The sequence below is a fragment of the Streptacidiphilus albus JL83 genome, from assembly GCF_000744705.1.
GTDB lineage: Bacteria > Actinomycetota > Actinomycetes > Streptomycetales > Streptomycetaceae > Streptacidiphilus > Streptacidiphilus albus.
Genome location: NZ_JQML01000001.1, coordinates 6405488 through 6463158 on the forward strand (window position 1 = coordinate 6405488; position 57671 = coordinate 6463158).

The window sequence follows — 57671 nt, forward strand, 5'->3', positions numbered from 1 at the left end:
CGGCCAGGAACACCCGCCCGGACTGGAAGCGCGCGGCCAGCCGCTGCTGGACCAGGTAGTCGGTGCTGGCGATCAGCTCGTAGGGCGGCACCGCGCCGTCGTTCCAGCCGGCCAGGGTCGCCCGCAGGTGTTCGACCAGCGCGTCCGGGGTGAGCGCCGGCTGCCGGACCGGCAGCCGCCAGTCGAGCCGCCAGACGCCGTCCGGCAGCGGGCGGGCGGTGGCCTCTCGGCTCCCCGCCGTCTGCGGCGGGTCGCGGTGCAGCCGGGCCTCGCCGGGGAAGGGCAGGTCGGTCCGGACGGTGGCGACCGCGTAGTGGTCGGCGGCGGCGTGTCCGGGGAAGCGGATCTTCAGCTGCCGGCGCACCGTCGACCGCGGCCCGTCGCAGCCGACCAGCTGGCTGCCGCGCCACCAGGTGCGCTCGGTACGGACGTTGACCCCGTCCGGGTCCTGTTCCAGCTCGGCGACGGCGGAGTCGTGGACCAGCTGCACCAGCGGCGAGGCCGAGACGGCGTCCCGCAGTCCGCGCTGCAGCCGGTGCTGGGAGAGGTGCAGCACCTTGCCCGGGTCGAGCGGCAGGTGCGCCAGTTCGCGGTTGCGGCGCAGCGTGCGCCAGCCGTTCCAGCTGTAGCCGTCGGCGGCGACCCGCTGGTAGCCGACGCGGGCCAGCAGGTCGATGGTGTCGGCGCGGAGCACGCTGGAACGGACGCCCTCGGGGTGCACGCCGCTGCCCTCGTCCAGGACCACGGTCGGCACCTGGTGCCGGGCGAGGGCCAGGGCCAGGGTCAGGCCGACCGGACCGGCGCCGGCGATGATCACGGGATCCACGGCCGTCCCTCCTTGGACGTGCGGGTTCCGCCACGGGCTGCGCCAGTCATAACGAGCACTGCAACAGATCAGCTGGTGCGACGTCAAGCAGCAACGGGTGTACGCCGGTTCGTGGCGCGCTCGGACGCGCGCCGCCGCAGGTGCATGTCAGCGCAGTCGGGCCCGGGCCAGGTAGTCCTGCGCTCGGGAGGTGCGCGGGGTGGTGAAGAACTCGTCCGGCGAGGACTGCTCGATGATCCGCCCGCCGTCCATGAAGACCACGCGGTCGGCGGTGGAGCGGGCGAAGCCCAGTTCGTCGGTGGCGGCCAGCAGGGTCATGCCCGCCGCGGCCAGCTCGCGCGCCAGCTCCGGGGAGAGCACCGGGACCGGCTCGTCGAACAGCAGCAGCTTGGGCTCCCCGGCCAGCGCCCGCGCGGTCGCCACCCGCCGCTGCTCCTCCTCCGACAGCTCCCAGGGGTACCGGGCCTCGTGCTGGGCGACCTCGAACTGCTCCAGCAGGGCGTGCGCCCGGCGCTTCGCCCCCGGGGTGGCCGGCTGCCACCAGCGCAGCCGGGCGAGGGCGACGTTCTCCAGCACGGTGCTGTTGGCGGTGAGGTCGAACGGCGGGACCACCACGCCGATGCCGGCCCGCGCCCGGGCCAGCAGCCGGCCGCGCCGGGGCAGGGCCTGGCCGTCGAAGGTGATCCGGCCCGAGTCGATCCGCTCCCGGCCGTTGATCGCCCGGCAGAGCAGCGACTTCCCGGAGTCGGCCGGGCCGAGCACCGCGACCACCTCGCCCCGGCCCAGGTCGAGGTCGATGTCGTTGAGCACCTGCCGCATGCCGACGTGCTTGCTGACACCTCGCAGCTGCAGCAGCGAGCCGGTCTCGGCCGCGTGCTGCGCCATCACAGGGCTCCAAGGGGATCGGGACGGGAACCGGCGGCGACGGGGGCTCCCACGTCGTCGGTTTCGAAGACCAACGATATGCCCGCTGTGTGCGGTCCTTCCGGTTTCTGAGCTGGATTTGAGGATTCTGGCCTGCTGATCGTCGCAGCTGGGTAACGGTCCACCCACCGGACGGCGGCAGCTCTTGACCTCGGGGGGTCCTCCGGGGTGGGGTCTAGTAGCCGCCGACCGGCCCGACACCCCACAGGACGAAGCAACAGGAGAGACGACATGCGCCTGCTCCTCGTGGAGGACGACGACCATGTGGCGGCCGCGCTGGTCACGGTCCTCACCAAGCACGGTTTCGAGGTACGCCACGCCCGCACCGGCAACGAGGCGCTGGACGCCCTCGTCCCCGACGGCCGCGGCCCCTACCGGGTGGTGCTGCTCGACCTGGGGCTGCCCGACCGGGACGGCTTCGACGTCTGCGGACAGATCCGGCACCGCGGCGGCATTCCGGTGATCATGGTCACCGCCCGCTCCGACATCAACTCCCGCATCCACGGTCTGAACCTCGGCGCGGACGACTACGTCGTCAAGCCGTACGACATGGGCGAGCTGCTGGCCCGGATCCACGCCGTCGCCCGGCGCGGGGTCGCTCCGGCCGATCCGGGCGTGCCGCCCGCCGAGCGGGAGACGACGGCCGCGCGGCTGAGCCGGCTCAGCGGCCTGGTGCTGGACGCCGACGCCCGCCGGGCCCTGGTCCACGGTCGCCCGGTGGCGCTGACCCGCAAGGAGTACGACCTGCTCGGGCTGCTGGCGCAGAGCCCCGGTGTGGTCATCCGCCGCGAGCAGATCATCAGCGAGGTCTGGCGCAGCAGCTGGGAGGGGACCGCCCGGACGCTGGAGGTGCACGTCGCCTCGCTGCGGCAGAAGCTGGCGGTGCCTTCGCTGATCGAGACCGTGCGCGGGATCGGCTACCGGCTGGTGCTGCCGCCGGAGCCGACGGAGCGGGCCGAGCCGGCCGGCCCCGGCCCCGGCCCCGGCCCCGGCCCCGGCTGATGCGCACCCGGCTGCTCGGGATCCTGCTCGCGCTGATGGCCTGCGTGCTGGTCGCGCTCGGCCTGCCGCTGGCCGTCAGCGAGGCCGCGGCCGGCCAGCAGCAGGTGCTGGTGGACCGGATGGACGACACCGCCCGCTTCGCCGAGCTCGCGCAGAACCCGCTCGGCCAGTCCGGCACGGCCACCGCGACCGAGCAGCTCCGCACCCTCGACTCGGAGACCGAGCGCTACTACGACGTCTACGGCAGCCCGGTCGGGGTGTTCGAGCTCGACGGCCAGCCGCTGACCGCCGACCCGGTCTCGTGGACCGACGCCGACCGGGGCATCAGCGCCCGGGCCTTCAGCGAGGCCCTGGACGGTCGGCGCAGCGCCAACCCGGCGCAGGTCTGGCCGTGGCAGACCGGCCGGATGCTGGTGGTGGCCTCGCCGGTGGTCTGGGACGGCGACGTGGTCGCGGTGGTGGTGACCGAGGCGCCGACCGACGCCCTGCGGGCGCTCGAACTGCGGGAGTGGCTGGTGCTCGCGGGCGGCGAGGCGGCGGCCGTGCTGGTGGCCGTGGCCGCGGCGGCGCTGCTGACCGGCTGGGTGCTGCGTCCGGTCCAGGACCTCGACAAGGTGGCCCACGACATCGCCACCGGGCGGCTGGCCTCCCGGGTCGCCCCGGCCGGCGGGCCGCCCGAACTGCGGCGGCTGGCACGGGCCTTCAACGAGATGGCGGACCATGTCGAGCTGGTCCTGGACCAGCAGCGGGCGTTCGTCGCGGACGCCTCGCACCAGCTGCGCAATCCGCTGGCCGCGCTGATGCTCCGGGTCGAGCTGATGGGGATGGAGCTGCCGGAGGGCACCGAGGCGGAGCTGGCCGGCGTCCGGGTCGAGGGACGGCGGCTGGCCCAGGTGCTGGACGACCTGCTGGGCCTGGCCGTGGCCGAGCACGCGAGCCCGGCCGGCGGGCCGACCGACCTGGTCCGGCTGGCGGTGGAACGCGCCGACGGCTGGCGCCCGCTCGGGCTGGAGCGAGGGGTGGAGCTGCGCTGCGAGGTCCCGGACCAGCCGCTCCTGGGGCTGGCCGAACCGGTGGCCTTCGGCAGCGCGCTGGACGCGGTGGTCGACAATGCGCTGAAGTTCACCCCCCGCGGCGGCCGGGTCACGGTGTCGGTGACGGCCGACGCCGACCAGGTCGCGGTGGCCGTCGCCGACACCGGCCCGGGGATCACCGAGGAGGAGCGCGAGCGGATCGGCGACCGCTTCTGGCGCAGCCCCAGGCAGCAGAACTCGGAGGGTTCGGGCCTGGGCCTGTCGATCGCCAGGACCCTGCTCGCGGCCTCCGGCGGCACGCTGACCTTCGCCCCGCGCGAGCCGGGCGCCGAGGCCGGTGGGACCGGCGGTCCCACCGGGCTGGTCGTCACCCTGGCCGTGCCGAGGGCGTGACCGGGGCACGGCGTCCGGGCGCGGAACCGGTCACACCCGGCACAGCACCTCGCCGTGCGGGATGGTGAACCAGGCGTCCTCGTCGGCGGCCCAGGTCAGCCAGGCCTGCGACAGCCGGGCCAGGTCCTCCGGGGTCGCCAGGCCGCTCTCGACCGCGCGCTCGGACAGCGGGGCGGTGACGATCCGCTCCGACCACAGCCCGCCCCACCAGGCGCGCTGGACGTCACCGGTGTAGCACCAGGTGGAGGCGGTGGAGGTGATGTCGGTGAAGCCCGCCTCGCGGGCCCAGGCGCGCATCCGGCGTCCGGCGTCCGGCTCGCCGCCGTTGTCGCGGGCGACGGCGCAGTACAGCTGCTGCCACTCGGTCAGGTCCGGGATCTCCGGGTACCAGAAGAAGGCGCTGTAGTCCGAGTCGCGGGCGGCGACCACGCCGCCGGGCCGACAGACCCGGCGCATCTCGCGCAGTGCCTGGACCGGGTCGGCGACGTGCTGCAGCACCTGGTGGGCGTGGACCACGTCGAAGGAGTCGTCGGCGAAGGGCAGCGCGTGCACGTCGCCGACCTCGAAGGCCACATTGGTGACGCCCTCCTCGGCCGCGTGCTGGGCGGCCTGCTCCAGGATGCCGGGCGCGTTCTCCAGCCCGGTCACCCGGCCGGGGGCGACCAGTTTGGCCAGGTCGGCGGTGATGGTGCCGGGTCCGCAGCCCACGTCCAGCAGTTCCTGGCCCGGCTTCAGCTCGGGCAGCAGGTAGGCGGCCGAGTTCTGCGCGGTGCGCCAGGTGTGGGAGCGCAGCACGGCGGCGTGGTGGCCGTGGGTGTAGGTGGCGTTCTTCGCAGACATGGCGGTCCTCCTGGTGGACGGTCAGCAGTGCTCCGTTGCACATCACTTTAGAAGTCGTCTCGTAAGGCGAGAAGATCCGTCTCAGATAATGGATGCATGGGCCGAGGGTCGACCGGCCCCGGCGCCGTTTCCATTGACCGTGCCAGCAATCACTGACACATTGACGGATGAGAGTGTCGGCAGGGAGGGAGCCCGATGATTCCCGAGGCGAGGGAGCACCGCGTCACGGCCGGAGACGTCGAACTGGCGGTGGTCGAGGCAGGTGACACCGACCGTCCGACGCTGCTGTTCGTCCACGGGTACCCGGACTGCAAACAGGTCTGGGAGCCGGTGATGACCAGGCTCGCCGCCTCGTACCACGTCGTCGCCTACGACGTCAGGGGCGCGGGCGCGTCCAGCGCGCCGGTCCCGCGGGTCGGGAGCTACCGGCTGGAGCGGCTGGAGGACGACCTGCTCGCGGTGCTGGACGCCCTCGCCCCGGCCGGACCGGTCCACCTGATCGGCCACGACTGGGGCTCGGTCCAGGGCTGGGAGTTCGCCACCTCGCCCCGGCTGCGCGGCGGTCTCGCCTCGTTCACCAGCATCTCCGGCCCCTGCCTGGACCACTTCGGGATCTGGCTGGCCGACCGGCTGCACCGGCCGCTCGACCGCCGCCTGCTGGACGCACTCGGCCAGGGGCTGCGCTCCTGGTACGTCTACGCCCTGCACACCCCCCGGCTGCCGGAGGCCCTCTGGCGAGGTCCGCTGGGACGCCGCTGGCCGGCCCTCCGCCGCCGGGTCGAGCGGCTGTCCGTGGCCGACGACCGGCCCTCGGCGACCCTGCCCGAGGACGCCGCCAACGGCGCCTGGCTCTACCGCGCCAACGTCCGCGAGCGGCTGCGGCACCCGCGTCCCGACCGGGTCGCGACCGTGCCGGTGCAACTGGTGGTCGCCGGGCGCGACCCCTACCTCTCGCCGCGCCTCTACGACGACCTGGACCGCTGGGCCCCGGTGCTGGTCCGCCGCACCGAGGACGCCGGGCACTGGCTGCCGCTGACCCGGCCGGACCGGTTGGCGCTCTGGATCAGCGAGTTCGTGGACGGCGTGCTGGACGGAACCGTCCCCTCCGTCTCGCCCGCGCCTGCCCCGGCGGTACGCTCGGTCCCGGACTGACGCACGGGTTCGCCGGGTGGGCGGGGGAGGGGGCGGCGTGCCGACAATGCCGCAGCAGCGCACGGAGTTCCGGATAGACGACCTGGCGCGGGCAGCCGGGACCACGGTGCGGAATGTCCGGGCCTACCAGGACCGGGGCCTGCTGCCGCCGGGGGACCGGCGCGGGCGCGCCAACGTCTACCACGAGTCCCATCTCGAACGGCTCCACCTGATCGCCCAACTCCTGGACCGGGGCCACACCCTGGCCGGAATCAAGGAACTGCTCGACGCCTGGGAGAGCGGACGCGGGCTCGGCGGCGTGCTCGGGCTGGTCGCCGAGGTCACCGCGCCCTGGACCGACGAGGCACCGGAACGGTGCTCCCGCGAGGCCCTGGTCGCGGCCTTCGACGGAGTGGAGGACGCCCAGGCCATCGCCGCGGCGGTCCGGCTCGGGGTGCTCCAGCCCGAGGGCTCCGACTTCTTCCTGGTGCCCAATCCGAGCCTGCTGGCGGTGGGCGTGGAACTGCACGCGCTGGGCGTTCCGCTGCCCGCGATCCTGGACCACCTGGAGGAGCTGCGCGGGGACATCGGCCATCTGGCCCGCCGCTTCGTGGAGTTCAGCGCCGTCCACGTCTTCGTCCGCTATGCGGGACACCATCTCACCGACGCCGAGGCCGCCGAGGCCGTCGGCACGGTCCGGCGGCTCCGGCCGCTGGCCCAGTCCGCCGTGGACGCCGAACTGGCGCGGGCGATGCGGGCCGAGGCCACCCGGCTGCTCGAAGCCGCGGTCACCGGGCCGCGCCGCGACCGCCCGGCGGGACCGGGGGCCGGCGCCTCGTCCGCGGTCGGCGCCGGGGCGGCCGTCGGTCAGGGCTTGACCGACACGTAGTAGCGCCGGGCCCCCTCGGCCAGCGGCAGCGGATCCGTGTAGATCGCCGAGCGGATGTCCACCATCTGGGCCGAGTGCACCTGCTTGCCGATCGCGTCCCGGCTGTCGATCAGCACGGCCGTCATCCGCTGCACCAGGCCCACCGGCACGTTCGCGCGGGTCACCATCAGGTTGGCGACGGCCAGGGTGGGCACCGGGTCGTCCGGCTGCATCCGCGGATAGGCGCTGGTGGGCATCGTCGAGCTGCGGTAGATCTGGGTGTTCCGCGCGCCCGGGTCCACCGCCGAGGCCAGCGCGTCCATCTGGGTCGCCAACTGGCCGAGCGGGATCAGCCGCACCTTCATCTGCTGGGACAGCGTGGTCACCGCCGAACTCGGCAGGCCGCCGGACCAGAAGAAGGCGTCGATCCGGCCCTCGCGCAGCTGGGTCGCGCAGTCGTCGATGCCCAGCGGCGCCTCGGTCAGGTCGTTCGCGGTGAGGCCGGAGAGCTGCAGCACCCGGTCGGCGATCAGCGCCACCCCGGAGTCCGGCTGGCCGGTCCCGACCCGCATGCCGCGCAGGTCCTGGACCGAGCGGATCGGTGAGTCGGTCGGCACGACCAGTTGGACGTAGTCGTCGTAGAGCCGGCCCAGCGCCCGCAGGCTGCCCGCGCCCGGGCCGGTGAAGTGGGCGACCGCGTCGGCGGTGGCGATGCCGAAGTCGTCGCGGCCGTCGACGATCCGCTCCAGGTTGTCCGGGCCGCCCTCGCTCGGGTCGAGCCGCAGGTCCACCCCGGACAGCTCGCGCTGGACGATCGGCTTGAGCAGCGTCCCGTACAGGGCGTAGACGCCGCCGGTCGCACCGGTGGCCATGCCGTAGGTGCCCGCCGGGTAGGACACCCCGTCCGGTACCGCCAGCCACCAGGCCAGCGCCGCGGCGACCAGCACCACCAGCGCCGTCATGGTGCGCACCAGGCGCGAATGCAGCGCGCGGCGCACGATTCCGGGGGCAGTCGACATGCGGGCGATCCTGCCAGCCGGAGTCCCGCAGCGGAACCGTCGACCGGGGGGTCGGCCGTGGACGCGGGCGGCCCCCGCGGTGCCCGTACCCTTGGGGGCGTGAGCGAGGCAGCAGAGATGAGCAGAAGCTACGAGATCCGTACCCACGGATGTCAGATGAACGTCCACGACTCCGAGCGGCTGTCCGGGCTGCTGGAGGAGGCGGGCTACCGGCGCGCCCCCGAGGGCGGCGGCGCCGACGTCGTGGTGTTCAACACCTGTGCGGTGCGCGAGAAGGCCGACAACCACCTCTACGGCAACCTCGGCCAGCTCGCCTCGGTGAAGGCGGTCAGGCCGGGGATGCAGATCGCGGTCGGCGGCTGCCTCGCCCAGAAGGACCGCGAGACCATCGTGAAGAAGGCCCCCTGGGTCGACGTGGTCTTCGGCACCCACAACATCGGCCACCTGCCGGCGCTGCTGGAGCGCGCCCGGGTCCAGGAGGAGGCCCAGGTCGAGATCCTGGAGTCGCTGGAGGTCTTCCCCTCCACCCTGCCGACCCGCCGCGAGTCCGCCTACGCGGCCTGGGTGTCGATCTCCGTGGGCTGCAACAACACCTGCACCTTCTGCATCGTCCCGGCCCTGCGCGGCAAGGAGAAGGACCGCCGCACTGGCGACATCCTGGCCGAGGTGCAGGCACTGGTGGCCGAGGGCGTGGTCGAGGTCACCCTGCTCGGCCAGAACGTCAACGCCTACGGCCAGGACATCGGCGACCGCCAGGCGTTCAGCAAGCTGCTGCGCGCCTGCGGCGGGATCGAGGGCCTGGAGCGGGTCCGGTTCACCTCGCCGCACCCCAAGGACTTCACCGACGACGTCATCGCCGCCATGGCCGAGACCCCGAACGTGATGCACCAGCTGCACATGCCGCTGCAGTCCGGGTCGGACGCGGTGCTGCGCGCCATGAAGCGCTCCTACCGGCAGGAACGCTACCTCGGCATCATCGAGAAGGTCCGCGCGGCGATGCCGGACGCGGCGATCTCCACCGACATCATCGTCGGCTTCCCCGGCGAGACCGAGGAGGACTTCCAGCAGACCCTGCACGTGGTCCGCGAGGCCCGCTTCGCCAACGCCTACACCTTCCAGTACTCCAAGCGGCCCGGGACCCCGGCGGCCGAGATGGAGGGGCAGGTCCCCAAGGCGGTGGTCCAGGAGCGCTACCTGCGCCTGGTCGCGCTCCAGGAGGAGATCTCCTGGGAGGAGAACAAGAAGCAGGTCGGCCGCACGGTCGAGGTGCTGGTCGCGGAGGGCGAGGGCCGCAAGGACCAGCAGCACGCCGACCGGCTCTCCGGCCGGGCCCCCGACAGCCGGCTGGTGCACTTCACCCGGCCCGCCGAGGGCGGCCCGCTGCCCGGGCCCCGGCCCGGGGACACGGTCACCGTGGAGATCACCTACGCCGCGCCGCACCACCTGCTCGCGGAGGGCGCTCCGCTGGCCGTCCGGCGGACCGCGGCCGGCGACGCCTGGGAGCGGCGGCAGGCGGCCGGGGCCGCGAAGCCGGCCGGGGTGATGCTGGGGCTGCCGGGCGTCGGCGTCCCCGCACCGCTGCCGGTGGCGGACGCTCCCGGCTGTCGCTGATTCGGAGCAGGGCCGCGCGGCGGGACCGGTAGGGTCGTTCCCATGCTGGTCGCCGCCGCCGTCTGCCCCTGTCCGCCGCTGCTGGTCCCCGAGGTCGCCTCGGGCGCCGCACCCGAACTGGACGAGTTGCGCGCCGCCTGCGACACCGCGCTCGGCGCGCTGCTCGCGGCCGGGCCCGAGGTCGTCGCCGTGGTCGGCCCCGGACCGGAGCACGAACGCTACGAGCAGGGCGGCACCGGCAGCCTGCGGCCCTTCGGGGTGGCGCTGGAGACCCGGCTGGGCAGCGGATCCGAGCCGCTGCCGCCCTCGCTCACCGTCGGCGGCTGGCTGCTGGAGCGGGCCGGCTGGACCGGACGGGTGCGCGCGCTGGCGGTGCCGGACTACCTGGAACCCGCGCTCTGCGCGGAGAACGGCCGACAGCTGGCGCTGGCGCCGGAGCGGATCGGCCTGCTGGTCCTCGGCGAGGGCAGCGCCCGGCGCACCGTCAAGGCCCCCGGCTACCTGGACGAACGGGCCGAGGGCTTCGACGCCGGCGTCGGCCGCGCCCTGGCCACGGCGGACGCCGAGGGCCTGCTGGCCGACCTGGACGACGAGCTGGCCTTCGAGCTGATGGCCTCGGGCCGGGCCCCCTGGCAGGTGCTCACCGGCGCCGCGGGAACCGTGGAGGCCGGGTTCGGCGCCGAGTTGCTGCACGAGTCGGCGCCGTACGGGGTCGGCTACTTCGTCGCCGCCTGGAGCTGAGGGCTCCGCCGCTCAGGAGGCGGGCGGCGGCTCGGGGGCGTCCCCGGGCTTCGCCGGGTCGACCGTCTCGCCCGGGATCACCGTCTTGTCGGCGGCGAGGTGGTCGAGCTGCTGCTTGGCCTTGTCCCCGGCGGAGTGGATCTGGTCGCTGTACTTGCCCTTGGTGGCCTTGTCCGCCATCTCGCCGACCTTGTCCACCCCCGATCCGATGGTCGAGTTGTGCTTGCCGGCGAACTCGGTGGCCTTGTCCTTGGCCTGCCCGAGCGCGTCCTTCAGGTTGTCCGCGAGGCCCATGACGGCTCCTTGGTAGTGGGTCCGGGCATACCCCGTTATCAGGGCAATACGCCCGTCATTGGTCATAGCGTACGAGCCCGGGTCCCTCCGTGCATCGGATGAATCGCGAATTTGGGAGACTGCTGACATGAACATCCCCCGCAATCCCCGTGACCACGCCCCACGGGTGGTCACCGTCGTCGGCGCGACCGCAGCCGGCAAGTCCGACCTCGGCGTGGCGCTGGCGCGGGAGCTCGGCGGCGAGGTGGTCAACGCCGACTCGATGCAGCTCTACCGGGGCATGGACATCGGCACGGCCAAGCTCACCCCCGGGGAGCAGGGCGGGATCACCCACCACCTGCTGGACGTCTGGGACGTCACGGTGGCGGCCAATGTCGCCGAGTACCAGCGGATGGCGCGCGGGGTCATCGACGGGCTGCTGGCGCAGGGGCGCACGCCGGTCCTGGTGGGCGGCTCGGGGCTGTACGTCCGCGCCGCCGTCGACGAACTGGAGTTCCCCGGCACCGACCCGGAGGTCCGGGCCCGACTGGAGGCGGAGCTGGCCGAGCGGGGCTCGGGCGAACTGCACCGGCGGCTGGCCGCGGTGGACCCGTCGGCCGCGCAGGCGATCCTGCCCAGCAACGGCCGCCGGATCGTCCGGGCGCTGGAGGTCGTGGAGATCACCGGCGCCTCCTTCACCGCGAACCTCCCCGGCCCCGAATCGGTGTACGACACCGTGCAGATCGGGGTCCAGGTCCCGCGTCCCGAGCTGGACGAGCGGATCGCCCTGCGGGTCGACCGGATGTGGGCCTGCGGGTTGGTGCCGGAGGTCGAGGCGCTGGTCGGCGCCGGTCTGCGGGAGGGCAGGACGGCCTCGCGGGCGCTCGGCTACCAGCAGGTGCTGGCCCAGCTGGCGGGCGAGTGCAGCGAAACGCAGGCGCGCGAGGAGACGGTGCGCGCCACCCGCCGGTTCGCCCGCCGGCAGGAGTCCTGGTTCCGTCGCGACACCCGGGTGAACTGGCTCGCCCGCTCCTCCGGCGAGGCCTCCGAGTCGCTGCTGGAGCGGGCATTGGAACTGGTGCGCGTGCGCGGTCGGTAGGCAGGGAGTCACAGGCTGATCACGGCATGGCCACGGATCGCCGCCAGCGCCCTCGGGGGCGTCGTCCGCCTGAGCGTACGTGCCATCATCAAGCTGTCGAGACTCAGCAGACCGGAACGGAAGCGACCGGTCGCCATCGCCCAGGGAGGCCGCGTGTCCATGGATACCGGCCCCGAGATCCATAGACTGCCCGAGAGTTCACTCGGTGTCGACGGTCTGGGACAGGGCCTCGGGCAGGGTCTGGGACAGGCGCTGGACACCGGCCCGGTGACCGAGCGCGAGCTGCGCCCCGAGGGCCGGCTGAGGGTCTGGCAGATCATCCCGATCCTCGCGGTGGCCACCTTCGGCTCACTGATGTTCGCCTTCCCGCTGGCCTTCGAGTCCGGCGGCGGCGGCGCCGTGGTCGGCATGCTCGGGCTGCTGCTGACGGCCGCCTCGGCCGGCTGGGGCGCGATGGCAACCCGGCGGGCCGGCTACACCTGGCCGGGCCTGCCCAGGAGCGGTTCCGGACGGACGGCCGACTGGCGGGTCCTGCTGGTCTACACCGGTGCGGCCGGCTTCCTGCTGGCACTGGCGCTGCTCCGGGTCGCCCGGATCAGCGGCTGACCCACCGCCGCCAGCTCCTAGCAGTTCAGGGGCACCCCGTAGGATCGGGGTTGTGAGCGACATGGTGAAGGGCCTGCGGTTTCTCAAGGGACACGGCACGGAGAACGACTTCGTGATCCTGCCCGACCCGGAGGGCGCGATCGACCTCCCGCCGGAGACCGTCGCCCGGCTGTGCGACCGGCGGGCCGGACTCGGCGCCGACGGCGTGCTGCGCGTCGTCCGCTCCGCCGCCCACCCCGAGGCCCTGGCCATGGCCGACGAGGCCGAGTGGTTCATGGACTACCGCAACGGCGACGGCAGCATCGCCGAGATGTGCGGCAACGGCCTCCGGGTCTTCGCCCGCTACCTGGTCCGGGCCGGGCTCGCCCGGACCGGCGAGTTCGCGGTGGCGACCCGGGCCGGGATCCGCCCGGTGCGGGTCGCGGCGGACGGCCCGGAGGGGCCGGGCGCGGTCACCGTGCGCATGGGCCGGGCCCAACTGCCGGGACCGGACGGCATCGTGGTGACCGTGGGGGAGCGGCAGTGGCCGGCCCGCAACGTCAACATGGGCAATCCGCACGCGGTCGCCTTCGTCGAGGACCTGGCCCACGCCGGCGCGCTGCTGGCGCCGCCGCCGGTCACCCCGGCCGAGGCCTACCCGGCCGGAGTCAACGTCGAGTTCGTGGTCGACCGGGGGCCCCGGCACGTGGCCATGCGGGTGCACGAGCGCGGCTCCGGCGAGACCCGCTCCTGCGGCACCGGCGCCTGTGCGGTCATGGTCGCCGCCGCCCGTCGGGACGGCGTGGACCCGGCGCTGACCGGACGCCCGGAGAGCTACACCGTGGACCTGCCCGGCGGACGCCTGCTGATCACCGAACTGCCGGACGGCACGGTCGAGATGACCGGTCCGGCGGTGGTGCTGGCCGAGGGCGAGGTCGACCTCGGACTGCTGACCGCCGCCCCGGTCCGGTAGCACTCCGGTCCGGCAACGCTCCGGTCCGGCAGCACCCGTTGGCCGCAACCTTGAAGCCTTGCCAGATCAGCGGGGTTTCAAATCCCCCGAACGGGTGATCAAAGTGACGTTGGGAACATACGGCGTCGCCCAGCGTGTTGCACTCGGTAGGATGGACCATCGGGGTGCCTGCCCACTCCGGTGATCGCTGCCGGAGGTGCGCATGAACATCAATGCCGGTGATCTTCCCGTCATCCCACCCGTCATCCCGCTGGACGGTCGCAGAACCGTCTCGCCACCGACCGCGGACCCGCGCGGCGGCGGCGCGCTGCGCCGCGCCCGGGCCCGCTCCGGGCTGGGCCGCGCCGGGTTCGCCGCGCTGCTCGCCGGGGGCGCCCGGCCGCAGCTCGCCGACGCCCTGGAGCCGGTGGTCCGGGCGCACCGCGCCCACCATCCGCGGGCCGACCTGGCCCTGCTCGGCCGCGCCTACCAGGTCGCCGAGGCCTCCCACCGGGGGCAGACCCGCAAGAGCGGCGAGCCCTACATCACCCACCCGCTCGCGGTCACCATGATCCTGGCCCAGCTCGGGGCGGAGACCACCACCCTGGTCGCCTCGCTGCTCCACGACACGGTCGAGGACACCGCGGTGACGCTCGATCAGGTCCGCGAGGGCTTCGGCGACGAGGTCGCCTACCTGGTCGACGGCGTCACCAAACTGGAGAAGGTCGACTTCGGCGCCGCCGCCGAGGCCGAGACCTTCCGCAAGATGCTGCTCGCCACCGGCGAGGACGTCCGGGTGATGGTGATCAAACTCGCCGACCGGCTGCACAATATGCGCACCATCCGGCACATGAAGCCGGCCAGCCAGGTCCGGATCGCCAAGGTCACCCGCGACGTGCTGATCCCGCTGGCCGAGCGGCTGGGCATCCAGGTGGTCAAGACCGAGCTGGAGGACATCGTCCTGGCCACCCTCCACCCCGAGGAGTACGCCCGGACCCGCGATCTGATCGTCGCCCGCGAGGCCGCCGCGGCCGAGTCGGGGGACCCGCTGGTCGAGTTCGCCGGGCGGCTGCGCCGACAGCTGCGCGAGGCCAGGATCCAGGCCGAGGTGACGGTCCGTCCGCGGCACTGCGTCTCCATGCACCGGGTGCTGCTGAGCCGGGCCGAGGTGACCCCCTGCGACTTCGGCCGACTGCTGGTCGTGGTCGAGGAGAACGCCGACTGCTACGCGGTCCTGGGCGAGCTGCACACCTGCTGGACGCCGCTGCCGGGCGAGTTCAAGGACTTCATCGCCGGCCCCAAGTTCAACCTCTACCAGTCGCTGCACACCGCCGTCACCACCGGTGCGGGCGGGGTGGCCGAGGTCCTGGTCCGCACCGCGCGGATGCACGCCGTGGCCGAGTTCGGCGTGGTGGCGCTGGAGACCCCCGCCGCCCGCGCGGCCGAGGAGTCGGCCGGCCCGGTCGCCGAGCGCGAGCGGGACGAACTGGACCGCACCGACCCGGCCCGGCCCGGCTGGCTGTCCCGGCTGCTCGACTGGCAGCGGGAGACCCCGGACGCCGACACCTTCTGGTCGGTGCTCACCGCCGACCTCTCCGGCGACGGCGAGCTCACCGTCGTCACCGAGGGCGGCCGGACGCTCCAACTCCCGGTCGGGTCGAGCTGCGTGGACGTCGCCTACGCCCTCGGCGAGGAGGTCGGCCACCGATGTATCGGCGCCCGGCTGAACGGTCGGCTCGCCGCCCTGTCCACCGTGCTGCACGACGGCGACTCGGTCGACATCCTCACCGAGTCCGGCGAGCCGGGCGGCCCGGCCGCCGGCTGGCTGGCCCACGCCCGCACCCCGGCCGCCCGGATCGCCATCGAGCGCTGGATCGCCGGGCACCCCGAGCCGGAGCCGGAGCCGGAGCGGCTGCCGGCCGGGCCGCTGCTCGGACCGCCGCGCACGGCCGACCCGGCGCGCCCGGAGCCGCAACGGCCCGGACCGCCGCCGGCGGTCCGGGTGACCGCCGTCGGAATGCCCGACGCCCCGGCCCGGCTCGCCCGCTGCTGCACCCCCGTCCCGCCGGACCCGGTGATCGGCTTCGCCATCCGGGGCGGCGCCGTGGCCGTGCACCGCAGCGACTGCCGGATCGGCGCCGACATGGCCGACCGGGGCAAACCGCCGGTCGAGGTCAGCTGGGCCGGGGACCCGGCCCCGGTCGGCTACCGGGCCACCGTCCAGGCCGACTCCCTCGGCCGGCCCCGGCTGCTGGCCGACCTCACCGCGGCGATGTCGGCGATCGGCGTCGACATCGTCTCCGCCTCGGTCGAGCCCCCGCAGGAGCTCCGGGTCCGGCACACCTACACGGTGGAGCTCCCCGACGCCGGGGCGCTGCCCGAGCTGATGCGGGTGATGCTGCGGGTGCCCGGCGTGTACGACGTCTACCGGGCCGGGCCGCAGGGCGGGCCGGAGCGGCCCGCCGCCCGGGTACCGGAGGGGGACGGCGTACCTGACCCGGAAAATGGGGATGACCTCCTGGGAGCAGCCGTGCGACCATCGTCCGCGTCGGGAATTCACGGCCGCGCCGCGACGTTCTCGACAGAGAAGACGCATGACTGATCCCGCAGCGACGATTGACCCGCGCCGGGCGGACCCGACCTAAGGATGCAATGACCTCCACATTCGAACCCCGCGACACTTCTGCGCCCCGTCGGGCGGAAGCACTGATGGACGAGGACCTCGCGGGAATCGATGGGGCCCTCGGCGGCGGATACCGCAGCAACGACTACGACGGCGACCAGTACGACCGCACCGACCGTGCGGCGCTGCGCCGGATCTCCGGGCTCTCCACCGAGCTCCAGGACGTCACCGAGGTCGAGTACCGGCAGCTCCGGCTGGAACGGGTGGTCCTCGTCGGCGTCTGGACCGACGGCACGGCACTGGAGGCGGAGAACTCCCTCGCGGAGCTCGCCGCCCTGGCCGAGACCGCAGGCTCAGAGGTGCTGGACGGCGTGATCCAGCGCCGCGACAAGCCCGACCCGGCCACCTACATCGGCTCCGGCAAGGCCAAGGAGCTCCGCGACATCGTCCTGGAGACCGGCGCCGACACGGTGGTCTGCGACGGGGAGCTCAGCCCCGGCCAGCTGATCCACCTGGAGGACGTGGTCAAGGTCAAGGTCGTCGACCGGACGGCGCTGATCCTGGACATCTTCGCCCAACACGCCAAGTCCCGTGAGGGCAAGGCCCAGGTCTCGCTGGCGCAGATGCAGTACATGCTGCCGCGCCTGCGCGGCTGGGGCGCCTCGCTCTCCCGGCAGATGGGTGGTGGCGGCGGTTCCTCGGCGGGCGGCGGCGGTGGCATGGCCACCCGCGGCCCCGGTGAGACCAAGATCGAGACCGACCGGCGGCGGATCCGCGAGAAGATGGCGAAGCTCCGCCGGGAGATCGTCGACATGAAGAAGGGCCGCGACACCAAGCGGCAGGAGCGCCGGCGCAACCAGGTCCCCTCGGTGGCCATCGCCGGCTACACCAACGCCGGCAAGTCCTCGCTGCTCAACCGGCTCACCGGGGCCGGGGTGCTGGTCGAGAACTCGCTGTTCGCCACGCTGGACCCGACGGTCCGGCGGGCGGAGACGCCCGGCGGCCGGGTCTACACCCTGGCCGACACCGTCGGCTTCGTCCGGCACCTGCCGCACCACCTGGTCGAGGCCTTCCGCTCGACCATGGAGGAGGTCGGGGACGCCGACCTGATCCTGCACGTGGTCGACGGCTCGCACCCGGAGCCCGAGGCTCAGCTCGCCGCCGTCCGCGAGGTCATCGTGGAGGTCGACGCGCAGAACGTCCCGGAGATCGTGGTGATCAACAAGGCGGACGCGGCGGACCCGGAGGTCCTCCAGCGGCTGCTGCGCCGCGAGCCGCACGCCATCGTCGTCTCCGCCCGCACCGGGCAGGGCATGGGCGAGCTGCTGCGGCTGATCGAGGACGAGCTGCCCCGGCCCTCGGTCGAGGTGCTGGCCCTGGTCCCGTACACCCAGGGCGCCCTGGTCTCCCGGGTGCACCAGGACGGCGAGGTGCTGTCCGAGGAGCACACCGGCGAGGGGACGCTGCTCAAGGCCCGGGTCCTGCCGGACCTCGCGGCGGAGCTGGAGAGCTTCGCGGTGGCGGCGTCGGCGGGCTGACCCCGGCGTTCGCGCTCGAACCGGAACGGCCGGTGGCCGCACCCTCCTGGTGAGGGTGCGGCCACCGGCCGTTCCGCGTGCGTCCGGGCACGCGTCCCGTTCCGGGACGGGCAGTCGGCGTCCCGTTCCGGGACAGGATTGGGACGCGGGCGGGCGTGATCAACGGGCCTCTTGGTCGTTACACCAAGGGGTGCCGTCTCCGCCGGCACCCGTACAGCGAGGAGGAACCGCCGCCGTGACGCTGTCCGCCGAACCGGCCCCGTCCGCCGCCCCCGAGGCCCTGCTCGGCCGTCAGGCCGCCCGGGAGTCCGCCGCCAGGACCTACGCCCGTTCCCTGCCCGTGGTCCCGGTCCGCGCCCGGGGGATGACGGTGGAGGGCGCCGACGGCCGGCGCTACCTCGACTGCCTCTCCGGCGCGGGCACGCTGGCCCTGGGCCACAACCACCCGGTGGTGCTCCGGGCCATCCGGGAGCTGCTGGACTCCGGCGCCCCGCTGCAGGTGCTGGACCTCGCCACCCCGGTCAAGGACGCCTTCACCACCGAGCTGCTGGCGAGCCTCCCGCCGGAGTTCGCCCGGGACGCCCGGATCCAGTTCTGCGGACCGGCCGGCACGGACGCCGTCGAGGCCGCGCTGAAGCTGGTCCGCACCGCCACCGGGCGCTCCGGGCTGCTGGCCTTCACCGGGGCCTACCACGGGATGACCGCGGGCGCGCTGGCCGCGGGCGGCGACAACGCGGTGCGGGCGGGCTTAGCGGGAACGGTTCAGCAGCCGGTCCGGCTGCCCTTCCCCTACGACTACCGCTGCCCCTTCGGCGTCGGCGGCCCGGAGGCGGCCCGGCTCTCCGCCCACTGGACGGCGTCCCTGCTGGACGATCCCAAGGCCGGGATCGAACCCGTGGCCGGGATGATCGTCGAGGCGGTGCAGGGCGAGGGCGGGGTGATCCCGGCGCCCGACGACTGGCTGCGCGCCCTGCGCCGGCTCACCCGGGAGCGGTCCGTCCCGCTGATCGTCGACGAGGTGCAGACCGGGGTCGGCCGGACCGGCGCCTTCTGGGCCGTCCAGCACTCCGGGATCATTCCGGACGTGATGGTCCTCTCCAAGGCGATCGGCGGCAGCCTGCCGCTCGCCGCCATCGTCTACCGGGGCGAGCTCGACGTCTGGGCGCCGGGGGCGCACGCCGGGACCTTCCGCGGCAACCAGCTGGCCATGGCCGCCGGGACCGCCACCCTCCGCCATGTCAGGGAACACGGCCTGGCCGCCCGGGCGGCGCTGCTCGGCGAGTGGCTGGCCGGTCGGCTGCGCGGCCTGATGTCCGAGTTCGCCGCCATCGGCGAGGTCCGCGGGCGAGGTCTGATGCTGGGCGTGGAGCTGGTCGACGCCCACGCCGAACCGGACCCCCGGGGTACCAGGCCGGCCGCGCCCGCCCTCGCCTCGGCGGTCCGGGCGGAGGCGCTGCGGCGCGGCCTGATCGTCGAACTCGGCGGCCGCCACGGCAGCGTGGTCCGGCTGCTGCCCCCGCTCACCATGACCGACGAACAGGCCGACGCCGTCTTCGAGCGGCTGGCGGAAGCGATCCGGGCGGCGACGGCGGGCGGGCCGGGCCCGGCGGCGGACACCGGCGTACTGCCGCGCCAGGGCGGTGACCGGTGAGCGGCGCCGCCGACGGACCGGAGCGGCCGGTCGCAGCGCTCGCGCCGCTCGCCGGGGGCCGGGCCGGGCCGGACGCGCTCGGACCGCTGCTGGCGGTGGCCCTCGACGCGCTCCGGGCCGGAGCCGCCCGGCGCGGCGGTCCGCTGCCGTCCGGCGGACCCGCCGAGGTCGCCGCCGGTCTGGCCGAGCTGCTCGACCCGGACACCCTGCTGCCCGAACGCGGCGACCCGGACGCCCTGCGGCAGTTGACCGAGGCCCTGGCCGCCACCGCCGCCGACCCGGCGGACCCGGACTGCGCCGCCCACCTCCATGTCCCGCCGCTGGCCGTGGCCGTCGCCGCCGACCTCGCCGCCTCCGCGCTCAACCCCTCGCTCGACTCCTGGGACCAGGCGCCCGGGGCCACCTCGGTCGAGCGCGCCGTGATCCACACCCTGGCCGCACTGGTCGGCCACCCGCGCCCGGAGGCCGCTGACGGGGTGTTCACCACCGGCGGCACCGCCTCCAACCTCACCGGGCTGCTGCTCGCCCGCGACGCGCTGCCCCGCGCCCGGCACCCCGCCGACCGGCTCACCGTCCACTGCTCCGCCGCCGCGCACTTCTCGGTGGCGCGGGCCGCCGCCGTCCTCGGACTCGCCCCGGACTCCGTGGTGCCGATCGACACCGACACCGGCGGCCGGATGGACCCCCGGGTGCTGGACTGGTCGCTCACCGACGCCCGCGCCGAGGGCCGGACCCCGATGTGCGTGGTCGCCACCGCCGGGACCACCGACCTCGGCGCGATCGACCCGCTGCGGGCCGTCGCCGCCGTCACCTCCCGCCACGGAGTCCGGCTGCACGTGGATGCCGCCTACGGCGGGGGAGCGCTCTTCTCCCGAGGGCTCGCCCCGCTGCTGGACGGCCTCGGCCTCGCCGACAGCATCGGCCTGGACCTGCACAAGCTCGGCTGGCAGCCGATCGCCGCCGGGGTGCTGCTGGTGCGCGACAGCTCGCTGCTCGCGCCGCTCGGGCAGCGGGCGGTCTACCTCAACCCGGTCGACGACGAGGAGGCCGGCTACACCTCGCTGCTCGGCCAATCGCTGCGGACCACCCGGCGACCGGACGCCTTCAAGGTCGCGGTCACCCTCCGCAGCCTCGGCCGGGAGGGGCTGGGCGCGCTGGTCGACCGCTGCCACGACCTCGCCCGGTACGCCGCTGCCCGGATCGCCGCCGAACCGCGCCTCGAACTGGTCGCCGAACCGGTGCTCACCACCGTCCTCTTCCGCTACCTCCCGCCGGAGGCCGGGCAGGCCGGGCAGGCCGACCGGATCAACGCGGGGCTGCGCCGACGGCTGCTGGCCGCCGGTCGCGCCGTTGTCGGCCGCACCGAACTCGCGGACGGCGGAGTGCGGTTGAAACTCACCCTGCTCAACCCGCACACCACCGAAGCCGACCTCGACCGCCTGCTGGGGCTCGTCCTCGCGGCCGGGGCAGAAGAAGAGCAGGAGACCCACCAGTGAGCACCGCTGCGACCGGCGGACTGCCGGCCCAGACCTGTGGCGAGAGCCGGGTCGAACCTGTCGACGAGAGCGGCCCCGAGGACCCGCTGCTGCACCCGGACGCCGTGGTCGCCGCCGACAGCGCCGCCACCGAGAACCTGCTCCGCTGCTGGATCCGGGAGACCGGCCTCGCCGAGCCGCCCGGCTCCACCCTGCGGATCGCCCTCGGCGAGGAACTGCGGTTGGTGGTGCCGGTCCGCCACTGGTCGCCGAGCGGCTGGCACCGCTTCGGCCGCGCCCGGTTGAGCGCGGAACCCGGCCCGGGTCATCCGGTCGACGCGGTGACCGTGGCCGCCCTGCTGGCCCGCGAGGCCGGTGCGGCCCGCGCGGGCGAAGGGGCGGACGGGGGCGGAGCAGGCGACGACGCCGTCCGCCGGACCGCCGAACTCGCCGGGCGGGTCGCGGACTCGGTCCGGCGCACCGCCCGGTTCCTCGCCGACCGCCGCGACGCCCCGCTGCCCGCACCCGGCACCGCGCCGTTCCTGGAGTCCGAGCAGGACCTGCTGCTCGGCCACCCGCTGCATCCCACTCCCAAGAGCCGGGAGGGGCTGGGGGAGGCAGAGACCGCCGCCTACTCGCCCGAACTGCGCGGCGCGCACCGGCTGCACTGGTTCGCGGTGGAGAACGCCCTCGCCGCCGGGGACTCGGCGCTGCCGGAGGAGGCCGCCGCGATCACCGCCGCGCTGGCCCCGCCGCTGCCCTCCGGCACCACCGCCCTGCCGCTGCATCCTTGGCAGGCACGGGAACTGACGCAGCGTCCTGACGTTGCCGGGCTGCTCTCCGCCGGGCGGCTGCACGACCTCGGCCCGCACGGTCCGTTCTGGTACCCGACCTCCTCGCTGCGCACCGTCTACCGACCCGACGTCCCGTACATGCTCAAGCTCTCGCTGGGACTGTCGATCACCAACTCCCGCCGGGAGAACCTGCGCAAGGAGCTGCACCGGGGCCTGGAGGTGCACCGGCTGCTGGAGGCCGGTCTCCCGGCCGGGCTGGGGGCGGAGTGGCGGGCCGCCCACCCAGGCTTCGACATCGTCCGCGACCCCGCCTGGATCGGCGCCGACCTGCCCGGACGCGACCCCGCGCTGCCCAGCGGCCTGGACACGGTGATCCGGAGCAACCCCTTCGGGCCCCGTGACCGGGTCCGCTGCCTGGCCGGGCTGGTCGCCGGGGCGCCGGTGGCGTCCCGCCTCGGCGCGCTGGTGGGCGAGCTGGCCGGACGCACCGGCCGGTCCGGGCCGACCGTCGCCGCCGAATGGTTCCTCCGCTACCTGCACGCGGTGGTGCTGCCGGTGCTCTGGCTGGACGGCCACGCCGGGATCGCGCTGGAGGCCCACCAGCAGAACACCCTGGTGCTGCTCGACGCCCAGGGCTGGCCGGTCGGCGGCCGCTACCGGGACAACCAGGGCTACTACTTCCGCGAGTCCCGGACGGCCGCACTGCGGGCCCGGCTTCCCGGGCTCGGCGCCGCCAGCGACACCTTCGTGCCCGACGCCGTCGCCGACGAGCGCTTCGCCTACTACCTGGGCATCAACAACCTGCTCGGCCTGGTCGGCGCGTTCGGCTCGCAGCGGCTCGTCGACGAGCGGGTGCTGCTCGCGGCGCTGCGCCGGTTCCTGGCCGGCCGGGCCGTCGCCGACTGCCGCTCCTCCCTGCCCGAACTGCTGCTGGACGCCCCGGTGCTGCGCTGCAAGGCCAACCTGCTCACCCGGCTGCACGGCCTGGACGAGCTGGTCGGACCGGTCGAGACCCAGTCCGTCTACGTCGCCCTCGGCAACCCGCTCGTCGCCACCCGTTCCCGCGAGACCGCCGGAGTCGCCCCGTGAACCGCCACCTCCCGCCGGACGGCGCGGGCCCGGCCCCGCCCCGCCCACTGCGCCCGCTGCGTCGGTGCCTGCTCCGTCCGTGCCTGCTCCGGCGGCCGCGCCCGCGTCCGCTCCGGCCGCCCGTCCCGGCCGGGCGGTTCCGGCACAGGGGCCGGCCGGGTCCGCGCCGCGCTCCGGCTCCACGGCGCGGACCTGCTGGACGGGGTGCCGCGCTGGGGAGTGATGGACACCTCGGTCGGACAGTTCCGGCTCCAGCCGGTACGGCTGCCGCGCGACCTCGCGCAGGTGGCCGGCTGGATGAACGACCCCGACATCGCCGCCTTCTGGGAGCTGGCCGGCCCCAAGGAGCTGACCGAGCACCATATCCGGGTCCAGCTCGACGGCGACGGGCGCAGCGTCCCCTGCCTGGGGCTGCTCGACGGCGTGCCGATGAGCTACTGGGAGGTGTACCGGGCGGACCTCGACCCGATCGCGCTGCACTACCCGTCGCGTCCGCACGACACCGGGCTGCACCTGCTGCTCGGCCCGGCCGACACCCGGGGCCGGGGGATCGGCAGCGTGCTGCTGCGGGCCGTGGCCGAACGCGTGCTGCGCGAGCGGCACGACGCCCGCCGGGTGGTCGCCGAGCCGGACATCCGCAACGTCCCGTCCATGCACGCCTTCCTCAAGGCGGGGTTCCGGCACGACCGGGACCTGCCGCTGCCCGGCAAGCACGCCGCCCTGCTGGTCTACGACCGCCGCTGACCCTGTCCGAGGGGCTTCGGCCCCGCACCTGCAGCCCGCCCGCCTCCCGCTCGAAAGCCGTCGTCACCGTGGACCTCACCGCCCCCGACCCTGCCCCCGATCCCGGCTCCCGCGCCCAGCCGCTCACCCCGCACCGCCTCGTCCCGCGCCGCGCGCGGCACACCGCCGCCGGACCGACCGCCGCCGGACCGACCGCCGCCGGATCCACCGGCACCGGACCCGCCGTCGTCCCGTACGACCTGGTCGGCGTCGGCATCGGCCCGTTCAACCTCTCCCTCGCCGCGCTCGCCGACGGGGTGCCCGGACTGCGCAGCCTCTTCCTCGAGGCCAGGCCCGAGTTCCGCTGGCACCCCGGGCTGCTGCTGGACGGCGCCCGGATGCAGGTGCCGTTCCTGGCCGACCTGGTCAGCCTGGTCGACCCCACCAGCCGCTGGTCCTTCCTCGCGTACCTGCGCGCCCACGACCGGCTGTTCCCGTTCTACTTCGCCGAGCAGACCCACCTCTCCCGACGCGAGTACGAGCACTACTGCCGCTGGGCCTCGCTCCACCTCCCCAACTGCCGCTTCGGCAGCGCCGTCCGGGCCGTCGGCTGGGACGAGCGGGAACAGCTCTTCCGGGTCGGCCTGCCCGACGGCAGCACCGTGCCCGCCCGCAACCTCGTCCTCGGCGTCGGCACCGAGCCCGTCGTCCCGCCGGCGCTGGCCTCGCTGCACCGGGCGGGCCTGGTCCGGCACGCGGAGGACTATCTGAGCTTCCGTCACTCCATGGACGGCGCAGCCGACATCACCGTCCTCGGGTCCGGACAGTCGGGCGCCGAGGTCTACCTGGACCTGCTCCGCCGTCGCGGCGACCGACCCGCCCCGCACCTGCGCTGGCTCACCCGCAGCCGGGCCATCGCGCCGATGGAGTACTCCAAGCTCGGCCTGGAGCACTTCACCCCGGACTACACCCGCTACTTCCACGCCCTGCCCCCGGACGTCCGCGACCGGCTGCTGCCGGAGCAGTGGCAGCTCTACAAGGCCGCCAGCACCGAGACTCTGGCCGCGATCCACGAATCGCTCTACGACCGGACCACCGGCGGGGCCCCGGCCGACGCCGACATCCTGCCCGACACCGAGGTCACCGCAGCCCGGCCGGGACCCGACGGCGGACTCGTGCTCGACTGCCACCACCGGCAGACGGGCACCGCACACACCCTCCGCACCGACGCGCTGATCATGGCCACCGGTTACGCCGCCCGTCGCCCCGCACTGCTCGACCCGCTGTCCGCACTGGTCGACTGGGACGAACAGGGCCGCTTCCGGGTCGACCTGAACCACCGGGTCGGCCTCCACCCCCGGGTCACGGCCGGGCTGTACGTCCAGAACGCCGAACTCCACACCCACGGCGTCGGCACCCCGGACCTCGGCCTGGGCGCGCACCGTGCCGCCACCATCCTCAACGCCGTCGCCGGGCGCCCGGTGCACCGGCTCCCCGCCCGCACCGCCTGGACCACCTTCGGCGTGCCCGCGCCGGACACTGCCCCGGATCCGGCCCCGTACCCGGTCCCGCACCCGGCCGCCGCCGCGCCGCCGCTGCTGCCGACCCCCGGCTGACCCCCGGCTGACCTCGGCGGTCGCCCGCGGCCGCGGACTATTCTGATCATCCATGGAGCTCCCCGCCGCACCGTTGACCGTGACCGCTGCCCAGGCCCGGGTCACCGCCCTCGACATACCGGCCAACGTCGCCATCGCCGCCACCCTCGTCCGCCGGGCCGCCGACCGGGGCACCGACCTGGTGGTCCTGCCCGAACTCTTCCTCACCGGCTACGAACTCCCCGGTATCACCGCCGATCCGGCGAGCCGGGCGCTGGGTCCGGACGACCCCAGACTCGACCCGCTCGCCGCCGTCTGCGCCGACACCCGCACCGCAGTCGTCGTCGGCGCGCCGGTGCTGGCTCCGCCGGCCCAGGCCCGACCGGGTCAGGCCCGACCGGGTCAGGACGCCGGCCGCGGCGAGCTGTACATCTCGGCACTGGTCCTGGACCGGACCGGCGGCCTCGCCGCCCGCTACGACAAGCAGCACGTGACCCCTGGCGAGCGGGCCGCCGGATTCGCGTCCGGACCCGGCGGGTGCACCGTCACCCTCGACGGCTGGCGGCTGGGGCTCGGCATCTGCTGGGACTCCGGCTTCCCCGAGCACGCCCGCGCGGCCGCCCTCGACGGGTGCCACGGCTACCTCGTCGGCGCGATGTTCGGCGAGGGCCCGGGGGCGCACCAGCGCGCGACCGTCTTCCCGGCGCGCGCCCTCGACAACACCTGTTACGTGGTGCTGGCCAACCACAACAGTCCGTCAGGACCGTACCGGGGGTGCGGCGGCAGCGCCGTCTGGGGGCCCGACGGCCACCTGCTCGCGGACGCGGAAACCGCCGATCCGGGGCTCGCCACCGCCTCGTTCGACCCGGCCGTGCTGGCCTCGGTACGGGCCGGGGAACCGGTGCTGGCCGACCCCTCGCTCACCGCCCCGGTCGGTCCGCGCCGTGAGGCCGCGCTGGACCGCCCACGGTTGTCAGTGGCTCCGTCTACCCTGGGCAGGCCATGACTACAGTGCCTCCCCGGGGGATGAACCCCGCACCCGCAGACCCCGACGCCGCGGACCCGGCGACCCCGGACCCGGCCGCCACCGCCGAGGCCACCGCCGAAGCCGTAACCGAGGTGGCAGCCGAGGCGGCAGCCGCTCCCGGGCCGGACTCCGCGCCGCTTCCGTCGAGCCGACTGCGCGAGCTGCTGCACGCCGCCGTCACCGCCGTCGGCGGCGTGGAACGCCCGGGACAGGTCGCCATGGCCGAGGCCGTGGCCGCCGCCGTCGAGTCCGGCGAGCAGCTGCTGGTCCAGGCCGGCACCGGGACCGGCAAGTCCCTCGCCTACCTGGTTCCCGCGCTCGCCCACGGCGACCGGGTCGTGGTCGCCACCGCGACCCTCGCGCTCCAGCGCCAGCTGGTCGAACGCGATCTGCCGCGCATGGTCAAGGCACTGCAGCCGCAGCTGCGCCGCACCCCGCAGTTCGCCATGCTCAAGGGCCGCTCCAACTACCTCTGCCTGCACCGGGTCCACGAGGGCGCCCCGAGCGACGAGGGCGAGGGCCTGTTCGACCCGGCGGAGGTCCTCGGCGGGCCCAGCAGCAAGCTCGGCCAGGACGTCGTCCGGCTCCGCGACTGGGCCGACGAGACCGAGACCGGGGACCGGGACGACATGTCGCCCGGCGTCTCGGACCGCGCCTGGGCGCAGATGTCGGTCAGCTCCAAGGAGTGCCTGGGCGCGACCCGCTGCCCATACGGCGGGGAGTGCTTCGCCGAGGCCGCCCGCGAGCGCGCCAAGCTCGCCGACGTCGTCGTCACCAACCACGCGCTGCTGGCCATCGACGCCCTCGAAGGCGCGCCGGTGCTGCCCGAGCACGAGCTGCTGATCGTCGACGAGGCCCACGAGCTGGTCTCCCGGGTCACCGGGATCGCCACCGCCGAACTCACCACCGGGGCGGTCAACCGGGCGGTGAAGCGCGCCGCGAAGCTCGCCAACGAGAAGACGGTGGACGCGCTCCAGGGCGCCGCCGAGAACTTCCACGGGCTGATGGAGATCGCCCAGCCCGGCCGGGTCGAGGAGCTGCCGGAGAACATCGGCTATGCGGTCGCGGCGATCCGCGACGCCTGCCGCTCGGTCATCACCTCCATCGGCGAGGTGCGCGACAAGGGCGTCACCGACGAGGACGCGGTTCGCAAGCAGGCGCTGGCCTCGCTGGAGACGATCCACGACACGACCGACCGGATGCTCGAGGGCTCCGTCTACGACGTGCTCTGGATCGAGAACAACGACCGCTTCGGGGCCGGCACCTCCTCGCTGCGGGTGGCGCCGCTGAGCGTCTCCGGACTGCTCCGGGAGAACCTGTACAAGGAACGCTCGGTGGTGCTGACCTCGGCGACGCTGAAGCTCGGCGGGGACTTCAACGGGGTGGCGCTGTCGCTCGGCCTCGGCCCCGAGGGGCGGCTGCCGGACGGGCTGGCCGCAGCCGCCAAGGAGGCGCCGGAGGGCACTCCGCTGTGGCGGGGGATGGACGTCGGCTCGCCCTTCGACTACCCCCGGCAGGGCATCCTCTACGTGGCCCGGCACCTGCCGCCGCCGGGGCGCGAGCCCGACCGGCCGGCCATGCTGGACGAGCTGGCCGAGTTGATCCAGGCGGCCGGCGGACGCACCCTGGGCCTGTTCTCCTCGATGCGGGCCGCGCAGACCGCGGCCGAGGCGCTGCGCGAGCGGGTTCCCGGCGAGATCCTGCTGCAGGGCGAGGACACTCTCGGAGAGCTGATCCGCACCTTCGCCGCCGGCGCCGACAGCTGCCTGTTCGGCACGCTGTCGCTGTGGCAGGGCGTGGACGTCCCCGGCTCGGCCTGTCAGCTGGTGGTGATGGACAGGATCCCGTTCCCGCGGCCCGACGACCCGTTGATGAGCGCCCGGCAGAAGGCGGTCGAGGAGAGCGGCGGCAACGGCTTCATGGCCGTCGCGGCGACCCACGCGGCGCTGCTGATGGCGCAGGGGGCGGGGCGGCTGATCCGGGCGGCGGACGACCGGGGGGTGGTCGCGGTGCTCGACTCCCGGCTGGCCACGGCCCGCTACGGCGGCTTCTTCCGCTCCTCCATGCCGGACTTCTGGTACACCACGGACCGGAACCAGGTGCGGCGCTCGCTGGCGTCCATCGACGCCTCGGCGCCGCCGCTGCGGGCCCGCTGAAAGCAGGCTCGCTCAGGGCGGGGCCTGCTGAAAGCAGCCGGGCCCCGCCGACCGTCATCGGTCGGCGGGGCCCACCCGGCAGGCGTGCGGCGGGGCCTCGGAGGCCGGAACCCCGAGGCCGGAACCCCGAGGCCGGAACCTCAGAGGCGGCGCAGCACCGCGACGACCTTGCCCAGGATGGTCGCGTTGTCGCCGGGGATGGGCTCGTAGGCCGCGTTGTGCGGCATCAGCCAGATATGGCCGTCCTCGCGCTTGAGCCGCTTCACGGTCGCCTCGCCGTCGATCATCGCGGCGACGATGTCGCCGTTCTCGGCGACCGGCTGGCGGCGCACGGTGACCCAGTCGCCGTCGCAGATGGCGGCCTCGATCATCGAGTCGCCGCTGACTTTGAGCACGAACAGCTCGCCGTCGCCGACCAGTTGGCGCGGCAGCGGGAAGACGTCCTCCACCGACTGTTCGGCGAGGATCGGTCCGCCGGCTGCGATCCGCCCGATCAGCGGGACATAGGAGGTGGCCGGCCGACCGGTGGTGCTCTCCGGAACCGGGCGGACGACGTCCATGCCGCGTACCTCGTAGGCGCGCGGACGGTGCGGGTCGCGGCGGAGAAAGCCCTTTCGCTCCAGCGCCATCAGCTGGTGCGCCACGGACGAGGTGCTGGACAGGCCCACGGCCTGGCCGATCTCGCGCATGCTCGGCGGGTAGCCGCGCCGCTGCACGGAATCCCTGATCACCTCGATGACGCGGCGCTGCCGTTCGGTCAGCCCGGCCTCGTCGGTCCGGATGCCGGGCGGGCGGCCGGGCAGTGAGCGGGTCGGTCCTTCGTCCGCGAGGCCGTCGGCCGCGGGGCTTTCAAGAGTGTCCAAGGAGTGTCCCGAGGAGTGCGGTGCGGAGGACCCCGAAAGCTGTCCCGGGACGAGCCCCGAGACGGGATTTCTGAGGTCTTCCTGGCTGCCAAGGTGGGTGCGGTACTGCTGGCCGTTCTGGGAGCGTTCCTGCACCGGGACGGTGCTGTTTTCTGCGCTGGTCACGGCGGCCCCTCTCGATGGACGTTCTCCCTTGAATAGGCCAACGGTAGGTCCTATCGAAAGGTTGCGCCAAACACACGTTCGAGTGAATTATTGCCCGATTGCCTGAAATGATCAAGGTTGCAGGTGTACGGGCGTATCACGCATACGCTTGTTTGTTCGAGTGGCAGGTTCTCATGAATCGCCTCGCGGACGGGGTCGGACCGCCGAATTTCGTCCTCTTCGCGACGGTCCGGGCGCCCTGTCCCACCCCGGCTGCGCCCTCCGGTGTACTCCTCGGAGTGCTCCGACGCCATCCGAGTGACCTCTTCCCGACCCCTTCCGCGCTGACCTGCAATGATCGCGGGGTGTGAGTCGGGGGCTACGGACACGCGCTCCGTGAAGCTTGCCACATGCCCCAGATCTAGTGGTTACATTGGTCCGCGAGCCCACAGGTTGTGTTCCCTGGGGTGGGAACCACCTCGGGCATCGCCTAGACTTGCCTCTGCCCCAGCACCCTCACGGGTGTGCCGGAGCAGCGCCCAGCCACATCCCGAAGCTCGACCAAGGAGGGGAACGGACATGCACTGCCCCTTCTGCCGACACTCGGACAGCCGCGTCGTCGACTCGCGCACCACCGACGACGGAACGGCGATCCGCCGCCGCCGCCAGTGCCCCGACTGCAACCGCCGCTTCACCACGGTGGAGACGGCGGCGCTGATGGTCGTGAAGCGGAGCGGCGTGACCGAGCCGTTCAGCCGGGACAAGGTGATCAGCGGCGTGCGCAAGGCCTGCCAGGGTCGGCCGGTCACCGAGGACGCGCTGGCCCAGCTGGGCCAGCGGGTGGAGGAGGCGGTCCGGGCCACCGGCGCCGCCGAGCTCTCCACCCACGATGTGGGCCTGGCCATACTCGGACCGCTCAAGGAGCTGGACGTCGTGGCCTACCTGCGCTTCGCGTCCGTCTACCGGGCCTACGAATCACTTGAGGACTTCGAGGCCGCCATCGCGGAACTCCGCGTCGAGCGGCCCCCCGCGGTCGAGCCGGGCACCGCGGTGCCCGCTCCCGCCCCCGCGTCCCAGTAGCGTCCGGCTGCGCCGGCAGCCGGACTCGACCGGGACCCCATGGACCAGAACGACTTTCAGTAGGTACGGCGGAGCGCCCCTCGGGGCTGACGCCTGCAGAGAATTAGTAGTGCGGACACGATGCGTCCCCGGGAAGCAGCGGGGCGCTCAGGGCGTTTGCCCAGGAGGAGGCGGCAATGACGGACACCACCAGCGGGACACGTGCAGGCAAGGGCGGTGCGGCCAAGGGCGGCAGGAGCGGCGCCAAGGCCGGCGCGACCGGCCAGGGTTCGGGCCTCCGCGTCGAACGCATCTTCACCACGCCCGGCGTCCACCCGTACGACGCGGTGAACTGGGAGCGCCGCGACGTCATCATGACCAACTGGCGTGACGGCTCGGTCAACTTCGACCAGCGCGGCGTCGAGTTCCCCGAATTCTGGTCGGTCAACGCCACCAACATCGTCACCAGCAAGTACTTCCGCGGCGCGCTGGGCACCCCGCAGCGCGAGTGGAGCCTCAAGCAGATCATCGACCGGGTGGTGCTGACCTACCGCGCCGCCGGCGAGAAGAACGGTTACTTCGCCTCCCCGGCCGACGCCGAGATCTTCGAGCACGAGCTGACCCACGCCCTCCTCCACCAGGTGTTCAGCTTCAACTCGCCGGTCTGGTTCAACGTCGGCACCCAGCAGCCGCAGCAGGTCAGCGCCTGCTTCATCCTGGCCGTGGACGACTCCATGGACTCGATCCTGGACTGGTACAAGGAAGAGGGGATGATCTTCAAGGGCGGCTCCGGCGCCGGCCTGAACCTCTCCCGGATCCGCTCCTCCAAGGAACTGCTGACCTCCGGCGGCAACGCCTCGGGCCCGGTCTCCTTCATGCGCGGCGCCGACGCCTCGGCCGGCACCATCAAGTCCGGCGGCGCGACCCGCCGCGCGGCCAAGATGGTGGTCCTGGACGTGGACCACCCCGACATCGAGGCCTTCATCGAGACCAAGGTCAAGGAGGAGGAGAAGATCCGCGCCCTCCGCGACGCGGGCTTCGACATGGACCTCGGCGGGGACGACATCACCTCCGTCCAGTACCAGAACGCCAACAACTCGGTCCGGGTGAACGACGAGTTCATGCAGGCCGTCGAGAACGGCACCGAGTTCGGCCTCCGCGCCCGGCTCACCGGCGAGGTCATGGAGACCGTCGACGCCAAGAGCCTGTTCCACAAGATGGCCGAGGCCGCCTGGGCCTGCGCCGACCCGGGCATCCAGTACGACACCACGATCAACCAGTGGCACACCTGCCCGGAGTCCGGCCGGATCAACGCGTCCAACCCCTGCTCCGAGTACATGCACCTGGACAACTCCAGCTGCAACCTCGCCTCGCTCAACCTGATGAAGTTCCTCCGCGAGGACGACACCTTCGACGTCGCGGCCTTCGCCCAGGTCGTCGAGCTGGTCATCACCGCGATGGACATCTCCATCTGCTTCGCCGACTTCCCGACCCAGAAGATCGGCGAGACCACCCGCGCCTACCGCCAGCTCGGCATCGGCTACGCCAACCTCGGCGCGCTGCTGATGGCCACCGGCCACGCCTACGACTCCGACGGCGGCCGCGCCCTGGCCGGTGCGATCACCTCGCTGATGACCGGCACCGCCTACCGCCGCGGCGCCGAGCTCGCCGACATCGTCGGCGCCTACGACGGCTACGCCCGCAACGCCGAGCCGCACCAGCGCGTCATGCGCCAGCACGCCGACGCCAACGCCGTCGCCCCGCGCGGCGACGACCTGGACAACCCGATCTGGGCGGCGGCCACCGAGACCTGGCAGGACGTGCTGCGGCTCGGCGCGCAGAACGGTTTCCGCAATGCCCAGGCCAGCGTGCTGGCCCCGACCGGCACCATCGGTCTGATGATGGACTGCGACACCACCGGTGTGGAGCCCGACCTCGCCCTGGTGAAGTTCAAGAAGCTGGTCGGCGGCGGCTCGATGCAGATCGTCAACGGCACGGTGCCGCGTGCGCTGAAGCGCCTCGGCTACCAGCCGGAGCAGGTCGAGGCCGTGATCGCCCACATCGCCGAGCACGGCAACGTGGTGGACGCCCCCGGGCTGAAGGCGGAGCACTACTCGATCTTCGACTGCGCCATGGGCGAGCGGGTCATCTCCGCGATGGGCCACGTCCGGATGATGGCCGCGATCCAGCCCTGGATCTCCGGCGCCATCTCCAAGACGGTGAACATGCCGGAGACGGCCACCGTCGACGAGGTCGAGGAGATCTACTTCGAGGCGTGGAAGCTCGGCGTCAAGGCGCTGGCCATCTACCGGGACAACTGCAAGGTCGGCCAGCCGCTCTCGGCGAAGAGCAAGAACGACGGCAAGGCCGAGGCGAAGCCCGCCGCCCCCGCCGCGGTCGAGAAGGTCGTGGAGTTCCGCCCGGTCCGCAAGCGCCTGCCCAAGGGCCGCCCGGGGATCACCACCTCCTTCACCGTGGGTGGCGCCGAGGGCTACATGACCGCCAACTCCTACCCGGACGACGGCCTCGGCGAGGTCTTCCTGAAGATGTCGAAGCAGGGCTCGACCCTGGCCGGGATGATGGACGCCTTCTCCATCGCCGTCTCGGTCGGCATGCAGTACGGCGTGCCGCTGGAGACCTATGTCTCGAAGTTCACCAACATGCGCTTCGAGCCGGCCGGTCTGACCGACGACCCGGACGTGCGGATGGCGCAGTCGATCGTCGACTACATCTTCCGCCGGCTGGCGCTCGACTTCCTGCCCTTCGAGACCCGCTCCGCGCTGGGCATCCACTCGGTCGAGGAGCGCCAGCGCCACCTGGAGACCGGCTCCTACGAGCCGACGGACGAGGACGACATGGACGTCGAGGGACTGGCCCAGTCGGCCCCCCGCGCCGTGGCCGCCCCCGCTCCGAAGCCCGCGCCGGCCCCGATCGTCATCCAGACGGCGCCGGTGCCGACCGCGCACAACTCCACCGAGCTGATGGAGATCCAGCAGGGCATCAACTCCGACGCCCCGCTCTGCTTCTCCTGCGGCACCAAGATGCGCCGCGCCGGCAGCTGCTACCTCTGCGAGGGCTGCGGCTCCACCAGCGGCTGCAGCTGACCGACCGCTGAGTGAGTGAACGACTGAGGGGGCCGACGGTGTCGGCCCCCTCAGTCGTTCCCCGGTCCGGCCGTTCCTCGGCGTCACACGGTCGGGGCCAGGTCCCGGGTGGTGCTGTCGGCCGGGACCTGGGCGGTGGCGGGGCGGGGGTTGCGGAGCAGGGCGGCGGCGAGCCCGAGAGCGGTCAGCAGCAGGGCGGTGGCCAGGGTGAAGGCGAGGCTGTAGCCGCCGGCGAGGGCGGCGGTCGCGGTGTCGCCGACGGCCCGGAGGCGGGTGCTGCGGGCGGTGGCCAGGGTGCCGGTGACGGCGACGCCCAGGGCCGCGCCGACCTGCTGGGTGGTGTTGAGCAGTCCGGAGACCAGGCCGGCGTCGCTGGGGCCGGCGTCGGCCATGCCGAGGGTGGTGACGGCGGTGATCGCCAGGCCGAAGCCGCCGGCCAGCAGCACGGTCGGCAGCACGTCGGACAGGTAGTGGCCGTGGGCGGGGAGGCGGGTGAGCAGGCCCAGGCCGAGGGCGAGCATCAGCAGTCCGGCGAGCAGGACGGCGCGCTCGCCGTACCGGGCGATGAACCGGGCGGCGAGGCCGAGCGAGAAGGCGGCGATGGACAGGGCGGCGGGGACCATGGCCAGCCCGGTGGCGGCCGGGCCGAGGTCCAGGACATGCTGGAGGTACTGGGCGATCAGCACCTGGAAGCCGAACAGCGCGGCGACGGTCAGCGCCTGGACCAGGTTGGCGCCGCTGACGTTGCGGGAGCGGAGCAGCCGGGGCGGGAGCAGCGGGTCGGCGGCGGTGGCCTGGCGGACGGCGAAGCCGAGCAGCAGCAGAGCGGCGAGCCAGGCGTCGTGGCCGTGGTCGACGATGGCGTAGACGCCGAGCATCAGGCCGGAGGTGACCAGCAGCGCCCCCGGGAGGTCGGCGCCGTGGCGCAGGCCGAGGCCGCGGTCGGCGCGGAGCAGTCGGAGCGCGGGGGCGACGGTGGCCAGGCCGATCGGCAGGTTGATGAAGAAGATCCAGTGCCAGCTCAGCTCCTGGGTGAGGATCCCGCCGAGCGCGAGTCCGACGGAGGCGCCGGCCGAGCCGGTGAAGCCGTAGACGGCGAAGGCACGGCGCAGTTCGCGGGGGTCGGGGAAGAGCCGGGTGATCATGCCGAGGCTGACGGCTGCGGTGAGCGCGCCGCCGACGCCCTGCAGCAGCCGGGCGCCGATCAGGGCGGCGGAGGTGGTGGCGATGCCGCAGAGCAGCGAGGCGGCGGTGAACAGGACCAGGCCGGCGATCAGCACCCGCCGGCGGCCGACCAGGTCGCCGAGGCGTCCGGCGAGCAGCAGCAGCCCGCCGAAGGGGATCAGGTAGGCGTTCATCACCCAGGCGAGGCCCGGGGCGGTGAGGTGGAGGTCGTTCTGGATGGTCGGCAGGGCGACGGTGACGATGGTGCCGTCGAGGACGATCATCAGGGTGCCGGTGCAGAGGACGGCCAGGGCGGCCCAGCGGGTGCGGTGTTCGTCGGGTACGGCGGACCGGGGGGTGTCGTGCCGGGGGGTGTCGGACCGGGGGGTGTCGGACCGGATCGGCTCGGGCTGGGTCATCTCGGCTCTCCCATGGGGAACTTATTGTTACTGAGGCCATCATGTGTGACCATGTGACCGGCCGTAAGGAGGCACTTTCATGTCCCAGGGACACACCGGTGTGACCGTGGAGGCGACGGCGGCGGACCTGGTCGCCGAGAGCTGCCCGATGATCGAGGTGCTGGGCCGGGTCTCCGGGAAGTGGAGCATCCCGATCCTGATGGCCGCGACCAGGGGGCCGATCCGCTTCACCGAACTGGAGCGGGCCATCCCGGACATCAGCCGGCGGATGCTGACGCTGACGCTCCGGAACCTGGAGCGGGACGGGCTGCTGACCCGTACCGTCTATCCGACGGTGCCGCCCAGGGTCGAGTACACGGCCACCGCCATGGCGGCCGAACTGCGCGGCACCCTGACCGAGCTGACGGTCTGGGCGGAACGGCACCGGTCGGGCGTCGACCGCGCCCGGGCCGCCTACGACGCGCAGCAGGCCCGCTGATGTCCGGCGCGTTCCGGTCACCCGGCTACCGTGACCCGCATGGCACGTCCACTGCGCATCGTCCTGGTCAGGCATGGCGAGTCCGAAGGGAACGTCGATGAATCGATCTACGAGCGGGTGCCGGACCACGCGCTGAAGCTCACCGGGCGGGGGCGGAAGCAGGCGCTGGCGGCGGGTGCGGAGCTGCGGGAGCTGCTCGGCGACGGGGCGGTCCAGGCGTATGTCTCGCCGTACCTGCGGACCCGGCAGACCTTCGACCTGATGGGCCTGGACCGGAACCGGCTGCGGGTGATGGAGGAGCCCCGGCTGCGCGAGCAGGACTGGGGCAACCTCCAGGACGTCGAGGACATCCACCGCCAGCGCGCGGCCCGTGCCGCCTACGGCCACTTCTTCTACCGCTTCACCCAGGGCGAGTCGGGCGCCGACGTCTACGACCGGGTCGGGGCCTTCTTCGAGACGCTGCACCGCAACTTCGAGCGGCCCGACTATCCGCCGAACGTGCTGCTGGTGACGCACGGGCTGATGATGCGGCTCTTCTGCATGCGCTGGTTCCACTGGTCGGTGGACGAGTTCGAGGCGCTGTCCAACCCGGACAACGGCGAGCACCGGACCCTGCTGCTGGGGGCGAACGGCAAGTACCGGCTGGACCGGCCCTTCGACCGCTGGATCTGAGGCATCGGTCTGAGGCATCGGTCCGAGGCATCGGTCTGAGGCATCGGTCCGAGGCATCGGTGGGTCCGGGCGGGACTCAGCCGACCGGGGACGGCAGGGCGGCGGCGAGTTCGCCGACGAGTTCCGGGTCGGCGTCCACCAGTGGGAGCCGGACCGGTCCGGCGGGCAGGCCGAGGAGGCGGAGCAGCGCCTTGGCGGTGACCGTGCCCGGGGCGGCGCCCATCATCGCGTCGATCAGCGGAAGCAGCAGCCGGTGCTGCCGCAGCGCCTCGGCGTTGTCGCCGGCGGTGTGGGCGTCCAGCACGGCGCGGGTCTGCTCCGGGGCCACGTTGGCGACGGTGCTGACGGCGCCGACGGCCCCGACGGAGTAGAGCGGGAGGTTGAGCTCGTCGGCGCCGGAGTAGTAGTCCAGGCCGCTGTCGGCGATCACCCGCGCGCTGCCGAGCAGGTCGTAGGCGGAGTCCTTCACGGCGGCGACCCGGGGGTGCTCGGCCAGCCGCAGCAGGGTCTCCCGGTGCAGCCGGACGCCGGTGCGCGCGGGGATGTCGTAGAGCATGACCGGGAGCCCCACCGCCTCGGCGACGGCGGCGACATGCCGGGCGATCCCCTCCTGCGAGGGACGGCTGTAGTAGGGGGTGACCACCAGCAGGCCGTGGGCGCCGGCGCGCTCGGCGGCCCGGGCCAGTTCGACGGTGTGCCGGGTGTCGTTGCTGCCGACGCCGGCGGTGACCCTGGCCCGGTCGCCGACGGCTTCGAGGACGGCGCGCAGCAGCCGGTCCTGTTCGGCGTCGGTGGTGGTCGGGGACTCGCCGGTGGTGCCGTTGAGGACGATGCCGTCGCAGCCGCGGTCGACCAGGTGGGTGGCGAGCGTCTGCGCGCCGAGGGGGTCGAGGCTGCCGTCGGGGTGGAACGGGGTGACCATCGCCGGGGCGATCCGGCCGAAGGGCGGGCGGTGTCGCTCCGGGGTCGTGCCTGCCGTCCCACTGGTACCTGTCATCGCGGTGGTCCTCTCGTGCGGGTGTGCCCCGGGGCCGATCTCCCCGGTCTCATCGTCGGCGAGCCGATGATGGAGCACCAGCGAATTGTCCTTCGGTCAACCGTGTAGCAGAGCTGAAGGGTTCGGCGGCCGTCCGGCGATTGTCGGACCCGCACGCGACGATGGGCGGCATGAGTACCTGGGATGAGACCGAGGCTGCCGCGCCGGAGCTCGCCGCGCTGGTGCGGGGGCGGTTCGAGGCGCACGGAATGGGCCTGCTGGCCACGCTGCGGCGGGACGGCTCGCCGCGGATCAGCGGGATCGAGCCGCTCTTCGCGCTGGGCGAGCTGTGGCTGGGGATGATGCCGGCCTCGCGCAAGGGCGAGGACCTGCGGCGCGACCCCCGGATGGCGCTGCACAGCGCCACCACCGACAAGGACGTGCAGGAGGGCGATGCCAAGATCGCGGGTCGGGCGGTGGAGGTGACCGCCGAGGGCCTGCGGCAGGAGTACCTGGAGGCGCTGAGTGCGGCGACCGGCTTCGAGCCGGAGGACTGCCAGGTGTTCCGGGTCGAGGTCACCGGGCTGTCGTTCGTCCGGCCCGGCGGCGACCATCTGGACGTCCACGCCTGGCGCGAGGGCGGTGGGCCGAGGCTGGTGCAGCGCAGCTGACCCCGGCACCGGTGCGGGGTGCCGGGGTCGGCGGCCGGGGCCGGGCGGTGGCAGGGCTGGGTGGTGGCGCGGCCGCGGGTCAGGCGACCATGGGCTGGACATCCTGCAGTGCGGGTTCGCGGCCGGGCTCGGGCCGCCCGGCCTTCACCGCGAACAGCGCCAGCGCGGCCGCGAGCAGTGCGAAGACCAGTCCCATCTGGAACGCGGTCGCGATGCCGTGGGCGAGCACCTGGCCGGCGTAGGGGGCGGGCAGTTGGTGGCTGTGGGCGAAGGCCGCGGCCTGCTTCGGGGTGGCGTGCGCCAGGAACCGCGCCGCCTGCTGCTTGCCGGCGTTGCGGTTGGCCGTGCCGAAGACGGTCACCAGGATGGACAGCCCCAGTGCGCCGCCGACCTGCTGGGTGGTGTTGAGCAGCCCGGAGGCCGAGCCGGTCTCGTGCGCGGCGACGCCGGAGACGGCGGTCAGCATGATCGGGACGAAGACGCTGCCCATGCCGAAGCCGAACATCAGCGTCGGGCCGAGGACCCCGTCCACATAGCCGCTGTGCACGGTGATCTGGGTCAGCCAGGCGACGGCGCCGCTGACCAGCAGCGTGCCGCCGACCATGAACGGCTTCGGGCCGATCCGGGTCTGCATCCGGGCCGAGATCTGCGCCGCGGTGATGATCGCCGCGCTGATCGGCAGGAAGGCGATGCCGGCCCGCAGCGGGCTGAAGCCCAGGATGTCCTGCACGAACAGGGTGATGAAGAAGAAGATGCTGAACATCGCCGCCGCCAGGCAGAGCATGATGCCGTAGCTGCCCGAGCGGTTGCGGTTGCGGAACATGTGCAGCGGGGTGATCGGCTGCGCGGTACGGGACTCGATCAGCAGGAACAGTCCGAGCAGCACCACTGAGAGCGCGAAGGAGCCGAGGGTCAGCCGGTCCGTCCAGCTCGACTCGGAGGCGCGGATGAAGCCGTACACCAGGGAGACCATGCCGAGCGTGCCGGTGAGGGCGCCGGGCAGGTCGAAGCGGCCGGGTCGGCGGGGGGAGTCGTTGATGTAGAGCGGCGCGAGCACGGCGATGGCGATGCCGATCGGCACGTTGACGAACAGCACCCAGCGCCAGGACAGCCAGGAGGTGAGCATGCCGCCGGCCAGCAGGCCGATCGCGCCGCCGGCCCCGGCCACGGCGGAGAAGACGCCGAAGGCGCGGTTGCGCTCCGGTCCCTCGGCGAAGTTGGTGGTGATCAGCGCGAGCGCGGTCGGCGAGGCGACGGCGCCGCCGACGCCCTGCAGCGCCCGGGCGCCGAGCAGCATCCACGGCGCGGTGGCCAGGCCGCCGAGCAGCGAGGCCAGGCAGAACAGCAGCACGCCGAAGATCAGCGTGGGACGGCGGCCGAGGATGTCGCCTATTCGTCCGCCGAGCAGCAGCAGCCCGCCGAAGGTGAGCGAGTAGGCGTCGATCACCCAGGACAGGTTGGTGGTGGAGAACTTCAGCGCGCCGGCGATGTGCGGCAGCGCGATGTTCACGATGGTGACGTCGAGCACGACCATCAGCTGGGTCGCGGCGATCACGGTGAGCGCGATGCCGGGGTGCTGGCCGCGCCTCGCCTGGGCGGGAGCGGACTGGTCAACGGTGACTGGTGCAGCCACGACGATCCCCCTGGACTATGAGTGAACGGGCCCGTTCACTAGAGTTGACGGTAGCGGCGCGGTCATTGTGAACGCAACCGTTCACTAAGGCCCGTTTTGGAGAGGTACCCGCCCATGACCACGACCAGCGAGAACACCCGGTCGGCAGCGTCTTCCCCGGGGGCGGCGGAGGCGGGTCCGTCCCCGGTCCGGCGGCGCGGCAAGGTCCTCGAACATGCGATCTTCGAGGCGGTTCTCGACGAACTGGTCAGCTCCGGCTACGCGATGCTCAGCATGGAGGCCGTGGCGACCCGGGCGCAGACCGGGAAGGCCTCGCTCTACCGCCGCTGGGGCTCCAGGGAGGCCCTGGTCCTGGACGCCCTCCAGGCCCTGCTGCCGGAGGCAGGACCCGCGCCCGACACTGGCGAACTGCGGGCGGACCTGCTGGAACTGGTCCGGCGGATGCGGGCGACCATGCTCTCCGTCCCCGGCCGGGCGGGTCGGGTCATCATGTCGGAGCTGGACCACGAACGGGGTGCGCCCTTCGCCGGGTTGATGCACGAACGGGTGATCCGTCCGGGCAAGGACCTGCTGCGGGAGCTGCTGGTCCGGGGCGTCGTGCGGGGTGACGTCCGTCCGGGCGCGGTCGGCGCCCCGCTGCTGCTGGACGTGGTGCCGGCGGTGCTGCTGTACCGCGCCAAGATGGTCGGACCGCCGACCGACGCGGAGATGGTCGTCCTGGTCGACGAGGTGCTGCTGCCCATGGTGCGGGCCTGAGGCGCGTCCGCACTCGACTGCCCCGGCGAACGTCAGTGCCCATCCGTGCCAGGGGCTGTGCGCACCGGGGACTCCCGGCCCGGGGGCCGGGTCGGCGCGCGTAACCTGGACGCCATGCCGATCACACCTCCGACCCACACCGTCGAACGCTCGCTCCGCCGGGCCGGGGCCGAGGTGGTGGCCGGGGTGGACGAGGTCGGCCGGGGCGCCTGGGCCGGTCCGGTCACCGTCTGCGCGGCCGTCACCGGCCTGCGCCGCGCCCCGGAGGGGCTGACCGACTCCAAGCTGCTCACCCCCCGCCGCCGGGCCGAACTGGCGCCGGTGCTGGCCGAGTGGGCCATCGCGCACGCCCTCGGCCACGCCTCCGCGCAGGAGTGCGACGAACTGGGGATGACGGCCGCGCTCCGGCTCGCCGCCGTGCGCGCCCTGGATGCGCTCCCGGTGCGTCCGGACGCCGTCATCCTCGACGGGAAGCACGACTACCTGGGCGCGCCCTGGCGGGTGCGGACGGTGATCAAGGGCGACCAGTCCTGCATCTGCGTCGCCGCGGCCTCGGTGATCGCCAAGGTCCTGCGGGACGACCTGATGGCGGAGATCGGCGCCGGCCATCCCGAGTTCGCCTTCGACGCCAACGCCGGCTACCCCTCCCCGGTGCACCGCGAGGCCCTGGCGGAACACGGCCCCACCCCGTACCACCGGCTCTCCTGGTCGTACCTGGACGCGCTTCCGAAGTGGCGGCACCTGAAGACCGTGCGCCGCTCCGAGGAGCAGGACGCCGGGCAGCTGTCGCTGGGCTTCTGACGGTGCGTCGGCCCGGCTCGCCGGGGTTGTCCGGCGTTCGGAAAGACGCCGTTGGGCCGGCGTACACCCGCCGTCAACGGGCCGCGTTTCTGCAGGGTGAGACAACGGAGCAGCCCCCTACCGGCTGTTCGACCCGGGCGAGTAAGCTCTGGGGCGCTGTGCGACGCCATCCGGTGTGCCGCCAGATTCTGCCGAGGAGCTGGAGATCCACAAGACCGCCCCGGGCCCGCGCGTACCGTCCAACGACGAGACGGAAACGACTGCCCGCACCACGCCTTCCCTGACACCCGCCGCACCCACCCTCAGTTCTTCCCCCGCTTCCGCTTCCCCCGGCCCGCGTCCGATTCCGCGCCCGGGACCGCCCGCCCGCCGACCCGACTCCGGACCGGCGCGCATCATCCCCAAGCCGGGCCCCGCGCCGCGCCGTCCGGCTGCCCCCGCCGCTCCTGCCCTCGTGGTCGAACGGGTCGAGGCCGCCCCCGAGGTCGCCCTCGAACGTGCGGACGACGCGCTCGACCGACTGCTCGACGCCGGTCGCGCGCCCGGCCAGGTACTGGTTCTGACGACCGGTGAGCCCCACCCGTGGCAGCAGCACGAGGAGTCCTTCGGCGCCGAGCGCTACTGGGCGCAGCTCGACGAGGCCCAGGACGTCTTCTACGCCGACGTCAGCGCGTGCCGTCCGGTCACCCGCGAGGTCGTGATCCTGGTCGTGAACGGCGGATCGCCGACCGTGGTCGAGGGCGCGCTCGCGCTCGCCCAGGTCCGGGCCACCGCCCTGCTGGTGGTCTGCGGCGCGGCCGGGTAGGCCACGCCGGTCGTCACCGCGCGCGCAGGCTCCCGGTCCGGGCCGACCGGGAGCCGGTCAGCACCGCGCGCACCGGTTCGGCCAGGGCCCGCACCGGCCGGGTCCCGACCGGCAGGGTGCTGACGGTCCGTACGGTCTCCTGGGCCCAGGAGCCGGCGTTCGGGCAGCGGCCCCGGCGTCCGTCGCCGAGGACCTGCCAGCCGGCGTCGGTCAGCGTGACGTAGGCGCCGCAGCGCAGCCCGTGCAGTACCGAGGCGTCCTGCAGCGCCCACATCCAGGCGCCGTCCTCGTCGGTCCAGTCCGGCGTGCCGCGGCGGCAGAGCATCAGTACGGCGGTGCGGGCCGGGCTGGCGCGCCGCAGGTCGTGCGGGACGATCCGGCGCAGCTGGTCGAGCAGGGCGTTGCGGTACAGCCAGCCGTCGCCGGAGCCGGAGCGGGTGCGCGGGGAGAGCGGGGTGCCGCCGGTCTCGCCGCTGCCGAAGGAGGCTCCGGCGACGATCCGGCCCTCGGGGTCCAGCACCCCGAGCACGACGGTGCCCGGGCTCGGCCGGTGCACCCGGTGCAGGTCGCCGACCAGCGCCCGGGGGTCGCGCAGCAGCAGCGGCGCGGCCTCGCGCCAGTCGGCCGGGGCGAGGGATCTGTGCAGGGCGGTCGGGCCCACCGCGGCAGCGCCCACGGCAGCGGGGCCCACGGCAACGGAGTTCAAGCCCAAGACCACTCCTTCCCCATACCCGCGCAGGGCACCTCGGTGCTGCGGACAGGGACCGGGCCCGCCGTGGCACTGGCCAATTCTCACGTCCTCGGGCCTGATGCGGCAACGGCAGCCCTGTCGGAAGTGTCACCGATCAGACGCTTTGCCGCTTATATTCCAGCATTGATTACGATCATGCACGGTTAGGCGCTCCCGGGGGAGGCTGACCAGCCGTCAGTCGAATCGGGGGCCGCCGTTCCGGCTGCGGGTTCGCGCGATGTCGGTGCTGTCCGGTTGCATGGGGGCATGAGCGACATGGAACTGCGTGCCGAGGCCGATGCTGTGCTGGCCCGTCTGGTGGGGGACGGGAGCGGTACGGCGCGTCTGCGTGAGGACCAGTGGCAGGCGATCGAGGCGCTGGTGGTGGGTCACCGCCGGGCGCTGGTGGTGCAGCGGACCGGGTGGGGGAAGTCGGCGGTGTACTTCGTCGCCACCTCGATGCTGCGCAAGCGCGGCGCCGGTCCGACGGTGATCATCTCGCCGCTGCTGGCGCTGATGCGGAACCAGGTGGAGTCGGCCGCGCGCGCCGGGATCGCCGCACGGACGATCAACTCGGCCAACCCGGAGGAGTGGGACGCGGTCCAGGCGGAGGTCGCGGCCGGGACCGTGGACGTGCTGCTGGTCAGCCCGGAGCGGCTGAACTCGCCCGACTTCCGCGAGTCGGTACTGCCCCGGCTGGCCGCCACCACCGGCCTGCTGGTGGTGGACGAGGCGCACTGCATCTCGGACTGGGGGCACGACTTCCGCCCGGACTACCGGCGGCTGCGCACCATGCTGGCGGAGCTGCCGGCCGGGGTGCCGGTGCTGGCCACCACGGCGACGGCGAACGCCCGGGTCACCGCCGACGTGGCCGAGCAGCTGGGCACCGGCGGGGACGAGGCCCTGGTGCTGCGCGGGCCGCTGGACCGGGAGAGCCTTCGTCTCGGCGTGCTCCGGCTGCCGGACGCGGCGCACCGGCTGGCCTGGCTGGGGGAGCGGCTGGGCGAGCTGCCGGGCTCGGGAATCATCTACACGCTGACGGTCGCGGCGGCGGAGGAGGTCGCGGCGTTCCTGCGTCAGCGCGGCTACCCGGTTGCCTCCTACACCGGGCGGACCGAGAACGCGGACCGGCTGCGGGCCGAGGAGGACCTGCTGGCCAACCGGGTGAAGGCGCTGGTGGCGACCTCGGCGCTGGGGATGGGTTTCGACAAGCCGGACCTCGGCTTCGTGGTCCACCTGGGGTCGCCCTCGTCCCCGATCGCCTACTACCAGCAGGTCGGCCGCGCCGGGCGCGGGGTGGACCACGCGGACGTGCTGCTGCTGCCGGGGCGCGAGGACGAGGCGATCTGGGCCTACTTCGCCTCGGTGGGCTTCCCGCCCGAGGAACAGGTGCGGCGCACCCTGGCCGCGCTGGAGCAGGCCGGCCGGCCGCTGTCGCTGCCGGCCCTGGAGCCGCTGGTGGAGCTCCGGCGCTCGCGACTGGAGACGATGCTCAAGGTCCTGGACGTGGACGGCGCGGTCAAACGGGTGAAGGGCGGCTGGACCGCGACCGGACAGCCGTGGACCTACGACGCGGAGCGGTACGCCTGGGTCGCCCGGCAGCGGGAGGCCGAGCAGCAGGCGATGCGGGACTACGTGTCGACCACCGAGTGCCGGATGGAGTACCTCCAGCGGCAGCTGGACGACGAGAAGGCGGCCCCCTGCGGCCGCTGCGACAACTGCGCCGGGCCCTGGCTCGACGCCGCCGTCTCCTCCGGGGCGCTGGCCGGGGCGGCCGACGAGCTGGACCGCCCCGGGGTCGAGGTCGAGCCGCGCCGGATGTGGCCCTCGGGCATGCCCGCGGTCGGGGTCGACCTCAAGGGCCGGATCCCGGCGGGCCAGCAGGCGGCCACCGGCCGGGCGCTGGGCCGGCTGTCCGACATCGGCTGGGGCAACCGGCTGCGCCCGCTGCTCGCGGAGCAGGCGGCGGACGGACCGGTGCCGGACGACGTGCTGGCCGCCGTGGTGACGGTGGTGGCCGACTGGGCGCGCTCGCCGGGCGGCTGGGCGGCCGGAGTCCCCGACGCGGCGCCGCGGCCGGTGGGCATCGTCGCGATGCCCTCGCGCTCCCGCCCGCAGCTGGTGGGCTCGCTGGCCCAGGGGCTGGCCCGGGTCGGCCGGCTGCCGCTGCTGGGCAGCCTGGCGTACACCCCGCAGGCGGGAGTCCACCCGGCGCACCGGAGCAACTCCGCCCAGCGGCTGCGCGCCCTGGCCGCCTCCTTCGCCGTCCCCGAGGAACTCGCCGCGGCCCTGGCCGCCACCCCGGGGCCGGTGCTGCTGGTGGACGACTGGACCGACTCCGGCTGGACCCTGGCGGTGGGCGCCCGGCTGCTGCGCCAGGCCGGCGCCGAACAGGTCCTGCCGCTGGTCCTGGCCCTGGCCGGCTAGCCGGGGCGGGGCAGCGGGCTCCGGCGGCCGGCCGGGGCGGGCGGCGCGGCGGGGGTCAGCGGGGGCCGAGCCGACTCCAGTTCCTGGGCCCACCAGGACGTCGCGGTGGGCGGCTTCGACGACTCCAGCATCGCCGCGGCCACCCGCCCGGGGCTGACGACGGTCCGTCAGCCCCGGGACCGGATCAGTGCGGAGATGGTCCGGCTGCTGCTGTCGCTGATCGCCGGCGAGCCGCCGGCCTCGGTGATCCTGCCGACGGAGCTGGTGCGGCGCGGCTCGGCGTGAGCGGGACCCCTGCCCGGTTGGCCACGGGTGAAGCAGGAACGGTTCTGCTTCACCCGTGCGGGTGGCGGAGTTTTCCACAGCCGCCGATTCGTCCACAGGTGGCGCCGAACGGACGGGCGGTGTCGGCCGTCGGCCCGAAGCTCGACCCATGAACGAGAACCCGCGCACCCCCGCCCGCTCCTCCTTCGAGCACCCCGTCGTCCGGATGCGGACCCCCGCCGACATGGTCGACGCCCTGCCCTACCTGCTCGGCTTCTTCCCCAACGACAGCATCGTGGCCCTCGGCCTCCAGGGGCCGCGCCGCAGCCAGGGCGGCACGGTCCGGGTCGACATCCCCGAGCCCGGCGCCTGGCCGCGCGCGGCCGAGGAGGTCGCCCGATTCCTGGTGGCGCTCTCCGAGCACCGCGACCGCCGTCCGGACGCCGTGATCGTCTACCTGTGCCGCGACCCCGCCCCGGGGCAGTCCGGTCAGGAGACCGCCGAGGGGCTGCGTCCGCTGGCCCTCGCCCTGGCCGAGGCCTTCGCGGCGGTCGGCATCCCGGTCCACGAGTCGCTCTGCGTCGTGGACGGCCACTGGTGGTCCTTCAGCTGCGGGGACGCCCGCTGCTGCGATCCCGGCGGTACGCCGGTCGACCGCCCCGGCAGCACACCGCCGGTCGCGGCGGCCGCCGCCTACGCCGGCATCCAGCTCCGGGGGAGTCTGAAGGCACTGCAGCAGGCCCTCGACCCGGAGGGCGCGCCGACCGCCGAGGCCCAACTGCAGGCCTTCGAGGAGGCGGTCCCGGCACTGGTCGAGGAACTCCTCCGGAGCGGCGGCCGGGAGGCCGTCCGGCGGCGCACCAACGAACTGGTGGACATTGCCGTCGCCCGGTTCCGGGCGGGCGCCGAGGACCTTCCGGTCGCCGAGGCGGCCCGGCTGATCCTCGGGCTCCAGGACCGGCTGGCCCGGGACCGGGCCGCGGAATGGCTCGACCCGCCCGACGTCGAGCACGCCCAGCGGCTCTGGCGGTTCCTGGCCCGGCGCTGCGCCGTGCCCTTCGACAGCCATGCGGCGGCCCCGCTCGCCCTGCTCGGCTGGACGGCCTGGGTGACCGGCGACACGGTCACCGCCCGGGTCGCGCTCGGTCGGGCCCTGGTGGCCGACCCGGACTACACCTTCGCCCAACTGCTCTACGAGGCGGTCAACACCGGCGCCGAACCGCGCTCGCTGTGCGCGACGCTCAGGGCGGAGCGCCGGGCCCGGCAGCGGCGGGCCAGGCGTCCCGCCGGTCGCAGACGGGTGCTGCGCGGGCCCCGGGTGCGGAGCTGAGCGTGCCCCGGCGGCGTCCCGGCGGGCCCGCGCCCGGCCGGGGCGGTAGTCCGCTCGGACGGAACTCGGACCCGGGGAGCTGTTTATCGTCACAGCGACGACTAGGATCGACCCCATGTCGCGTTACGATCCGTCGGCCTTCCCCCCATTCGCGGTCACGGTCGACCTGGTGGTGTTGACCGTGCGCGATCATGCGCTGTGCGCTCTGATGGTGCGCCGCGGCGAGCCTCCCTACCAGGGCTTCTGGGCCCTGCCGGGCGGATTCGTGCGCCCGGACGAGGGGCTGATCGAGGCCGCCGCCCGGGAGCTCGCGGAGGAGACCGGGCTGCGCACCCACGGCGCGCCCGGGCAGGGTCCCGGCGTCGGGGCCCACCTGGAGCAGCTGGCCACCTACGGCGACCCGCAGCGTGACCCGCGGATGCGTGTGGTCAGCGTCGCCCATCTGGCGCTCGCCCCCGACCTGCCCACCCCCCGCCCCGGCGGGGACGTCCGCAGCGCCCGCTGGGCCCCGGTCGAGGAGCTGCTCGGCAGCGGCAAGGACGACGGGCTGCTGCTGGCCTTCGACCACACCCGGATCCTCGCGGACGGGGTGGAGCGGGCCCGCTCCAAGATCGAGTACTCCTCGCTCGCCACCGCGTTCTGCCCGGAGGAGTTCACCGTCGGGGAGCTGCGCCGGGTCTACGAGTCCGTCTGGGGCGTCGCCCTCGACCCGCGGAACTTCCACCGCAAGGTCACCGGCACCCCCGGCTTCCTGGTCCCGGCCGGCGGTACGACCACCCGCCAGGGCGGACGTCCGGCCCAGCTGTTCCGCGCCGGGAGCGCGACCGTGCTGAACCCCCCGATGCTCCGCCCGGAGAACTGACGCGGGAGCGGGCTCCCGGCCGACGGTGTCAACGCGCCGTAGACGGCAATACCACGCACGGTGACGGCGCCGGTCTATGGTGCTGGCTACGGGGACGTCCGGCTCCCCGCCGACGCGGGGGTGATCCTCTCCATGTTCCAGGCGATCGGGCTGACCAAGAGCTACCGCCGGGGCCGTCCTCCGGCGCTGCTCGACCTCTCCTTCGACGCGCGGCAGGGGCAGGTCACCGCACTGCTGGGCCCGGTGGGCTCGGGCCGGACCACCGCGCTGCTGCTCGCCCTCGGGCTGGAGCGCGGCCGGGGTGCGGCGCTCTTCGACGGCCGCCCCTACCGCCGGATCCGCTGCCCCGAGCGCGAGGTCGGGGTGGTCCTGTCCGAGCACGACCGTCCGCCGCGCCACCCCGACCGCCGGGCCCGGGGGCACCTGCGGATGCTCGCGGCGGCGGCCGGGGTCCCGGCCCGGCGGGCCGAGCAGATGCTGGAGCAGACCCGGCTGGTCGGGGCCGGCGAGCACCGGCTGCGCACCTTCTCGCCCGGGATGAACCGGCGGCTGGCCCTGGCCGAGGCGCTGCTCGGCGATCCGCGCACGCTGCTGCTGGACGAGCCGACGCAGGACCTCTCGCCCAAGAACTGCGAGTGGTTCCACGCCGTACTCCGGGCTTTCGCCGCCGGGGGCGGCACCGTCCTGGTCACCGTGCGCAGCCCGCAGGAGGCGGCGGCGCTGGCGGACCGGGTGGTCACCCTGGAGCACGGGCGGCTGCTGGCCGACCAGCCGGTGGCGGAGTTCCTGCGGACCCGGCTGCACGACGAGGTGTCGGTGGCCGGTCCCCGGATCGGCCGACTGGCCGACCTGCTCACCCAGTCGGGCGCCCAGGTCCGCCGGGAGGGCGGTGCCCGGATCTCGGTCGGCGGGGTCAGCCGGACCGAGATCGGCGAGTTGGCCTTCCGGCACGGCATCCTGCTGCACGAGCTCGCGGACCGTCCCGGCACCGTCTCCGCCGAGCCGACCGCGGTCGCGCCGGCGACGGAGGCGCCGGAGGCGGTCGCGGCTCCGCCCGCCGGGGTCGGGATCCCCGCCGGGCAGCGCGCGGAGCAGCGGCACTCGCGACTGCAGCCGGTGCGCCAGTCCACCCGGACCTCCGTCGGGCCGCCGGCCCGGCAGCCCGCCGAGACCGCCCAGCCCGTCCAGTCAACCCGGCCCGCCGAGGAAGTGGCGCAGCTGGCGCAGGTGGTTCCGCAGGCGACCGACAGCGAGACCGGCGAGACCGTGGTCGTGCTGACGCCCGGTGCGGTCGTGTCGGCCTCGGTCGTCGTCCAGCAGCCCGCCGCCGGACCCCGCACCAGTTCCGCAGGAGACGTCCAGTGAAGGCCCTGACCTACGAGCGCCGCCGACTCACCGGCGTCCGCTCCACCTGGTTGATCGTCCTCGCCGTGCTGGTGCTGGATGCCGCGCTGGCCGAGGTGACCGTGCGGCAGGCGGCGCTGGCCGAACCGGTCCGGGTGCTGACCGCCGGCGTGCCGCTGCTGCCCCTGCCGCTGGCAGCGATCGGCGCGGGTGCGCTCGGCGCGCTCTCCTACGGCCACGAGATCCGCTATCCGGGACTGCGCCCGCTGCTGCTCGCCCCCCGGCGCCGGCTCGCCCTGCTGCTCGCCAAGCTCACGGTGATCGGCGTCGTCTCGGCCCTGCTGGCCCTGGCGACGCTCACCCTCGACGCCGTTCTGCTGCACCTGGCCGGCGATGCCGGGGCCTTCGAACACGCGCTCCTGCACGGCCGCTTCCCGCAGGCGCTGGCCGGCTTCGTCGCCCTGGTGGTGGCCGGCGGCTGGATCGGCCTGCTGGCGGCCGGGCTGCTGCGCAGCGCCGCCGCCGGGCTGCTGGTCCTGGTCGCGCTCCCACTGCTGGTCGAACCGGTGCTCAGCCTCCTGCGCGGGGACGCCCTGCTGCCGCCGCGGGGGCTGGGGCTGTCCCGGTTGCACGCCTTCTACCCGGTCGACACCCGGCACGCGTGGTTCTACGGCCCGCTCAGCGGTCTGCGCGGCGCCCTGCCGCTGTCCTCGGTCGCCCTGGCCACGCTCGTCGCCGCACCGGTGCTGGTGCTGCTGACCGGCTACCTGCTGCTGCTCCCGCGCCGACGCGGCATCTGAGCGGAGCCCCGCCGGGTCACCGCGAATGACCCGGTGAACATATGTGCGGGGGCTTGTGGGGGTCGGGGACGATCCATCCGGATATGACGTCAATTATGTAGAGACGGGCGATCACCCTTTCGTGTGCTTTTCACGAAAGTCCTCAAGCTGAGGCGCGCGAAGGCCGACAAAGGAGAGGTGAGTACCGTTGCGCATCCCCCCATGACCACCGCCCGCCTGTCCGAGACGTCCCGCTCCGGACTCGGCGAGCTGGACCGCTTCCCCGTCGGCGAACGCACTGCCGAGCGGGCCTTCCCCGAGCGCGGCACGCCCGGACCCTCCCCCCGCTGGGACGCTCCCGAACCGGAGCTCGGCCGCGCCCGCCGCTCCTCGGGCAGCCGGGGCCGAGGGCTGCACGGGCAGCTCGTCCAGCAGCTCGGACAGATGATCGTCTCCGGCGACCTCGGGGCCGACCGCCCGCTGGTGCCCGAGGAGATCGGCCAGCGCTTCGAGGTGTCCCGCACCGTCGTCCGCGAGTCGCTGCGGGTGCTGGAGGCCAAGGGGTTGGTCAGCGCCCGCCCCAACGTCGGGACCCGGGTGCGTCCGGTGGCGGACTGGAACCTGCTCGACCCGGACATCATCGAGTGGCGCGCCTACGGGCCGCAGCGCGACGACCAGCGCCGGGAGCTCTTCGAGCTGCGCTGGGCCATCGAGCCGCTGGCCGCCCGGCTGGCCGCGGGCCACGGCCGGGACGAGATCCACCAGCGGATGGTGGACATGACCGAGATCATGAGCCACGCCGCCGAGCAGGCCGACCAGGTCACCTTCAGCCGGGCCGACACCGAGTTCCACACCCTGCTGCTGGAGCTCTCCGGCAACCGGATGCTGGAGCACCTGGCCGGGATCGTCGGTTCCGCGCTCAATGTCTCCGGCGGCCCGATCACCTCCTGCGAGCGGCCCTCCGAGCCCTCGGTCGGACTCCACACCCGGCTGGTCGACGCGCTGGGGACCGGCGACGGGACCGCCGCCGAGGCGGCGATGCGGGCGCTGCTCACCGTCCACCCCGAGGTCGACCATGTGGTCCCGGCGCCGCGCGAGCACTGAGCCGCGACCACCGCACCCGGCGTCCCAGGCCGGGCCCGACCGACCGGGCCCGGAACGCCCGCCGCCGGCCCACCCCGGTACCGCTGCCCGTTCCTCGCCGCCGCCAGCTCTTCGAACAGATCGAACACCGGGGCCTCCGCCCCACCCGAGACCGTCGTCCCACTCACCGGGCGGCGGTCTCCGGCGTTCCCGGCCCCGACGGCCCGACCGCCCCGACGGCCCGACGGCCCGACCGCCCCGATGGCCCCACCGCCCTGACGGCCCGAGCACGCTGACGGCCCGAGCACGCTGACGGTCCGACCGACCCTGGGGGCCCGACCGACCTGCGGTGCGTCAACCTCGCGCCCCGCCGATTGCTCCACTCGGCTTCCGCCCGCGCCCGCCCTCCCGGGAGCGGGCGTCACTGGATCGGGCGACGGGCGGAATGAGATTCCATCGTTCGGCGTTGAGGGGGGTACTCCTAGGGCGGAGAGTGTGACCTGCGCCACGAAAGCGGGGCGTAACACTTCTCCCCGCACAGCGATGTGTACGGAGGTGGCCTTTGGAGGGAAGTCCTTCGGACGTCCCTCTGCACCACACAGGTACCACTCCAGCAGTTTGATCCTCAGTTTTCCAGAACCTGCCCCTCTCGGGCGGGTTTCTGTCCACTCACGTCCGAGAGGTTGTTCGTGTCGGCCAGCACATCCCGTTCGCTCCCCCCCGAAATCGCCGAGTCCACCGCGCTGATGGATCTCATCGAGCGGGGCAAGGCACAGGGGCAGATCGCCGGCGATGACGTGCGCCACGCCTTCGAGGTAGACCAGATCCCGGTCACCAAGTGGAAGAACGTCATGCGCAGCCTCAACCAGGTCCTCGACGAGGAGGGTGTGACGCTGATGGTGAGCGCGGCGGAGTCATCTGCGCCCAAGCGCCCCCGCAAGAGTGTCGCGGCGAAGACCACGGCGACCAAGGCCACGGCGACAAAGGCCGTGACCTCGCGCACGGTTCCGCCGACGACCACGACCCGCCCGGCGGCCCCGAGCGCCGTCGCCGCGGCCAAGCCGATCGCCGCCGTGCCCGCGCTGGGCCCCGTCGGCGACCTGGGCGAGGCCGAGGGCCCCTTCGAGGCACAGGCAAGCCCCCCGGCCAAGAAGGCCGTGGCGAAGAAGGCGGTGGCCAAGAAGGCCGCCCCGGCGAAGAAGACCGCGGCCAAGAAGACCGCCGCGGGCAAGGCGGGCAAGTCGGACGACGACCTCGGACCCGAGGACGAGGCGGCCGAGGAGCCCACTGTCAAGGTCGAGGGCGAGCCGGTCGAGGGCGAGGAGGAGTCGCAGGGCTTCGTCCTCTCCGACGACGACGAGGACGACGCGCCCGCGCAGCAGGTCGCCGTCGCCGGTGCCACCGCCGACCCGGTCAAGGACTACCTGAAGCAGATCGGCAAGGTCCCGCTGCTCAACGCCGAGCAGGAGGTCGAGCTGGCCAAGCGGATCGAGGCCGGGCTCTTCGCCGAGGACAAGCTGGCCGCCGCCGACAAGCTGGTTCCCAAGCTCAAGCGCGAGCTGGAGATCATCGCCGAGGACGGGCGCCGCGCCAAGAACCACCTGCTGGAGGCCAACCTCCGACTCGTGGTCTCGCTGGCCAAGCGTTACACCGGCCGCGGCATGCTCTTCCTGGACCTGATCCAGGAGGGCAACCTCGGTCTGATCCGTGCGGTCGAGAAGTTCGACTACACCAAGGGCTACAAGTTCTCCACGTACGCCACCTGGTGGATCCGCCAGGCGATCACCCGCGCCATGGCCGACCAGGCCCGCACCATCCGCATCCCGGTGCACATGGTCGAGGTCATCAACAAGCTCGCCCGGGTGCAGCGGCAGATGCTCCAGGACCTGGGCCGCGAGCCCACGCCGGAGGAGCTGGCCAAGGAACTCGACATGACCCCGGAGAAGGTCGTCGAGGTCCAGAAGTACGGGCGCGAGCCGATCTCGCTGCACACCCCCCTGGGTGAGGACGGCGACAGTGAGTTCGGCGACCTGATCGAGGACTCCGAGGCGGTCGTCCCGGCCGACGCGGTCAGCTTCACCCTGCTCCAGGAGCAGCTGCACTCGGTCCTGGACACGCTGAGCGAGCGCGAGGCCGGTGTCGTCTCGATGCGCTTCGGTCTGACCGACGGTCAGCCGAAGACCCTGGACGAGATCGGCAAGGTCTACGGGGTGACCCGGGAGCGGATCCGGCAGATCGAGTCCAAGACCATGTCGAAGCTGCGCCACCCGTCGCGGTCCCAGGTGCTGCGCGACTACCTGGACTGATCCCTCGCGATCACCGACCGAAGGGCCGGGGCCCGGAGCCGAGTGCTCCGGGCCCCCGGCCCTTCGGCGTCGCTCACCCTTCGAAGGCGTGTTCCCACCCGTTCGGCGGCAGGTCGGTCGGACACGCCGGGTGACCGGTCAACTACGCTGTGCCCTTCGGTCGGTGACGGGGCGGAGGGGTGGAGCGGGTGGCGGTCATGGTGGGCGCGAAGAGGTTCGACCGGGTGGCGGGGCGCAGGGCACTGCTGGTCCTGCTCGCGGCGCTGCCGGCGGCGGTGGTGACCGTGCCGCCGCCCGCCTACGCGATCATCGGCGGCGAGTCGGCCACCATCGCGCAGTATCCGTGGATGGTCGGGCTGGCGAGCCGCTCGGTCTACGGCGGGGTGCGCTCCGGCCAGTTCTGCGGCGGCGTGCTGGTCTCGCCGACCAAGGTGGTCACCGCCGCGCACTGCCTCTACGACGAGGCCACGATGCAGCCGGCCGACCGCCCGGACCTGAAGGTGATCGTCGGCCGGACCGACCTCTCCACCGCCGACGGGGAGGAGGTCCCGGTCAGCAGTGTGTGGATCGACCCGGACTACTCGATGCACACCAACACCTGGGACGTGGCGGTGCTCACGCTGGCCGAGCCGCAGTCGGAGCGGGCGGTGCTGCCGATGGTGGGTCAGGGCGAGACCGCCCCCTACCGGGCCGGGACCATGGCGACCGTCCTCGGCTGGGGGGACATCCGCGGCGACGGCGACTACCCGATGGACCTCCATGCGGTGCAGCTGCCGCTGATCGGTGACGCCACGTGTGCCCGTGACTACCCGACGGGCGGGGAGAACCTGTTCCAGTCGCGGATGATGGTCTGCGCCGGGGAGCAGACCACCGGCGGGCGCGACGCCTGCCAGGGGGACAGCGGCGGCCCGCTGGTGGTGGCCGGGCGACTGGTCGGGCTGGTCTCCTGGGGGACGGGCTGCGCCCAGCCGGGCTATCCCGGCGTCTACACCCGGCTGGCGGCGATGGCCGACGCGGTGCGTGCCCAACTGTGAGCCCGGAGTGAGTGCGGGGCGGGCTCGCGGCGGGTGCTGTGACCGGGCTGCGCCGTCGAGTTGAAGCTGTGTGAGCTGAAACACACTCGGGCCGGGCAGTGAACCCTGGGTTCACTGCCCGGCCCGAGTGCCTCAGCGGTCAAGCTCCGGTGGTGCAGCTCGTCGTCGGGGCTGCCTCAGCGGCAGCCGGGGAACGCCTCAGCGGTCCTCATCGCTCGCGGAGGTGGAGGCGGCCGTCAACCGGCCGGTCTCGTCCTGTATGTCAGCTGCGATCTTCTTCAACTCCGGCTCGAACTTGCGGCCGTGGTGAGCGCAGAAGAGCAGCTCGCCGCCGGTTGCCAGCACGACGCGCAGGTAGGCCTGGGCGCCGCACCGGTCGCAGCGGTCAGCTGCGGTCAGCGGGCTCGCGGGGGTCAGAACTGTAGTCGTCACGTCGCCTCTTCTCTAGCTCGACGAGCTGTCGTACCAGGGTCAACATCCAACCAGGCCGAAAACGTTCCCGCTCACGGCTTTTCTTTTTGTGAACTGGAGTGCTTCCGGCGGTTGTGCCGGGGTTGGGGCGGAGACGGCGGTGTCGCTGCCGCTGTTTGCATTCTCTTGTCAGAGAGGACGTGCCCTGAGTGCCTATGGTTCATGCCTGCCGGAGGCTGTGGCATGCGCTTCACTCGAACGCAATATCGAACGCTCGTGCGAAGTGCGCGTAGCATAAGCCCCGCGCAGGTCGAAGCAGAAGCCCCAGCCCGCACACCGGTAGCCTGCAACCCGGCACCATTGACGCCATGGTGCACCGGCCGCCCGACCGGAAGCCAGGGGAAGGGGCCGTGTTCGCGCTCCGCGTAGCGCCGAGCCGCCCATTCGCGGCAGTCGGCACGGCGGCGCCGGCGGCAGGAACAGCAGTCGGAGCAGTAGTCGGACCAGACCGAGGAGAAGTGCCCGCGTGACCGCCGAAACGACCGTGCAGACCGCCAGCTCCCTGCGGGGTGCCGGGGGGGCCAGCAACGACGGCTCCAACTACACCGCGCGGCACCTGCTTGTCCTCGAAGGATTGGAGGCGGTCCGCAAACGCCCCGGCATGTACATCGGCTCCACCGACAGCCGGGGTCTGATGCACTGCCTCTGGGAGATCATCGACAACGCCGTGGACGAGTCGCTGGCCGGCTACTGCGACCGGATCGAGGTGTTCCTCCACGCCGACAACTCGGTCGAGGTCCGCGACAACGGCCGCGGCATCCCGGTCGACGTCGAACCGAAGACCGGCCTGTCCGGGGTCGAGGTCGTGATGACCAAGCTCCACGCCGGCGGCAAGTTCGGCGGCGGCTCCTACGCCGCCTCCGGCGGCCTGCACGGCGTCGGCGCCTCCGTCGTCAACGCGCTCTCCGCGCGGCTGGACGTCGAGGTCGACCGGAGCGGCCACACCCACGCCATAAGCTTCCGGCGGGGCACCCCGGGCCGCTTCGCGGGGGAGGGCCCGGAGAGCGCCTTCACCCCGGCGAACGGGCCCGAGAAGGTCCGGAAGGCGCCGCGCGGGCGCACCGGCACCCGGGTCCGCTACTGGGCCGACCGGCAGATCTTCCTCAAGGACGCCCGGCTCTCGCTGGAGAACCTGCACGCCCGTGCCCGGCAGACGGCCTTCCTGGTCCCCGGGCTGACCATCGTGGTCCGCGACGACCGGGCCATCGACGGGGCCCCCAGCGACGAGCAGGTCTTCCGCTTCGACGGCGGGATCGCCGAGTTCTGCGACTTCCTGGCCCCGGACAAGGCGGTCTGCGACACGCTGCGGCTGAACGGCTCCGGCACTTTCAAGGAGACCGTCCCGGTCCTCGACGACCTCGGCCACATGACCCCCACCGAGGTCACCCGCGAACTCGGGGTGGACATCGCGCTGCGCTGGGGCACCGGCTACGACACCACCCTGCGCTCCTTCGTCAACATCATCGCCACCCCCAAGGGCGGCACCCACGTCTCCGGCTTCGAGCGCTCGCTCACCAAGACCCTGGGCGAGGCGCTGCGGTCGGCCAAGCTGCTCCGGGTCGCCGAGGACGACATCACCAAGGACGACGCCACCGAGGGCCTCACCGCCGTGGTCACCGTCCGGCTGGCCGAGCCGCAGTTCGAGGGCCAGACCAAGGAGGTGCTCGGCACCTCCGCCGCCACCCGGATCGTCTCCGCCGTCGTGGCCAAGGAGCTCAAGGAGTTCCTGACCTCCGCCAAGCGGGACGACAAGGCGCAGGCCCGCGCGATCATGGAGAAGGTGGTCGCCGCCGCCCGCACCCGGGTCGCCGCCCGGCAGCACAAGGAGGCCCAGCGCCGGAAGACCGCGCTGGAGACCAGCTCGCTCCCGGCCAAGCTCGCCGACTGCCGCAGCGACGACGTCGACCGCAGCGAACTCTTCATCGTCGAGGGGGACTCGGCGCTCGGCACCGCCAAGGTCGCCCGCAACTCCGAGTTCCAGGCGCTGCTGCCGATCCGCGGCAAGATCCTCAACGTTCAGAAGGCGTCCGTCTCGGACATGCTGAAGAACTCCGAGTGCGCCGCGATCATCCAGGTCATAGGAGCGGGCTCGGGCCGGACCTTCGACATCGACCAGGCCCGCTACGGCAAGATCGTGCTGCTGGCCGACGCCGACGTCGACGGCGCGCACATCCGCACCCTGCTGCTGACCCTGTTCCAGCGCTACATGCGCCCGATGATCGAGGCCGGCCGGGTCTTCTCGGCGGTGCCGCCGCTGCACCGGATCGAGCTCAGCAACCCGCGCAAGGGGCAGGAGAAGTACGTCTACACCTACTCGGACAGCGAGCTGCGCAACACCCTGCTCAACCTCCAGCGCAAGGGCCAGCGCTGGAAGGAGCCGGTCCAGCGCTACAAGGGCCTCGGCGAGATGGACGCCGACCAGCTGGCGGAGACCACGCTGGACCCCCGGCACCGGACCCTGCGCCGGATCAACGTCGGCGACCTGGAGGCGGCCGAGCGCGTCTTCGACCTGCTGATGGGCAACGACGTGGCCCCGCGCAAGGAGTTCATCGTGGACTCGGCCGCACTGCTGGACCGGTCGCGGATCGACGCCTGAGTCCTCGCGACAGCCGGGTCCTCGCGACGGCCGGGTCCTCGCGACGGCCGGGACCGCAGGCGGCCCGGGAAAGCCCTCCACCTCCGGGTGGAGGGCTTTCTCCATCCGCCGGTCAACCCTGGCTCCGACGCCGCGAACCGGACCGATCCGTAGATTTCGAGGTACAGGAACACCGGTTCCGACAGACTCGGAGAAGCAGATGCCCAGCCCAGTGAACGTCGTCGTGATCATCGCCGTCGTCGGCTATGTCGTCGCCCGCCAGTTCCAGGCCCGCCAGTTCAGCGGGAACGCCCGGCGGATGCTGATCCTTCCGGCGGTCCTCGCCGTGATGGCGCTGGAGAACCACAGCCTGATCGACCACCGGCACCAGGCCACGGCCGTCGCGCTGCTGGTGGTGGGGGTCCTGGTCGAGGTCGGCATGGGCTGCGTCTGGGGCTTCACCACCCGGATCTGGCGGGACGAGAACGGCACGATCTGGGCCAAGGGCACCAAGGCCACCGCCTTCGCCTGGGTCGGGATGCTGCTGGTCCGGGTCGGTCTGATCGCCCTGGGCAGCGCCCTGGGCGTGGCCTCGGGCGAGGGTGCGATCCTGCTCTCGCTGGCGGCGCTGCTCCTGGTCCGGTCCGCCGTGGTGACGTGGCGGGCAAGGGAGATCAGCCCGGCGTACCGTTTCCCTGTCGCAGGCTGACCGGTGAGTGTCATGGCGCTCCCCCTCGTCCGGTCCGCGGCGACGGCGGCCGACCGGACGAGGGGATTTCACGTGGAGCGGGACAGCTGGACGAATTGGCCGTCCCAGGAGGCGCTGGCGGGGCAGGGGGTGAGCCCGGCCCGGCGGTGGTCCGGCGTGGCCGCCCGCTATGTCGCGCTGGGCGTCACCCTCTGGGTGACCTTCGCCGACTCCGGCCTGCGGGGCGACCACGTCTGGATCGTG

48 protein-coding genes and 1 pseudogene (2 of these 49 running past the window's edge) are annotated in these 57671 nt (G+C 73.4%); 38 read left to right on the forward strand and 11 right to left on the reverse strand.

Annotated elements, in window-relative coordinates:
* A protein-coding gene (locus BS75_RS28070) for an FAD-dependent monooxygenase (RefSeq protein WP_042436439.1) crosses the window boundary here: on the reverse strand, positions 1 to 826 show its start. The gene continues 884 nt to the left of window position 1, outside the view; only the first 826 of its 1710 coding nucleotides appear in the window; its start codon is at positions 824 to 826; its stop codon lies beyond the left edge, outside the window.
* Between the two features lie 147 nt (positions 827 to 973).
* Complete coding sequence (locus BS75_RS28075; RefSeq protein WP_034090252.1) at positions 974 to 1711, reverse strand: amino acid ABC transporter ATP-binding protein; 738 nt, start codon at positions 1709 to 1711, stop codon at positions 974 to 976.
* A gap of 270 nt (positions 1712 to 1981) precedes the next feature.
* Here BS75_RS28075 and BS75_RS28080 point away from each other — a divergent pair, with 270 nt between their 5' ends.
* A complete protein-coding gene (locus tag BS75_RS28080; protein ID WP_042436442.1) occupies positions 1982 to 2752 on the forward strand; it encodes a response regulator transcription factor in 771 nt (256 codons plus the stop codon).
* Positions 2752 to 4179 (forward strand): sensor histidine kinase, encoded by a 1428-nt coding sequence (locus tag BS75_RS28085; protein ID WP_034090253.1) that lies wholly within the window; start codon positions 2752 to 2754, stop codon positions 4177 to 4179. The genes BS75_RS28080 and BS75_RS28085 overlap by 1 nt, the downstream gene beginning before the upstream one ends.
* Positions 4180 to 4209: 30 nt before the next feature.
* On the opposite strand, the gene BS75_RS28090 is transcribed toward BS75_RS28085, so the two are convergent.
* Complete coding sequence (locus BS75_RS28090) at positions 4210 to 5019, reverse strand: methyltransferase domain-containing protein (RefSeq protein WP_034090254.1); 810 nt, start codon at positions 5017 to 5019, stop codon at positions 4210 to 4212.
* Between the two features lie 195 nt (positions 5020 to 5214).
* Between BS75_RS28090 and BS75_RS28095 the strand changes: the two genes are divergently transcribed.
* Complete coding sequence (locus BS75_RS28095; protein WP_052069749.1) at positions 5215 to 6171, forward strand: alpha/beta fold hydrolase; 957 nt, start codon at positions 5215 to 5217, stop codon at positions 6169 to 6171.
* Positions 6172 to 6217: 46 nt separating this feature from the next.
* Positions 6218 to 7039, forward strand: coding sequence for a MerR family transcriptional regulator (locus tag BS75_RS28100; RefSeq protein WP_052069750.1), 822 nt, complete (start codon positions 6218 to 6220; stop codon positions 7037 to 7039).
* Here BS75_RS28100 and BS75_RS28105 read toward each other — a convergent pair.
* Complete coding sequence (locus BS75_RS28105) at positions 7018 to 8037, reverse strand: TAXI family TRAP transporter solute-binding subunit (protein WP_042436445.1); 1020 nt, start codon at positions 8035 to 8037, stop codon at positions 7018 to 7020. The two genes, BS75_RS28100 and BS75_RS28105, sit on opposite strands and share 22 nt — an antisense overlap.
* A gap of 117 nt (positions 8038 to 8154) precedes the next feature.
* On the opposite strand from BS75_RS28105, the gene miaB reads away from it, so the two are divergent.
* Together miaB and BS75_RS28115 are read left to right on the forward strand one after the other, a co-directional pair.
* On the forward strand, positions 8155 to 9648 hold the full coding sequence (gene miaB, locus BS75_RS28110; RefSeq protein ID WP_034090255.1) for a tRNA (N6-isopentenyl adenosine(37)-C2)-methylthiotransferase MiaB: 1494 nt from the start codon (positions 8155 to 8157) through the stop codon (positions 9646 to 9648).
* Between the two features lie 42 nt (positions 9649 to 9690).
* The gene (locus tag BS75_RS28115; protein ID WP_034090256.1) at positions 9691 to 10389 is read left to right on the forward strand and encodes a class III extradiol dioxygenase subunit B-like domain-containing protein; all 699 of its coding nucleotides are present in this window, start codon (positions 9691 to 9693) and stop codon (positions 10387 to 10389) included.
* A 12-nt stretch (positions 10390 to 10401) separates the two neighbouring features.
* On the opposite strand, the gene BS75_RS28120 is transcribed toward BS75_RS28115, so the two are convergent.
* Positions 10402 to 10683 (reverse strand): antitoxin, encoded by a 282-nt coding sequence (locus tag BS75_RS28120; protein ID WP_034090257.1) that lies wholly within the window; start codon positions 10681 to 10683, stop codon positions 10402 to 10404.
* A 127-nt stretch (positions 10684 to 10810) separates the two neighbouring features.
* Here BS75_RS28120 and miaA point away from each other — a divergent pair, with 127 nt between their 5' ends.
* The 12 genes from miaA (at position 10811) to BS75_RS28180 (ending at position 27969) form a co-directional block, all read left to right on the forward strand.
* Complete coding sequence (gene miaA, locus BS75_RS28125) at positions 10811 to 11761, forward strand: tRNA (adenosine(37)-N6)-dimethylallyltransferase MiaA (protein WP_034090258.1); 951 nt, start codon at positions 10811 to 10813, stop codon at positions 11759 to 11761.
* A 159-nt stretch (positions 11762 to 11920) separates the two neighbouring features.
* Positions 11921 to 12367, forward strand: a complete 447-nt coding sequence (locus BS75_RS28130) for a hypothetical protein (protein WP_034090259.1) — start codon at positions 11921 to 11923, stop codon at positions 12365 to 12367.
* A 61-nt stretch (positions 12368 to 12428) separates the two neighbouring features.
* A complete protein-coding gene (gene dapF, locus BS75_RS28135; RefSeq protein ID WP_034093920.1) occupies positions 12429 to 13319 on the forward strand; it encodes a diaminopimelate epimerase in 891 nt (296 codons plus the stop codon).
* A gap of 202 nt (positions 13320 to 13521) precedes the next feature.
* Positions 13522 to 15900 carry a RelA/SpoT family protein gene (locus BS75_RS28140; protein WP_063771380.1) on the forward strand — a complete coding sequence of 793 codons (2379 nt, stop codon included), beginning with the start codon at positions 13522 to 13524 and terminating at the stop codon, positions 15898 to 15900.
* A 50-nt stretch (positions 15901 to 15950) separates the two neighbouring features.
* On the forward strand, positions 15951 to 17459 hold the full coding sequence (hflX, locus tag BS75_RS28145) for a GTPase HflX (RefSeq protein WP_034090260.1): 1509 nt from the start codon (positions 15951 to 15953) through the stop codon (positions 17457 to 17459).
* A 235-nt stretch (positions 17460 to 17694) separates the two neighbouring features.
* Positions 17695 to 19110 carry a diaminobutyrate--2-oxoglutarate transaminase family protein gene (locus BS75_RS28150; protein WP_174515015.1) on the forward strand — a complete coding sequence of 472 codons (1416 nt, stop codon included), beginning with the start codon at positions 17695 to 17697 and terminating at the stop codon, positions 19108 to 19110.
* Positions 19107 to 20606 (forward strand): pyridoxal phosphate-dependent decarboxylase family protein, encoded by a 1500-nt coding sequence (locus tag BS75_RS28155; RefSeq protein ID WP_034090261.1) that lies wholly within the window; start codon positions 19107 to 19109, stop codon positions 20604 to 20606. The genes BS75_RS28150 and BS75_RS28155 overlap by 4 nt, the downstream gene beginning before the upstream one ends.
* Positions 20603 to 22468, forward strand: a complete 1866-nt coding sequence (locus BS75_RS28160) for an IucA/IucC family protein (protein WP_042436448.1) — start codon at positions 20603 to 20605, stop codon at positions 22466 to 22468. The genes BS75_RS28155 and BS75_RS28160 overlap by 4 nt, the downstream gene beginning before the upstream one ends.
* 222 nt (positions 22469 to 22690) lie before the next feature.
* Positions 22691 to 23212 carry a GNAT family N-acetyltransferase gene (locus BS75_RS28165; protein ID WP_052069751.1) on the forward strand — a complete coding sequence of 174 codons (522 nt, stop codon included), beginning with the start codon at positions 22691 to 22693 and terminating at the stop codon, positions 23210 to 23212.
* A gap of 68 nt (positions 23213 to 23280) precedes the next feature.
* Complete coding sequence (locus BS75_RS28170; protein WP_267970407.1) at positions 23281 to 24807, forward strand: lysine N(6)-hydroxylase/L-ornithine N(5)-oxygenase family protein; 1527 nt, start codon at positions 23281 to 23283, stop codon at positions 24805 to 24807.
* A gap of 52 nt (positions 24808 to 24859) precedes the next feature.
* Positions 24860 to 25792, forward strand: coding sequence for a carbon-nitrogen hydrolase family protein (locus BS75_RS28175; RefSeq protein ID WP_042436454.1), 933 nt, complete (start codon positions 24860 to 24862; stop codon positions 25790 to 25792).
* Positions 25789 to 27969, forward strand: coding sequence for an ATP-dependent DNA helicase (locus BS75_RS28180; protein ID WP_231607912.1), 2181 nt, complete (start codon positions 25789 to 25791; stop codon positions 27967 to 27969). The genes BS75_RS28175 and BS75_RS28180 overlap by 4 nt, the downstream gene beginning before the upstream one ends.
* A 140-nt stretch (positions 27970 to 28109) precedes the next feature.
* On the opposite strand, the gene lexA is transcribed toward BS75_RS28180, so the two are convergent.
* Entirely contained in the window at positions 28110 to 28832 is a 723-nt protein-coding gene (gene lexA / locus BS75_RS28185) for a transcriptional repressor LexA (RefSeq protein ID WP_042436458.1), read from the reverse strand.
* A gap of 723 nt (positions 28833 to 29555) precedes the next feature.
* Here lexA and nrdR point away from each other — a divergent pair.
* Entirely contained in the window at positions 29556 to 30056 is a 501-nt protein-coding gene (gene nrdR / locus BS75_RS28190; protein WP_034090262.1) for a transcriptional regulator NrdR, read from the forward strand.
* 176 nt (positions 30057 to 30232) lie between these two features.
* Entirely contained in the window at positions 30233 to 33139 is a 2907-nt protein-coding gene (locus BS75_RS28195) for a vitamin B12-dependent ribonucleotide reductase (protein WP_034090263.1), read from the forward strand.
* Positions 33140 to 33222: 83 nt separating this feature from the next.
* Here BS75_RS28195 and BS75_RS28200 read toward each other — a convergent pair whose 3' ends face one another.
* Positions 33223 to 34722 carry an MFS transporter gene (locus BS75_RS28200; protein ID WP_081982639.1) on the reverse strand — a complete coding sequence of 500 codons (1500 nt, stop codon included), beginning with the start codon at positions 34720 to 34722 and terminating at the stop codon, positions 33223 to 33225.
* A 79-nt stretch (positions 34723 to 34801) separates the two neighbouring features.
* Here BS75_RS28200 and BS75_RS28205 point away from each other — a divergent pair, with 79 nt between their 5' ends.
* Both BS75_RS28205 and BS75_RS28210 read left to right on the forward strand, forming a co-directional pair.
* Positions 34802 to 35200 carry a winged helix-turn-helix transcriptional regulator gene (locus tag BS75_RS28205; protein WP_034090264.1) on the forward strand — a complete coding sequence of 133 codons (399 nt, stop codon included), beginning with the start codon at positions 34802 to 34804 and terminating at the stop codon, positions 35198 to 35200.
* Between the two features lie 39 nt (positions 35201 to 35239).
* Positions 35240 to 35872, forward strand: coding sequence for a histidine phosphatase family protein (locus BS75_RS28210; RefSeq protein ID WP_034090265.1), 633 nt, complete (start codon positions 35240 to 35242; stop codon positions 35870 to 35872).
* A 76-nt stretch (positions 35873 to 35948) separates the two neighbouring features.
* On the opposite strand, the gene dapA is transcribed toward BS75_RS28210, so the two are convergent.
* Positions 35949 to 36869 (reverse strand): 4-hydroxy-tetrahydrodipicolinate synthase, encoded by a 921-nt coding sequence (gene dapA, locus BS75_RS28215; RefSeq protein WP_042436678.1) that lies wholly within the window; start codon positions 36867 to 36869, stop codon positions 35949 to 35951.
* A gap of 170 nt (positions 36870 to 37039) precedes the next feature.
* Between dapA and BS75_RS28220 the strand changes: the two genes are divergently transcribed.
* Positions 37040 to 37519: a pyridoxamine 5'-phosphate oxidase family protein gene (locus BS75_RS28220; RefSeq protein ID WP_034090266.1), complete on the forward strand. Its 480-nt coding sequence runs from the start codon at positions 37040 to 37042 to the stop codon at positions 37517 to 37519.
* A gap of 79 nt (positions 37520 to 37598) precedes the next feature.
* Here the strand turns inward: BS75_RS28220 and BS75_RS28225 are convergent, their stop codons facing one another.
* Positions 37599 to 39158 (reverse strand): MFS transporter, encoded by a 1560-nt coding sequence (locus BS75_RS28225; protein ID WP_408022601.1) that lies wholly within the window; start codon positions 39156 to 39158, stop codon positions 37599 to 37601.
* A gap of 108 nt (positions 39159 to 39266) precedes the next feature.
* On the opposite strand from BS75_RS28225, the gene BS75_RS28230 reads away from it, so the two are divergent.
* From BS75_RS28230 to BS75_RS50680, 3 genes are all read left to right on the forward strand, one after another.
* A complete protein-coding gene (locus tag BS75_RS28230) occupies positions 39267 to 39908 on the forward strand; it encodes a TetR/AcrR family transcriptional regulator (protein WP_034090267.1) in 642 nt (213 codons plus the stop codon).
* Between the two features lie 114 nt (positions 39909 to 40022).
* Positions 40023 to 40709, forward strand: a complete 687-nt coding sequence (locus tag BS75_RS28235) for a ribonuclease HII (protein WP_034090268.1) — start codon at positions 40023 to 40025, stop codon at positions 40707 to 40709.
* Between the two features lie 454 nt (positions 40710 to 41163).
* Positions 41164 to 41514, forward strand: coding sequence for a hypothetical protein (locus BS75_RS50680; protein ID WP_231607913.1), 351 nt, complete (start codon positions 41164 to 41166; stop codon positions 41512 to 41514).
* Positions 41515 to 41527: 13 nt separating this feature from the next.
* Here the strand turns inward: BS75_RS50680 and BS75_RS28245 are convergent, their stop codons facing one another.
* Positions 41528 to 42220 (reverse strand): hypothetical protein, encoded by a 693-nt coding sequence (locus tag BS75_RS28245; RefSeq protein WP_152645570.1) that lies wholly within the window; start codon positions 42218 to 42220, stop codon positions 41528 to 41530.
* Positions 42221 to 42511: 291 nt separating this feature from the next.
* Here BS75_RS28245 and BS75_RS28250 point away from each other — a divergent pair, with 291 nt between their 5' ends.
* The 9 genes and pseudogenes from BS75_RS28250 (at position 42512) to BS75_RS28290 (ending at position 53673) form a co-directional block, all read left to right on the forward strand.
* Positions 42512 to 44671: a RecQ family ATP-dependent DNA helicase gene (locus BS75_RS28250; protein WP_034090269.1), complete on the forward strand. Its 2160-nt coding sequence runs from the start codon at positions 42512 to 42514 to the stop codon at positions 44669 to 44671.
* Positions 44672 to 44764: 93 nt separating this feature from the next.
* Positions 44765 to 44956 (forward strand): annotated as a pseudogene (locus tag BS75_RS28255) (substrate-binding domain-containing protein); the annotation flags it as partial.
* Between the two features lie 148 nt (positions 44957 to 45104).
* Complete coding sequence (locus BS75_RS28260) at positions 45105 to 46265, forward strand: DUF4192 domain-containing protein (protein WP_042436461.1); 1161 nt, start codon at positions 45105 to 45107, stop codon at positions 46263 to 46265.
* A gap of 115 nt (positions 46266 to 46380) precedes the next feature.
* A complete protein-coding gene (locus BS75_RS28265; RefSeq protein WP_034090271.1) occupies positions 46381 to 47127 on the forward strand; it encodes an NUDIX hydrolase in 747 nt (248 codons plus the stop codon).
* Positions 47128 to 47187: 60 nt separating this feature from the next.
* On the forward strand, positions 47188 to 48492 hold the full coding sequence (locus BS75_RS28270) for an ATP-binding cassette domain-containing protein (protein ID WP_052069754.1): 1305 nt from the start codon (positions 47188 to 47190) through the stop codon (positions 48490 to 48492).
* A complete protein-coding gene (locus BS75_RS28275) occupies positions 48489 to 49271 on the forward strand; it encodes an ABC transporter permease (RefSeq protein WP_034090272.1) in 783 nt (260 codons plus the stop codon). Before BS75_RS28270 ends, BS75_RS28275 begins: the two co-directional genes overlap by 4 nt.
* Before the next feature lie 177 nt (positions 49272 to 49448).
* On the forward strand, positions 49449 to 50354 hold the full coding sequence (locus BS75_RS28280; protein WP_042436464.1) for a FadR/GntR family transcriptional regulator: 906 nt from the start codon (positions 49449 to 49451) through the stop codon (positions 50352 to 50354).
* 668 nt (positions 50355 to 51022) lie between these two features.
* A complete protein-coding gene (locus tag BS75_RS28285) occupies positions 51023 to 52639 on the forward strand; it encodes an RNA polymerase sigma factor (protein WP_034090274.1) in 1617 nt (538 codons plus the stop codon).
* A gap of 197 nt (positions 52640 to 52836) precedes the next feature.
* Positions 52837 to 53673 (forward strand): S1 family peptidase, encoded by an 837-nt coding sequence (locus BS75_RS28290; protein WP_042436684.1) that lies wholly within the window; start codon positions 52837 to 52839, stop codon positions 53671 to 53673.
* Positions 53674 to 53871: 198 nt separating this feature from the next.
* Here the strand turns inward: BS75_RS28290 and BS75_RS28295 are convergent, their stop codons facing one another.
* The gene (locus BS75_RS28295; protein ID WP_034090275.1) at positions 53872 to 54105 is read right to left on the reverse strand and encodes a DUF7455 domain-containing protein; all 234 of its coding nucleotides are present in this window, start codon (positions 54103 to 54105) and stop codon (positions 53872 to 53874) included.
* A gap of 505 nt (positions 54106 to 54610) precedes the next feature.
* Here BS75_RS28295 and BS75_RS28300 point away from each other — a divergent pair.
* From BS75_RS28300 to BS75_RS28310, 3 genes are all read left to right on the forward strand, one after another.
* On the forward strand, positions 54611 to 56740 hold the full coding sequence (locus BS75_RS28300; protein ID WP_034090276.1) for a DNA gyrase/topoisomerase IV subunit B: 2130 nt from the start codon (positions 54611 to 54613) through the stop codon (positions 56738 to 56740).
* Positions 56741 to 56939: 199 nt separating this feature from the next.
* Positions 56940 to 57428, forward strand: a complete 489-nt coding sequence (locus BS75_RS28305) for a CcdC protein domain-containing protein (RefSeq protein WP_034090277.1) — start codon at positions 56940 to 56942, stop codon at positions 57426 to 57428.
* A 72-nt stretch (positions 57429 to 57500) separates the two neighbouring features.
* Positions 57501 to 57671 carry the start of a sensor histidine kinase gene (locus BS75_RS28310; protein WP_034090278.1) on the forward strand. Its footprint extends 990 nt past the window's final position, so only the first 171 of its 1161 coding nucleotides appear in the window; the start codon lies at positions 57501 to 57503; its stop codon lies beyond the right edge, outside the window.

Excerpts from the sequence above, each read along its gene's own strand:
- BS75_RS28075 (WP_034090252.1), bottom strand. The coding sequence starts at position 1,711 with ATGGCGCAGCACGCGGCCGAGACCGGCTCGCTGCTGCAGCTGCGAGGT.
- BS75_RS28080 (WP_042436442.1), top strand. The coding sequence starts at position 1,982 with ATGCGCCTGCTCCTCGTGGAGGACGACGACCATGTGGCGGCCGCGCTG.
- BS75_RS28085 (WP_034090253.1), top strand. The coding sequence starts at position 2,752 with ATGCGCACCCGGCTGCTCGGGATCCTGCTCGCGCTGATGGCCTGCGTG.
- BS75_RS28090 (WP_034090254.1), bottom strand. The coding sequence starts at position 5,019 with ATGTCTGCGAAGAACGCCACCTACACCCACGGCCACCACGCCGCCGTG.
- BS75_RS28095 (WP_052069749.1), top strand. The coding sequence starts at position 5,215 with ATGATTCCCGAGGCGAGGGAGCACCGCGTCACGGCCGGAGACGTCGAA.
- BS75_RS28100 (WP_052069750.1), top strand. The coding sequence starts at position 6,218 with ATGCCGCAGCAGCGCACGGAGTTCCGGATAGACGACCTGGCGCGGGCA.
- BS75_RS28105 (WP_042436445.1), bottom strand. The coding sequence starts at position 8,037 with ATGTCGACTGCCCCCGGAATCGTGCGCCGCGCGCTGCATTCGCGCCTG.
- miaB (WP_034090255.1), top strand. The coding sequence starts at position 8,155 with ATGAGCAGAAGCTACGAGATCCGTACCCACGGATGTCAGATGAACGTC.
- BS75_RS28115 (WP_034090256.1), top strand. The coding sequence starts at position 9,691 with ATGCTGGTCGCCGCCGCCGTCTGCCCCTGTCCGCCGCTGCTGGTCCCC.
- BS75_RS28120 (WP_034090257.1), bottom strand. The coding sequence starts at position 10,683 with ATGGGCCTCGCGGACAACCTGAAGGACGCGCTCGGGCAGGCCAAGGAC.
- miaA (WP_034090258.1), top strand. The coding sequence starts at position 10,811 with ATGAACATCCCCCGCAATCCCCGTGACCACGCCCCACGGGTGGTCACC.
- BS75_RS28130 (WP_034090259.1), top strand. The coding sequence starts at position 11,921 with ATGGATACCGGCCCCGAGATCCATAGACTGCCCGAGAGTTCACTCGGT.
- dapF (WP_034093920.1), top strand. The coding sequence starts at position 12,429 with ATGGTGAAGGGCCTGCGGTTTCTCAAGGGACACGGCACGGAGAACGAC.
- BS75_RS28140 (WP_063771380.1), top strand. The coding sequence starts at position 13,522 with ATGAACATCAATGCCGGTGATCTTCCCGTCATCCCACCCGTCATCCCG.
- hflX (WP_034090260.1), top strand. The coding sequence starts at position 15,951 with ATGACCTCCACATTCGAACCCCGCGACACTTCTGCGCCCCGTCGGGCG.
- BS75_RS28165 (WP_052069751.1), top strand. The coding sequence starts at position 22,691 with ATGGACACCTCGGTCGGACAGTTCCGGCTCCAGCCGGTACGGCTGCCG.
- BS75_RS28175 (WP_042436454.1), top strand. The coding sequence starts at position 24,860 with ATGGAGCTCCCCGCCGCACCGTTGACCGTGACCGCTGCCCAGGCCCGG.
- BS75_RS28180 (WP_231607912.1), top strand. The coding sequence starts at position 25,789 with ATGACTACAGTGCCTCCCCGGGGGATGAACCCCGCACCCGCAGACCCC.
- nrdR (WP_034090262.1), top strand. The coding sequence starts at position 29,556 with ATGCACTGCCCCTTCTGCCGACACTCGGACAGCCGCGTCGTCGACTCG.
- BS75_RS28195 (WP_034090263.1), top strand. The coding sequence starts at position 30,233 with ATGACGGACACCACCAGCGGGACACGTGCAGGCAAGGGCGGTGCGGCC.
- BS75_RS28200 (WP_081982639.1), bottom strand. The coding sequence starts at position 34,722 with ATGACCCAGCCCGAGCCGATCCGGTCCGACACCCCCCGGTCCGACACC.
- BS75_RS28205 (WP_034090264.1), top strand. The coding sequence starts at position 34,802 with ATGTCCCAGGGACACACCGGTGTGACCGTGGAGGCGACGGCGGCGGAC.
- BS75_RS28210 (WP_034090265.1), top strand. The coding sequence starts at position 35,240 with ATGGCACGTCCACTGCGCATCGTCCTGGTCAGGCATGGCGAGTCCGAA.
- dapA (WP_042436678.1), bottom strand. The coding sequence starts at position 36,869 with ATGACAGGTACCAGTGGGACGGCAGGCACGACCCCGGAGCGACACCGC.
- BS75_RS28220 (WP_034090266.1), top strand. The coding sequence starts at position 37,040 with ATGAGTACCTGGGATGAGACCGAGGCTGCCGCGCCGGAGCTCGCCGCG.
- BS75_RS28230 (WP_034090267.1), top strand. The coding sequence starts at position 39,267 with ATGACCACGACCAGCGAGAACACCCGGTCGGCAGCGTCTTCCCCGGGG.
- BS75_RS28235 (WP_034090268.1), top strand. The coding sequence starts at position 40,023 with ATGCCGATCACACCTCCGACCCACACCGTCGAACGCTCGCTCCGCCGG.
- BS75_RS28250 (WP_034090269.1), top strand. The coding sequence starts at position 42,512 with ATGAGCGACATGGAACTGCGTGCCGAGGCCGATGCTGTGCTGGCCCGT.
- BS75_RS28260 (WP_042436461.1), top strand. The coding sequence starts at position 45,105 with ATGAACGAGAACCCGCGCACCCCCGCCCGCTCCTCCTTCGAGCACCCC.
- BS75_RS28265 (WP_034090271.1), top strand. The coding sequence starts at position 46,381 with ATGTCGCGTTACGATCCGTCGGCCTTCCCCCCATTCGCGGTCACGGTC.
- BS75_RS28290 (WP_042436684.1), top strand. The coding sequence starts at position 52,837 with ATGGTGGGCGCGAAGAGGTTCGACCGGGTGGCGGGGCGCAGGGCACTG.
- BS75_RS28305 (WP_034090277.1), top strand. The coding sequence starts at position 56,940 with ATGCCCAGCCCAGTGAACGTCGTCGTGATCATCGCCGTCGTCGGCTAT.